This is a genomic window from Stenotrophomonas sp. 10L48 (genome assembly GCF_056395105.1).
In genome coordinates, this window is sequence record NZ_JBFTIX010000005.1 from 338,984 (window position 1) to 394,721 (window position 55,738).

The window sequence follows — 55,738 nt, forward strand, 5'->3', positions numbered from 1 at the left end:
CCGGTACATCGTCCAGTACCTTGTAGTGGCCTGCAATGGCGACCAGTTCCGCATGGAAATCACGGCAGAAAATGCGTGCCGCGGTGTTGCCCTGGGCCCCTGCCAGCGCACGGCCGCGCAGGGTTCCGTAGATATGGATGCTGCCATCGGCGATGACCTCGGCGCCGGCGCCGACGGTGGCCATCACGGTCAGGTCGCAGTTTTCCGCATACAGCTGCTGCCCCGAACGCACGTTGCCCAGCTGCATGCGGCCCGGCTGTGGCGCGGCGGCATCGGCAGCCTTGCCCATCGGCGTGGCCGGAGCCGGAGCCGGCGCGGCCTTCGCTTCGGCGCGTGCGGCACGGCGCGGCTCCGGTGCGGCTGCCGGCGGCGGGGCGGGTTCTGCCTCGGCGCGCTCGTACTGGGCGCGGAACTTGGCCAGCAGCGGCAGGCCGAGCTGCTGCGAGAGCAGGTCGACCGCACTGGTGCCATAGGCCAATGCCACCGGCAGTACGCCAGCACCGCGCAGGCCATCGACCAGCGCCTGCGCCGTTGCCACGTCGGGCACCTGGCTGAGGCCGCCGAAGTCCAGGATCACCGCTGCACGGCCGAACAGCTTCGGTGCACGGCTTACCCGTTCCTGCATTTCCTGCACGAGGCGTTCAACATCGAGGGTGCGGATGCGCAGGTTGGCGATGCCCACCTGGCCGATCTTCAGTTCACCGGCCTGTTCGTAATCGAAATTCACTGCCACGCTCAGGTCCCCGTCGACCGCTGTGCCTGCGCCGGCAGCTGCCGGTCGCGCGCCCATGCAACATCAGGCAGCTTGCCGCCATAGGTTTCATTCACCCACGGGAAGCTGCACAGTTCCTTGGCCAGCATGCTGGCGCGCACGTCCACCTGCGGCATGGTGTTCTGGCCCAGCTCGCGGAAGCCGAAGCTGCCGTGGAACAGCAGGGCGGCATCGGCGCCATGGTCCAGGAACACTTCACAGGTCATCTGCGGGTAGCGCAGCTCGGCGAAGCTCTGGGCGTCGGCATAGAACGCACGGCCGACGCCACCACCGCGACGGCGGCTGGCGACCACGATGCGGTCGATATAGAAGAAGGGGGTGTCCAGGTGCTGCTTGAACCAGGCGAAATTGCTGCTGTCGTGCTGGCTGTCGCTGCCGAAGCCGATCAGGAAGCCGGCCAGGTTGCCGTCGCGCTCGGCGACGCGGAAATATTCAGCGGTTGCATAGAACAGGCGCAGGCGCTCTGCATCCAGGGGAAGGATGGCCAGGCCAGCATTGTTGTTCAAAGCCAGGACGGAATCGAGCTCGTGCTCGCGCACGTCGCGGATGACAATCGACATTGTGACTCCGTGGGGTAACGCGGTTGGTCCCATGTACGGACCCTGCGCATGATTATTGCATGCCCGGGGTGGGCTGCGGCATGAACAGGGGACCGCACCGAACATGACTTTATGCCCTTGGGCCCTGACGCGCACAGGCTACGATGGGCCATGCTGGCCCGACTCAACCACAATGCGATGCTGCGCTACTCCGGGTTGTTCACCTGGGGCACCGTCGGCCTTTGGCTTGCGATCTACCTGATCGATCCGGTGTCGCTGACACTGGAAAGCCTGGACGGCGAGGCCGGCTTCCGGATCATTCCCTGGGCCTCGGCCTACCTGGCCTTCGGCTTCGTGTACTGGGTGCTGACGCGCTCGCTGGGCGAAAGCCGGCCCGGCTTCTTCGACCATGCCGCGCTGATCCTGCTGACGGCCTGCGCGATCGGCGTGAGCTATTTCTCCGGCACCGCACTGGGCAGCATCCTGCTGATGGTGGTGGCCGGCCTGCTGCCCTGGCTGCTGGGCCCGCGCATCGGCGTGGTGTGGCTGGTGGCCAGCAACCTGGCCGTGTTGCCGGTCTACATCCAGCCGCTGGGCTTCCCGCCGGTCATCGCCGTGCTGCAGGCCGTCGGCTACATGGGTTTTTCCAGCTTCGTGTTCGTGATCGCGCTGGTGGCCCGCCGCCAGGCCGAGGCGCGTGAGGAGCAGCGCCGCCTGAACGCCGAGCTGCGCGCCACGCGTGCGCTGCTGGCCGAAAGCGCGCGGGTGAACGAGCGCACCCGCATTTCGCGCGAACTGCATGATCTGCTGGGCCACCAGCTGACCGCGTTGACCCTGAATCTGGAAGTGGCCGGCCACCTCGCCGAGGGCCAGGCGCTGGAGCACGTGAAGCGCTCGCATGCCCTGGCCAAGCTGCTGCTGGGCAACGTGCGCGAGGTGGTCAGCCAGCTGCGCGAGACCGGCGCCATCGACCTGGCCGCTGCGCTGCGTCCGCTGACCGAGCACGTGCCGTCGCTGGACATCCAGCTGGAGATCGAGGAGCCGCTGAACGTGGAAGACCCGCAGCGGGCCCACGTACTGCTGCGCTGCACCCAGGAGATCATCACCAACACGGTGCGCCATGCCGGCGCCCGCCACCTGTGGTTGCGGGTGTACCGTGAGGTCCCGGACCAGGTCGTGGTGGAAGCCCGCGACGACGGCGTCGGGGCGGAAACGGTCAATGTGGGCAATGGTTTGCGCGGCATGCGCGAACGCCTGCAACAATGTGGAGGCCAGCTGCAGGTGGAAACCCGCCCCGGCGAAGGCTTCCGGCTGCGGGCGACGGTACCGGCAACGGTGCTGGCGGCCCTTACCCAGGTTCCTGAAGGAGTGCGTTGATGATTCGCGTCTGCCTGGTCGACGACCAAACCCTGGTGCGGCAGGGGATCCGCTCGCTGCTGGCGCTCGACGACGGCATCGAAGTGGTGGCCGAGGCCGCCGATGGCCGCCAGGCGGTCGAGCTGATCCCGCAGATCCGCCCGGACGTGGTCCTGATGGACATGCGCATGCCGGTGATGTCCGGGCTGGAGGCGCTGCAGGTGCTGTCACGGCAGGAACAGCTGCCGCCGACCATCATCCTGACCACCTTCGACGATGACCAGCTGGTGCTGGCCGGGCTCAAGGCCGGGGCCAAGGGCTACCTGCTCAAGGACGTGACCCTGGCGCAGCTGGTCGGGGCGATCCGCACGGTGGCCGATGGCGGTTCACTGGTGCAGCCGGCGGTGACCCAGCGGCTGCTGTCCGGGCTGGAGCACATGCGCAACGACTTCGTCAGCCTGGACCGGCCCGACCCGCTGACCGACCGTGAGACCGAGATCCTGCGGCTGATGGCCAGCGGTTTCTCCAACAAGGAGATCGCCAATTCGCTGGGGGTCGCCGAGGGCACGATCAAGAACCATGTGTCCAACATCCTTTCCAAACTGGGCGTACGTGACCGTACGCGTGCAGTCCTGAAAGCGTTTGAACTCCAGTTGGTGTGAGGAAAATCCTTTAGCGACAAAGACTTGGCACGTAGTCTGGGCCCGGATTCAGGGTTGCCCCCCACTTGCCCCCTACATGCCGGGTACGCGGATGCGTTACCCTTCGAATTCTTTGTGCATACAAATGCGCAGCCGGCACGGAAACCGGTGCGCCAATCCCGATAACCAATGCCCGCGAAGCCTGCTAGGATTGGCGCTTCGCTTCAATCAACCCGGCCGTGGGATCGGCCCCGGAGACTCTCTGAATGACCCGTATTATCGAGTTCCTGATCGCCTTGGGGATCGTGGCTGGCCTGTTCGTCATCATTGGCGTCTGTCTGCCGGGCGAGCGTCACATCACCGAAAGCATCGAGACCAACCGCAAGATGACGATCGTGTACGACACGGTCAGCAGTCTGCGCCGCTTCAAGGACTGGAACCCGCTGGTACTGCGCGATCCCGCCGTTGAACTGAAGCTGTCCGGCCCGGCCTCCGGCGTCGGTGCCACTCTCGACTACACCTCCAAGGACCTGGGCACCGGTTCCTGGAAGGTGACCGAAGCCGAAGAGAACAAGCGTGTTGTGATCGCCGTCGACGATGCCTCCAAGGGTCACGACAAGGTCACCACCTTCACCCTGGAGCCGACCGGCAAGGGCGGTCGCAACGTCAAGATCACCCAGGACTACTCGGTGAAGTATGGCTTCGACCTGTTCGGTCGCTACGCAGGCCTGTATGTCAGCCGCCAGATCGGCGATGACATCAAGATGGGTCTGTCGCGCCTGGCGAACATGCTGGCCACCGTGCCGAATGTCGACTACCGCACTTCCGAAGCTCCGCTGACCGATCTGGGCATCGTCGATGTCCCGGCCGAAGACCTGCTGGTCGTCACCGCCGGTAATGTTGACCGTGGCCAGGATTCCATCACCAAGTCCATCAAGGACAACCAGGAGTGGATCAAGCGCGTGATCGAGGCCAATGGCCTGGAAGCCGTCGGTCCGCTGCGTATCATCACCACCGATTTCGGTGCTGAGAAGTACGCCTTCGACATCGCCCAGCCGGTGAAGAAGAAGGGTGCCGAAGGCGTGCCGGCCGAACAGCTGACCGTCAAGATCGACGGTGGCGCTCCGGTCAAGTACGTCCGCGTTGCTCCGCACCGTTCGGCGCATGCGGCCTACACCGGTCACATGGCAGGCCTGGACGTTGCCCGCAGCGCCCTGCGCGCCTGGGCCGTGACCTCGGGTAACGAAGTCATCGACCGTCCGTACGAAACCTGGAAGGACGGCGTGGACAAGTCGTTCACCCCGGAAGCGACGTACGACATCTACTGGGCCGTCAAGTAAGCCTCGGCTGACCCATGTAGTGCTGGACACGAAAACGCGCCGCTTCCTGCGGCGCGTTTTTTTTCATCCCGAGCCCGGTGTCGGGCATTGCGCAAGGAGCTGTCATGTTCAATTCCGAACGACGCGCGCGTAAACCGTCGTTGCTGGCCTGCCTGGGGGCGCTGCTGGCAGCGGCCTCGATCGGTCTCTCGGCCTATGCCGCGCATGGCGTGTCCGATCCGCTGGCGCAGCAGCACCTGAACATGGCGGCGTTGTACGCCTTTGCCCACGGAGCGGTACTGGCCGCCCTCGGCCCCCGCGCGCAGGGCGCGATCGCGCATCTGGCGTTGTACGTGTTGCTGCTGGGCGTGCTGCTGTTCTCCGGCAGCCTGGTGGGCGGTGCGCTGTGGCAGTGGCCGACCCGGCTGGCGCCGGTAGGTGGCACCACGCTGATGGCCGGGTGGGTACTGCTGGCGATCAACGCGCTGCGGCGCTAGCCGCAACGCCCAAGCACTGGTAGCGCCGGGCCACGCCCGAGGTCGAGCGCAGCGACCCACGTCTGCCTTTGCTTTTTTGTTTGTTCAATTCCGTGGCGGACGCACGCGGAAACTGTCCGTGGCCGGGAGGATGGGCGGCGCAGGGGCGTAAGCGCCATGGATGGCGCGCCCGAGCTTACATGGACGTACTTGCAGCGGCCCCTGCGCCGCCCACCCTCCTGGCCAGCCCGAGGACCGCAGTCGAGCAGCTGCCACGAGGGGCTCAGCCGTTGGCCGGTTTCCAGCACCAGTGCCACGGTTCGTAGACGATCCCATGCGGGTTGTCGCGCGGATAGCTCAGATGGAACCCGTGCGCCGCGGCATTGGCCTGCAGCCACGCAAACGCAGCGGTCGCCTCGAAGGTCTCCTCTGCCGGCGCATCCCCCGGTGTGCCGATGTCCAGCGCGTGACCACTGTGGTGTTCGCTGAAGCCAGGGGCGGCATTGACCTTCAGGATCTGCGGCACGCTCTGCCCGCGCGCCAGCTTGCGTTCGAAAATGCCGAGCTGATACGCATGGCTGCGGAAGCCGGAGATCGCGTCCAGTGCAACTCCATCCCGGGCGGCATGCAGGCGCATCCGTCGCCAGCCCTGCGCGGCACCGCGGCGCAGCCACAACGGGCGGGCAAAGCGATCACGTCCGGCCAAGTGCAGCGCGCACGGCTCGGCTTCCAGTGCCAGCCCGCTGTCGTGCGCATAGCGCTGTGCATCCAGGCCCAGCTGCTGCAGGCGCTGCTGCAGGCCAACCAGCGGCAGCCACTGGTCTTCCAGTGCAGCGCCGAACGGTCGTGACCGTGCGCCATCCAGCAGGGCCAGCGCGTCCTCCACGCCGGGCTCGCGTGGCAGGCGCGGCACCAGCGAGTGCACACCGTGCGCCAGTACTGCCGCCAGGTAGCGGCCATCGCGCTTGCGCCGTAGTACCCATTGCGCGCGGGCCAGCAGGCGGGCGTCGAGATTGCTGCGCGCGCGCAGCAGCGGCGCAGGCCACACTTCGACGGTCTCGGTATTGATCAACAGCGGAGTGCTACGGTGCATCGATCCAGCTTACTGCCGTGGCGCCGTGGCGGCCACCTTGCGCAGTGCCTCGAGCAGGGCCTGCGGGCGCTCCAGGCTGAGCAGCAGGGTGCTGCCGCCGTGCACCGGAATCACCAGCGTGCGTGCGCGGTCGGTGACCAGGGCAAAGCCCTTGCCGCCGCCCTGCAGGCGGAAGTGCCCGGAATAGAAGCCGGGCATGCTGTAGCCGTTGGTCTTGAAACGGATGCCATAGCGGCGATCACGGCTCAGGTCGACCACCTCGGCCTGGTCCAGCAGCAGGTCGGCCACCGGCGTGCGGCGACGGTACAAGGTTGAACGCACGTCCAGCACGTTGCCTGCCAGCTCCACCCGGCGACGGAAGAACGCCCAGCCCAGGCCGATGCCCATCAGCACGATCACCGCCAGGCTCCATGCCGCGCTGCCGCCCATCAGGAAGAACGGCGGCGACAGGGTGACCTCCATCCAGGGAGCCTCGCTGCGATTGTCGTGCAGCTGTGCCCACATGCCCACGCCCAGTACCGCCAGCAGTGGCAGCAGCACCCACAGCACCCGCAGCGAAGAACTCTCGGCAACCTCGAACGGGCGTGCATCACTGCCGCTCATCGCTGCGCCTCCACCCAACGCGCAACGTCATCGATCAGCTGCCCATCCACGTGGCCCGGCTGCGCGTATTCCTTCAATGAACTGGGGCCGCTGCCGGCGATGCCGATGTGGTTGAGGGCAGGGTAGGCCTTCCATTGCACGTCCCGGCGATCGGCCAGGGCTTTTTTCCACAGTGCCCAATCCGTTTCCGGTATCTGGAAGTCACGGCCCCCGTGCAGCATCAGCAGTGGTTTTTTCAGCGCAACCGCGTCGCCGCGTGCGTTCACCGCTTCGATGCTTTTCCAGAACGTCTGCGGCGTGCCCAGTGGCAGTTCGCTGGCGGGTGCAGGCGCGTTGCTGCGGGCCGCGGCGATCTGCGCGTCGAGCTTGTCCAGGAACGCTTGTTCCGGGGCGCTGATCGAGCCGTCCAGCGACAGCAGGTAGCGGTTCTGCTCCGGCAGCAGTTCAAGCAATGTGCGCGCCGGCGCGGCCCACAGGATCGCGCCGCGCGCCTGTGGCCAGCGGCTGGCGATGCGCGGGGCGAGCATGCCGCCCTGGCTGTGGCCGAGCACGAAGATCCGCTTGCCGTCGATGCGTGGGTCCGCCGCCAACGCGCTCAACGCGGCGATGGCATCGTCGGTGGTCTCGTCATCAACGTTGAAGGTGCCGCTCTGGAAGTCCTGGGGACGGGCATGGGTGCGCTTGTCGTAGCGCAGCACGGCGATGCCCTGTGCGGCCAGGCCGCGGGCGATGTCCAGGAACGGGCGGTTGCCACCGATGGTTTCGTCGCGATCCTGTGGGCCGGAGCCGTGCACCAGCACTACGGCCGGGAAAGGTCCTTTGCCCTTGGGCAGGGACAACGTGCCGGGCAGCGCACCGCGTGCCTGTGGCACGCTGAAATCGGCTTCGCTGTAGTTCGCGTCGGCCGGCGGTGGCGCTGCCTTGGCGGCCGGGGCCGGGCGCAGCAACAGGCCAGCCACTTGGTCCTGCCCGTTCACCGCCACCTGCGCGATCACCGCGCCACTGGCGAACTGCAACGGTACTTCCACCAGATGCAGGCCCTGCTGCTCACTGCTGTGCGCCGGGCCGCGCTGCTTCAGTTCACCCAGCGACTGCCACAGGCCCTGCAGCTTGTCGGCAGGCACGGCCGCGGCCATCTGCGGGGTCAGCATGGCCTCGGCATCGGCGGTGCGCCCTGCCTGCAGGTGATCGAGCAGGCGTGCTGCGACCTGCTGCGGTTCGCCAGCGGATGCACTGGCGGACAACAGGGCAAGGGAAACAGCAAGCAACGAGCGGCGTGCGCTCATGGTCACAGCTCCTTCTTGAAGACCAGCAGGGCCGGGCGCATCGGCGCCGGGACGATGATGTTGACCAGTTCCCAGCCCAGCTGGCCCTGGCGGCTCAGTTCGGCCTGGATGTCATCGGCCTTCTGCAGGCCCATCATGGATGTCTTGACCTCGACGGTCAGGTAGCTCCAGCGCTTGCTCATTCCTTGTCCTCCGGCGATGGCTTGGGTTTCGGCAGGCGGCCTGCCTTGCGCAGTGCGTCGCGCAGCACGTATTCGATCTGCGCGTTGAGGCTGCGCAGTTCATCGTCCGCCCAGCGCTGTGCGGCCGCCAGGACCTCGGCGTTGATGCGCAGCGGATAGGCTTTTTTCTCGCTCATGCAGACTCCTGGCGGGGCGGTGGGGCGCCCCGTTGCGAGGGTGGCTCAGTACAGCGAGCCGGTGTTGACGACCGGCTGCGTGCCGCGGTCCGAGCACAGCACGGTCAACAGGTTGCTGACCATGTGCGCCTTGCGCTCCTCGTCCAGCTGCACCACGCCGTTTTTCTGCAGCTCGGCCAGCGCCATCTCGACCATGCCGACCGCACCGGCGACGATGCGCGTGCGTGCGGCGATGACCGCATTGGCCTGCTGCCGCTGCAGCATCGCCTGGGCGATTTCAGCGGCGTAGGCGAGGTGGCTGATGCGCGCATCGATCACCTGCACGCCGGCATCGGCCAGGCGCTCGGCCAGTTCGTTCTTCAGGTGCTGGGAGATCTCGCTGGCATGGCTGCGCAGCGCCAGCTGGCCGTCCTCGTGCTGGTCATAAGGGTAGCTGGTGGCCATCGCGCGCAGCGCCGATTCGGACTGGATGTGCACGAAGCTCTCGTAGTCGTCCACGTTGTAGACCGCTTCGGAGGCATCGACCACCTGCCAGACGATCACCGCGGCGATCTCGATCGGGCTGCCGTCGAGCTCGTTGACCTTCAGCTTGCCGCTCTCGAAATTGCGCACGCGCTGGCTCACGCGGCGCTTGCTGAAGAAGGGATTGTTCCAGCGCAGGCCGTTGTCCTTGACGGTGCCGACGTACTCGCCGAACAGGCTGACCACCGCCGCCTGGTTGGGCTGCACGGTGTACAGACCGGCCAGCGCGACCAGCGCCAGCGCAGCGATCAGCAGGCCGGCCAGGATCAGCAGCACGTTGGGCGAGCCGGTGCTGGCCTTCGCCGCGACCCCGGCCACGAACAGGGCGCCGCCGGCGAAGGCTACGACCAGGGACCCGGCGAGCGCGCCCAGGCCGTTGAGGGAGGACAGCGACTTCTCTTTCATGGCGGTACGTCCTTGAGGGTTCGAATTGAAGATATCAAAGTGATATCACATTCGGGCTACCGTTCGTCGGCTGGGCGTGCCCAGGCACTGCGGCTGGACCGGCTAGAATGCCCACCCGCCTTCACATCGCTGCTGGAACCCCGCCATGGCCAAGCTTGGAACCCCGTTGTCCCCCTCCGCCACCCGTGTGCTGCTGCTGGGCTCGGGCGAACTTGGCAAGGAAGTGGCCATCGAACTGCAGCGACTGGGCGTGGAAGTGATCGCTGCCGACCGTTACGCCGATGCCCCGGCCATGCAGGTGGCACATCGTTCGCACGTGATCGACATGCTGGACGCGATGGCCCTGCGCCAGTTGATCGCCCAGGAGCAGCCGCACCTGGTGGTGCCCGAGATCGAGGCGATCCATACCGAGACCCTGGTGCAGCTGGAACAGGAGCAGGGCCTGCGGGTGATCCCGACCGCGCGCGCTGCGCGCCTGACCATGGACCGTGAGGGCATCCGCCGCCTGGCCGCCGAGACGCTGGGCCTGCCGACCTCGCCGTACCGCTTTGTCGACACCGAGGCCGAGTACCGCGCCGCCGTGGCGGCGATCGGCCTGCCGTGCGTGGTCAAGCCGGTGATGTCGTCCTCGGGCAAGGGCCAGAGCACGCTGCGCAGCGAGGCGGACATCGCCCCCGCGTGGGAATACGCACAGACCGGTGGCCGTGCCGGCGCTGGCCGCTGCATCGTCGAGGGTTTCATCGACTTCGATTACGAGATCACCCTGCTGACCGTACGCCACGCCGCCGGGACTTCGTTCTGCGCGCCGATCGGCCACCTGCAGAAGGAGGGCGACTATCGCGAAAGCTGGCAGCCGCAACCGATGTCGGACAAGGCGCTGGCGCGTGCCGAGGAGATCTCGCGCGCGATCACCGATGATCTCGGTGGCTGGGGGCTGTTCGGCGTCGAACTGTTCGTGAAGGGCGACGAGGTGTGGTTCAGCGAAGTATCACCGCGTCCGCACGATACCGGCCTGGTGACGCTGGTGTCGCAGGAGCTGAGCGAGTTCGCGCTGCATTCGCGGGCCATCCTCGGCCTGCCGATCCCGGTGATCCGCCAGAGTGGCCCATCGGCCTCGTGCGCGCTGCTGGCGCATGGCGAAGGCGTGCCGTACTTCAACAACGTCGCCGCTGCATTGCAGGTGCCGGACACCGCCGTGCGCCTGTTCGGCAAACCCAGCGTGCATGGCCATCGTCGCGTGGGCGTGACCCTGGCGCGCGCGGAGACCGTCGACGAAGCACGTGCCATCGCGCGTGATGCCGCCGAAGCGATCGGCGTCGAGCTGCGCTCGTAAAACGGTAGCGCCGGGCCATGCCCGGCGGCTTCCCCTAGGGCGCGCGACGCGGCCGGAAAAGCCGCCGGGCATGGCCCGGCGCTATCGGTTTATTTCACATCCACCCATACCAGGTGGTGGTCGCTGCCATCGGCGATCTTCGCTTCGGCACTCTCATTGGCCGGCCAGAACACGCCGCTGCCGAGGTACTCGAAACCGGTCGAGGGCAGCACGTAGTCCAGGCGCATGGTGCCGGACTTCGGGCCGAAATCGCCGGTGGCATGGAACGGTGCACCCTTGCGGGTGATGCCCTTGGCCGCATAGGCCAGGCTGGTCTGCTCGGCGCCGATGCTGCGTGGGGTGGGGTAGCGCAGCACGCGGGCGTTCTCGATCAGTTCGACGATCGCCTCGTGGCGGCCATCGCCATCGACCGGATCATTGTTGAGGTCGCCAAGGATGACAAAACGCGCATCCTGGGCCAGGCCGCCGCACTGGCCCTTGTCGTCGCACAGCCACGGCTTGTCACCCTTGGACAGGTATTCCTGCCACAGGCGCAGTTCGTCATGGTTGCGCGCGGCGTTGCGCTTTTCCGGGCCATCGAACACCGGCGGCGTCGGGTGCGAGACCAGCGCGTGGACCACGCCGGCCGGGGTCTTCACCGGTACATCCCAATGCGACTTCGACGACAGCCGCAGCTGCGACCAGACGGTGTCGTTGTAGAAGCTCTTGCCGGTGCGCGGATCGACCGGGCGGATCGCGCCGGGCATCGCACTCCACTTCAGCAGCTGGAAGCTGCGCACCTTGGCTTCGTCGATCGGGTAGCGCGACAGCACCAGCATGCCGTACTGGCCCGGGTGCAGGCCGTAGCCCCAGGCGTCGTTGCCGCGACCGCGGCCTTCGCCGCCGACCACGCCGTTGTTGTCCAGGTCCAGGCCACTGGGCACGCCGGTGTTCACCGGCGCCAGGTAGCGGTAGGCGAAGTGCAGCGGCTTGCCGCCACCGGGCTGGGCCACTTCCAGGTAGCGCTTCTGGAACAGGTCGGCGGCACGATGGGCGTCATCGAAGTCGAACTCGTTCAGCAGCACCAGGTCAGGGCGCGCCTGCTGCAGTACCGCGGCGATCTTGCGCGCATGTTCGCTGTCGCCTTCCAGCTCGGCGATCAGGCCGCCGGCTTCGTCCGAATACAGCGAGGTGTTGTAGGTGGCCAGGCGCAGCGCTGCAGACGGTTTTTCGGTCATCGCGGGGGACGTGGCGAAGGCGGGAGCGGCGGTGCCACAGAGCAGGGCCAGGCCGAGAATCAGGGGTTTGGCGTTCATGGGCCATATTGTGCACCTGGCCCGGTGTCAGTGGTTTGTCAGCGTCCGTCCAGTTCGTCATCGAAATCATGCCAGCGGCGGCCATCGTAGGCCTCCAGCGGGCGATAGCGCCGCTTGTAGTCCATCTTCTGGTGCTCGCGTATCCAGTAGCCCAGGTACAGGTGGGGCAGGCCCTCGCGGCGGGCCCACTCCAGCTGCTGCAGGATCGCGAACGTGCCCAGCCCGCGCGCGGCATGGGCGGGGTCGAAGAAGGTATAGACCGCCGACAGCCCGTGCTCGGTCACATCGGTTACCGCCACGCCCAGCAGCTGGCTGGGCTGCCCGTCGTGGCCGGGCAGGCGCATTTCCATGAAGCGCGTGTGCGACCAGCTGCCGATCAGGAACTGTTCGAACTCGTGCGGGCCGTGGTCGTCCATGCCGCCCTTGGCATGACGATGCACCAGGTAGCGGTGGTACAGCTCGAACAGATCCTCGCGTGGCATGGCCGCGGTGATGCGCACTTCCAGATCGGCATTGCGGGCGGCGCAGCGGCGCTGGCTGCGATCCGGGGCGAAGCGGGCCACCGGAATGCGCACGGCGACGCAGGCGTGGCAGTTCGCACAATGCGGGCGATAGACCAGGTCGCCGCTGCGTCGGAAGCCCCAGCTCAGGGCCAGCGGGTACAGCCCGCCGAGGCGACGGTCCTGCGGGTCCAGCACCAGGTCGCGTGCAACCCGGTCCGGCCAGTACCCGCAGGGGTGCTCGCCGGTCTGGAACAGTCGCAGTTCGTCGTCTCTGTCGCCGTGTCTCGCCATGGGCACAGCATAGCTCCAGCCTGTCGCAATGGCGGCGACTGTCCGCCGGATGAATGGAATGGGCGGCTGCGTCAACCGAGGTCGTGGTCAGGCGTTGTTGTCCTCCGAGGGTGAGGTGTTCACCCCGATGCCAATCCCATTTCCAGGAGTGACCCCATGATCCGTACCCCCCTGCTGCTGGCCCTGCTGCTCGGCACCTCCGCGACCGGCATTGCCTTGGCTGCCGACACCCCGGCTGCACCGGCGCAGCGTTCGGCCAAGCTGGATACCAATGGCGACGGCGTCATCGACCGCAGCGAAGCGGCGGCCAACCCGCGCCTGGCCGCAAAGTTCGACGAGCTGGACAAGAACAAGGACGGCAAGCTCTCGCGTGATGAGCTGCCGCGCTGGAAGCATGGCCGCCACGGTGGTCGCGGCGGCGAGCGCTGGGCCAAGCTGGACACGAACAAGGATGGCCGCATCAGCCGTGACGAAGCCAAGGCCGATCCGCGCCTGGCCGAGCGTTTCGACCAGCTCGACCTCAACAAGGATGGCTACCTGGACAAGGCCGACCGCGAGCTGCGCATGAAGCAGCATCGTGACGCCTGGTTCGCCGCGGCCGATACCAACAAGGATGGCCAGCTGAGCAAGGCCGAGTTCGACGCCGCCAAGGGCCCGATGCACGGTGGCCCGCGCCACGGCGGCCCCCGTGACGCCGCCGCGCCGAAGCCGCAGCGCTGATTTTCAATGCAGTGATCGACGACAACGCCGGCGCACTGCCGGCGTTGTCCGTTACAGGCGGCCGCTGAGCGTCATCGTGTAGGCCAGGGCACCGATGACGATCAGGTTCACCGCCATCATGCCGGTCAGGCCGTACATGGATTCGTACTTCCAGTTGATCCCGTTACGCCCACGCCGGGCTGCATCACGCGCAAGCAGCGGCGCCATGATTCGCCGCAGCGTCACCAGGCACTGGTAGTTGACCACCACCAGGCCCAGTGCCAGCACCAGCAGCTGCGCCCACATCGGCGCCTGCAGCAGCACGGTGAACAGGATGGCCAGGCACCAGCCCAGGCTGGTGCCGGTGCTGAGGTTGACGAAGCGGCGGACCTGGACCTGCTCGGCACCGGTCTCTGCGTAGGACAGCAGGAAACGCCCTCCGAGATAGCTGCCGAGTGCGCCACCGACGACGCCACCGATGATCGCGGCCCAGCTTGACGCAGGCAGCATCTGCAGCTGGCCCAGCGTGGCGGTCAACGAGCCGAGCGCGGTGCCGCCGGCAGCGCTGGCGCCACCGAGGCCGAGCTTGCTGCCCCCCACGCCGACGCCGGTTCCCAGCAGGATCGCCGCGCTGGCGGTGCCGGGCGCGGCGATCATCACCATCGACACCACCGCCGTTGCGAACGCAGCACTGGGCGCGCTGCTGCGTGCGAATTCGCCGAAGCGCTGCAGCAGGCCCTCGCGCACCTGCGCACGGGCACGTGACAGGCGCTTGCGTACCGCCGCGTCGCTCAGCCCGAGCAGGTCGGCCACCTGCTGCGAATGCTGGCCCTCGCGGTAATACAACAGCAGGACTTCGCGGCTGTCGGCGGGCAGGGCAGAGATGATGTCTTCGGCAGCGATTTCCTCTTCCAGCCGCTGCAGGCGATCGGCCACGCCCGGGGTCGGATCCGCAGCCATGGTCAGCGCCACTTCGGCAGCCTCGCCGCTCAGCGGTCGGCCACGTTGTGCGCGCAGCCAGTCGCGGGCGAGGTTGCGGGTGATCTGCCGCAGCCAAGGCAGGAAGCTGCTCGCGCTGCGCAGCTGGTGCAGCTGCTGCCAGCCCTTCACGAACGCTTCCTGGGCGATGTCCTCGCTGGCCTGGCGGTCGCCGGTGATGGCCAGGGCGATGGCGGTGACCGTGTTCTGGCAGGCCAGCACGATGCGGCCATAGGCATGCTGGCATCCGCTGCTGGCGGCCGGCAGTTCGCGTTCCAGGGTTTCGTCGATGCTTGCGGCGAAGATCGTCATGGCGGCGGGCTCCTGCAGGGATTGTGTCCCATGACGGAGCCGCGCGCCGAATGTGACCGGTTCGCGTCCCGGTAGCGCCGGGCCATGCCCGGCGGCGTTTCTGTCAGGCCGCTGCGCTCGCCGGGCATGGCCCGGCACTACCTGCGCGTTACGTGGACGGCTGGATGCGGACCCGCACTTCCTCTTCTGCCGGCGGTGCCGGCGCGGTCGGCTGTGCTTGCTGCGGCTGTGCCTGCGGGGTGGGCACCGGCGCGGTTGGGGCAGGGGCACCGCGATGGCGCAGGCCGATCACCAGCGCCACCCCGGCGATCACCACCAGCAGGGCAATGCGGATGCGCCAGGCCCAGCCACGACCACCGGCACTTTCCTGCACATCATCGCGGAAGGCGAATTCGGCGGTCGGGTGGTCACGACGGGTGGTGTCGAGCAGGCGGGCGTCGCGCAGGATTTCGCGCGCACGCGGCTGGTCGTCGGCGCGCACGACCCACACCGCAGGGTAGGCGCCTGCATTGCCCAGGTCGGTATAGCTGAACTGACCCCGGCGACGGGTCTTGTACGAGCGTCCGTTGGTGACCTTCACCTGGATGTCGTGGCTGCGCAGGAGCTCGGCCACGCCTTCCACGGTTTCCACGCGCTGGCTGCTGAAAATCTGACGCATCGGTCAATCCTTGGCCGGCACGGCGGCCGCTGCTGCCTGGTCCGGAACCACGCGGATCAAGCCTTCCTGGGCGGTGCTGGCAACCAGCACGCCATCACGGGTGAAGAACTGGCCACGGGCCAGGCCGCGCGAATCCTGCGCACTGGGGCTGTCCAGCGAGTACAGCAGCCAATCGTCGGCGCGGAACGGGCGGTGGAACCAGATCGCGTGGTCCAGCGAGGCCATCTGCACGTGCGGATGGTAGTAGCTGATGCCGTGCGGGAAGGTCGCCGTGCCCAGCAGGTGGAAGTCCGACGCGTAGGCCAGCAGTGCCTGGTGCAGCTCGGGAGCATCGCCCACGCGCTCGCTCAGGCGCAGCCAGACCTGGTGGTAGGGCGGGCGCTTGGGCGGGTTCAGTTCATCGCGGGGATACACATGGCGGAACTCGAACGGACCGCCGCGCGAGAGCCAGCGCTGCACCTTGATCGGCAAGCGCTCAAGCACCTCCGCCGGCAACGGCCGGTTCGGTTCGATGTCTTCCGGTTGCGGCACTTCGGGCATCTTGTGCTGGTGCTCGGCACCGGATTCGGCCTGCTGGAACGAGGCCGCGCAGAAGAAGATCACCTTGCCATGCTGGATGGCGGTCACCCGGCGCACCGAGAAGCTGCCACCGTCGCGGGTACGGTCGACGTCGTAGACGATCGGATGGTCGATGTTGCCGGCGCGGAGGAAATAGGCGTGCAGCGAGTGCACATGGCGACCATTGTCGACCGTGGCCTGCGCGGCCGCCAGGGCCTGGCCCAGCACCTGCCCGCCGAACACGTACTTGGTACCGATGTCGCGGCTCTGGCCGCGGAACAGGTTGTCCTCCAGCCGCTCCAGGGTGAGCAGATCGATCAGCTCGGAGACGACGGGTTCGGGCATGTCGTTCAAGGGGGCGGCCACAGCGATGAAAGAGGGGTCGATTATACCGGTGTAGGCCGGATGCCCCATCTTCGGTAGTGCCGGCCGCTGGCCGGCATCCGCAGGCGTCCCGGAAGGATCGCCAGGCTGCCGGCCAGCGGCCGGCACTACCGTTTACTTGCCGAGACGCGCCACCAGTGCCTGCAGTGCGTTCTGCGCATCCGGGGCGAACCAGGCCTCGACGAAGCGGTCGAGCTGGATCAGGTCCGGATGCAGGGCGTCGTGCAGCTCGGCGCGGGCAATGGCACGGGTCAGCAGCATCGGCTGCCGCGGCTGCTTCAGCAGGTCCTGCAGCCAGGCCACCGCACGGGCCGCCACCAGTTCGCCATCCACCAGTTCGTCGACCAGGCCGATCTGCAGCGCCTGTTCGGCCGGTACCAGCGCGCCGGTGGCCAGCAGCACGCTGGAGCGGTGCGCGCCCACCGCACGGCGCAACAGGCGCTGGATGCCTTCCGGTGCGATCAGGCCGACCTGCACTTCGTTCAGGCCGATGGCATACGGGCGCGCCGGATCGGCACTGCGTGCCATCACCCGGTAGTCGCAGCACAGGGCCAGCACGCAGCCGCCCGCCGGTGCATGGCCGGTGATCGCCGCAACCACCGGGATGCGGCTCTCGGCCAGCGTGCGTACCGCGCCGAAGAACGCGTTCCAGGTGTCCAGCAGCTTGTGCTTGTCATCACCATGCGAGAGCAGGTGCGGCACGTCCATGCCGCCGGTGAAGATGCGCTCGCTGCCGGACAGCACGATGCCGTGCGCGTCCTCGGCCATCGCCAGTTCGATGGCATGGATCAACTGCCGGCACAGCTCGGTGTCCAGTGCATTGACCGGCGGCCGCGCCAGCCGCAGTTCGCGGATGGGGCCATGGTTGATCACCTCGATGAGCGTCGTCATGCTGCGGGTCTCGTTGCGAAGAAGGAACCTGGGCGATGATAACCAAACCATTCGTTGGCGTACTGTTGATGATGTGTGCGGGCGCAGCATCGGCGGCGGCCGCGGTGCCGGAGTGCGTCACCGTCTCGCAGGGCTGGGTACGTCTGCCGCCCAGCCCGACGGCGACGCCCATGACTGCCGGCTATGGCGTGATCCGCAACGGCTGCTCCACCGCGGTGACCATCATCGGTGCGCGCAGTGCGAGTTTCGGTGATGTGTCGTTGCACGAGACCCGGATCGTCGACGGGGTCAGCCGCATGCGTGCTGTCGAGCGCCTGCCATTGGCGCCGGGCGAACGTGCCGTGCTCAAGCCCGGCGGCCTGCACCTGATGTTGATGGACGGCAGGCGCGTATTGGAGGAGGGGCAGCCCGTGTGGCTGCAGGTGCAACTGGAGGGGGGCACCGAAGTCAGCACGGCCCTGATAGTGCGCAAGGCCGCGCCGTAACGCGGCGCTCGTTCCGCCGGGCATGGCCCGGCGAGCGCGCAGCGCGGTGGGGCTTAATCGGTAGCGCCGGGCCATGCCCGGCGAGCGCACAGCGCGGTGGGGCTTACGACCAGTCGTACGAGAACAGCACCGTGCGGCTTTCCGGCTCGTACAGCATCACGATCGCATCGGCACCGGTTGCACACCAGTTGTAGCCGGCCACTTCGGCCACGGCGAAGAACTTGTGGCCATCGCGGGTGATGATCGCGCGCTCGGCATCGTCCGGCGCATGCCGGTCGTCGGCAGCCTCGGTGAACGCCAGCGCGAAGGCGGCCGGAATCTCCGCGGTTTCGATCCAGTTGCCGGTCGAGATCTGCCCGCCCAGCACATCGAGGTACGCCTGCTCGCCGGGCTCGCCGTCGCCATAGCGCGAATAGCTGGCCAGGCGTCCATGCTGCTGGAAGTACGCACGTGCCTTGCTGTAGCTCTCACGCATCTCAGCGATGTGCTTCAGCGCGTGCTTGTCCTGCACCTGGTCGCCGATGAAGTAGCCCTCCTCACCGAGGAAACGCATGCGGTTGTCGGCGGTCAGTGCAAAGGCGATCCAGTTGGTGCCGGTTAACGCGTTGTGGTGCTCTTCGGTGGTTTCACCAATACAGCCGTCGTAGGGCTCGATCGGGCACAGCATCGTGGCCACGCTGCCGGCCAGTTCCGGGCGCAGCACGCCGAGGTCGATTTTCAGCAGCGGCAACAGGTGCTGGCCAAGCCAAGCCTGGTCATCGGGGAATACGTCGGCGGGGAAGGGGACCATGCCGGGCAGCAGGTCGCGCAGTTCAGTCTGGTGGATCATGTCAGTCCTTTGATTGGAACGGTCGCGCCGGGCCATGCCCGGCGGGGAGAGTGCCGGCCAGCGGCCGGCACTACCTTCAGGTGGATGCGCTGCGGATCGCGTCCGGCAGCGGCGCGCTCTTGCCGGTCTGCGTGTCCATCCAGACCACCACCACGTTGCCGTCCGAATACAGCTTCGACTCGTCCTGCTGGTCGACGATGCGATGACCGATGGTCACGCTGCTGTTGCCCAGGCGCTCGACGAACAGCTCAACCAGGATGTCGTTGGGCCACACGATCGGCAACCGGTAGTTGACGTTGGTGGCGGCCACCACCGGTGCGATGCGGTCGGTCATCGACACGCCTTCCACGCCCAGCATCCAGCGCACGCGCGCCTCTTCCAGGTAGGAGATGTACTTGGCGTTGTTGACGTGGCCCATGCTGTCCATGTCACGCCAGCGCACGCTGATCGGAATGCGGGCCAGGATCTTGTGTTCGCTGCTCATCAGGCGTCCTTCTTCTTCTTGGTGCCGGCCGTGGCGGTCTTGCTGGCCTTGCCGGTGCTCTTGGCGGCGGCTGCCTTCTTCGCCGGCTTCTCGGGCTTCACCTTGCGCGGCGGGCGCGCATCGGGCTTGTTGGCCACGGCGGCGGGCTGGTCCGGTCGCGCGCTGGTGGACGGCAGCATCCGGGCGAGGAACTGCCCGGTATACGAATCCGGGCATGCGGCCACGTCTTCCGGCGTGCCGGTCACCAGGATGGTGCCGCCGCGATGACCGCCTTCCGGACCCAGGTCGACGATCCAGTCCGCGGTCTTGATGACGTCCAGGTTGTGCTCGATCACCACCACCGTGTTGCCCTCGTCGCGCAGCTTGTGCAGCACGCCGAGCAGCGCCTCGATGTCGTGGAAGTGCAGGCCGGTGGTCGGCTCGTCGAGGATGTACAGGGTGCGGCCGGTATCGCGGCGCGACAGTTCCTTGGACAGCTTCACGCGCTGCGCTTCACCACCGGACAGCGTGGTCGCGCTCTGCCCCAGCTTGATGTAGCTCAGGCCGACATCAACCAGGGTCTCCAGTTTGCGGGCGATGGACGGGACCGGTTCGAACAGCTTCAGTGCATCTTCGACGGTCATTTCCAGCACGTCGTTGATGTTGAAGCCCTTGTACAGGATCTCCAGCGTTTCGCGGTTGTAGCGCTTGCCATGGCAGACGTCGCAGGGCACGTACACGTCGGGCAGGAAGTGCATCTCGACCTTGATCAGGCCATCGCCCTGGCAGGCCTCGCAGCGGCCGCCACGCACGTTGAAACTGAAGCGTCCCGGCGAATAGCCGCGCGCACGCGATTCGGGCACCTGTGCGAACAGCTCGCGCAGCGGAGTGAACAAGCCGGTGTAGGTGGCCGGGTTCGAGCGCGGGGTGCGGCCGATCGGCGACTGGTCGATGTCCACCACCTTGTCGAACAGGTCCAGGCCATCGATCTCCTTGTACGGCGCGATCGGGTGCGAGGCGCCGTTGATCTCGTTGGCAGCCAGCGAGAACAGGGTGTCGTTGATCAGGGTTGACTTGCCCGAGCCGGACACACCGGTCACGCAGGTCAGCAGCCCTGCCGGGATGGCCAGGTCCACGCCTTTCAGGTTGTTGCCGGTGGCGCCACGCAGATGCAGCGTCATCTTCGGGTTCGGCTTGTGCCGGCGCGCCGGGATCTTGATCGCGCGCTTGCCCGACAGGTACTGGCCGGTCAGCGAACGCGGCGCATCCAGGAGGTCCTGCAGGCTGCCCTGGCCGACGATCTCACCGCCGTGCACGCCCGCACCCGGACCGATGTCCAGCACGTAGTCGGCCAGGCGGATCGCATCTTCGTCGTGCTCGACCACGATCACCGTGTTGCCAAGGTCGCGCAGGCGGGTGAGGGTGCCCAGCAGGCGCTCGTTGTCGCGCTGGTGCAGGCCGATGGACGGCTCATCGAGCACGTACATCACGCCCACCAGACCAGCACCGATCTGGCTGGCCAGGCGGATGCGCTGTGCCTCGCCACCGGACAGGGTGTCGGCCTTGCGCTCCAGGGTCAGGTAATCCAGGCCGACGTCGACCAGGAAGCCGAGGCGTTCGCCGATCTCCTTGACGATCTTCGCGGCGATCTCGCCACGCCAGCCCGGCAGGCTCAGTTCACTGAAGAACTTCAGGGCTTCATCGATCGGCAGCACCACCAGTTCCGGCAGCGGGCGGTCGGCCACGAACACGTTGCGTGCGGCCTTGTTCAGGCGCGCGCCGTTGCACTCGGGGCAGGCATGTTCGCTGATGTACTTGCCCAGCTCTTCCTGCACCGCCGCCGATTCGGTTTCCTTGTAGCGGCGTTCGAGGTTGGGAATGATGCCTTCGAAGCGGTGCTTGCGCTGGGTGCGGCCACCGGCCTCGGTGAAGTAGGTGAAGGTGATCGCATCCTCGCCGCTGCCGTACAGCACGGCCTGCTGCACCTTTGCCGGCAGCGAGTTCCACGCCGCGTCGGTGTCGAACTTGTAGTGCTTGGCCAGCGAGGCGATCAGCTGGAAGTAATAGGCATTGCGGCGATCCCAACCACGCACGGCACCGGCCGCCAGCGACAGCTCCGGATGCACCACCACGCGCGAGGGGTCGAAGAACTCGGCCATACCCAGCCCGTCGCAGCCGGGGCAGGCGCCCATCGGTGCGTTGAACGAAAACAGGCGCGGCTCCAGTTCCGGCAGCGAGTAGTCGCAGACCGGGCAGGAATACTTGGACGAGAACAGGGTAGGGGTTGCAGCGGCATCGTCCAGCGACTGCACCGACGCCATGCCATCACCCAGCTTCAGGGCGGTTTCGAAGCTCTCGGCCAGGCGCTGCTTGATGTCTTCGCGCGGGCGGAAGCGATCGATCACCGCTTCGATGGTGTGCTTCTGGCGCAGCGCCAGCGGCGGCACCGCGTCGATTTCGTACAGTTCGCCATCCACGCGTACACGCACGAAGCCCTGTGCGCGCAGCTGGTCGAACACCTGCGCGTGCTCGCCCTTGCGGTCGCGGATCACCGGCGCCAGCAGCATGTAGCGCTGTTCCGGGTCCAGCGTCAGCATATGGTCGACCATCTGGCTGACCGTCTGCGCTTCCAGCGGATAGCCGTGGTCGGGGCAACGCGGCGTGCCGACGCGTGCATACAACAGGCGCAGGTAGTCGTAGATCTCGGTGATGGTGCCGACCGTCGAGCGCGGGTTGTGCGAGGTCGACTTCTGCTCGATCGAGATCGCCGGCGACAGGCCTTCGATATGGTCCAGGTCCGGCTTTTCCATCACGCTCAGGAACTGCCGCGCGTACGCCGACAGGGACTCGACGTAACGCCGCTGACCCTCGGCATAGATGGTGTCGAACGCCAGCGACGACTTGCCCGAGCCGGACAGGCCGGTGATCACGATCAGTTTGTCGCGGGGCAGGTCGAGGTCGATGTTCTTGAGGTTGTGCGTCCGCGCGCCGCGGATGCGGATGAAATCCATCGCCATGGGGAATCCGGTTGTGGGGGCGTGGCTGGGCCGCCGGGCCAGCGATAGGGCGGCAATCGGTCAGCCTACCGAGGTGACCAGATGGGGGCAATGGGCGACAATGCCAGCCCGGTGTCTCACCCGGTGAGACCGCCTGTCAGGCAGGGGTCAGATCCCTTTTCGCCGTGTGAAAAGGGATCCGACCCCTGCCTGGGGGCCCCCGGGCCGTTCAGGGGGTTGACTTGACCCGTCCGGGCCCCTCTGCGTACAATCCCGCTCCTGTCCGCCCTCGACGGCGGCAGTCCATAGACCACAATAACTACAGAGGAAGTCTGGTCATGTACGCAGTACTGGTCACCGGCGGTAAGCAATACCGCGTGGCGCAGGGCGAAAAGCTCCGCATTGAAAAGCTCGAAGTCGAAGTCGGCAGCGAGATCAAGTTCGACAACATCCTGCTGCTCGGCGACAGCGATGGCATCAAGATCGGCGACGCCCTGAGCGGCGCTGCGGTCACCGCCACCGTCCTGTCCCAGGGTCGTGCTGACAAGGTCCGGATCATCAAGTTCCGTCGCCGTAAGCACCACATGAAGCGCCAGGGTCACCGTCAGTACTACACCGAAATCGAGATCACCGGCATTGCCGGTGGCAGCAAGTAAGGAGATAGGTCATGGCACATAAAAAAGGCGTAGGCTCTTCGCGCAACGGTCGCGACTCCAACCCGAAGTACCTCGGCGTCAAGATCTTCGGCGGCCAGGCCATCGAAGCAGGCAACATCATCGTGCGTCAGCGCGGCACCCAGTTCCACCCGGGTGCCGGCGTCGGCCTCGGCCGTGACCACACCCTGTTCGCCCTGACGGACGGCAAGGTGGAGTTCACCGTGAAGGGCCCGAAGAAGCGTCGCACCGTCAGCGTCGTCTCGGTCGAAGCCTGATAAGGCTGCGTCCGGCGCCCATGCCTCGGCATGGCCGTGCTGGATGAAGAGCTCGCTGCATGAAGAGCCCCGCTTCGGCGGGGCTTTTCGTTGGAATCAATGGTAAAACGGGCATCGCCCGGTTGTCGGCCAGCGGCCGGCACTACATCAAGGTGGCGGCGTGCATGCCGCGCCCATCGCAGGCATCGAAACAATGAAACTGGTAGACGAAGCAGAAATCGAAGTGTTCGCCGGCAACGGCGGCAACGGCTGCATTGGCTTCCGTCGCGAGAAGTTCATTCCGCTCGGCGGCCCGGACGGCGGCGACGGCGGTGCGGGCGGCAGCGTGTGGATCCGCGCCGACGAAAACCTGAACACCCTGGTCGACTTCCGCCATGACCGCATCTTCAAGGCGCAGCGCGGCGAGAACGGCATGGGCCGCCAGGCCTATGGCAAGGGTGGCGAAGACCTGGTCATCACCGTGCCGGTCGGCACCGTGATCATCAACGTGGCCACCGATGAAATCATCGGCGACCTGACCCAGCATGGCGACCGCCTGCTGGTGGCCAAGGGCGGCCGCGGCGGCCTCGGCAACATGCATTTCAAGAGCTCCACCAACCGCTCGCCGCGCCAGGCGCTGCCGGGTGAGCCGGGTGAGGAGCGCACGCTGAAGTTGGAGCTGAAGCTGCTGGCCGACGTCGGCCTGCTGGGCTTCCCCAATGCCGGCAAGAGCACCCTGATCCGCGCCGTCTCGGCGGCGACGCCGAAGGTGGCCGATTACCCGTTCACCACGCTGTACCCGAACCTGGGTGTGGTGAAGGTGGAAAACTACCGCAGCTTCGTGATCGCCGATATTCCGGGCCTGATCGAAGGTGCTGCCGACGGTGCCGGCCTGGGCGCGCAGTTCCTGCGCCACCTGCAGCGCACCCGCCTGCTGCTGCATCTCGTCGACATTTCGCCGATGGAAGGTGGTGTGGAAGGTGTGTCGCCGGTCGAGCAGGTGCGTGCCATCGAGCGCGAACTGGAAAAGCACGATCCGGAGCTGCTGGCCAAGCCGCGCTGGCTGGTGCTGAACAAGGCCGACCTGATGTTCGAGGACGAGGCCAAGGCCGCTGCCGAGAAGATCGTCGCCGAGCTGGGCTGGAAGGAGCCGTGGTTCCTGGTGTCCGCACTGGGTCGCGAAGGCACCTTCCCGATCATGAGCCGGATCATGGCGTTCTTCGATCGCCAGAAGGAAGACGAGCTCGAGGCGGCACGCAACGCGCAGTAATGCCGTTGTGGTTCCCGCGAAAAACCCGGCTTCGGCCGGGTTTTTTTGTACGTGGGTAGTGCCGGCCGCTGGGCGGCAATCCACCGAGGTTGCCGGCCGGCGGCCGGCACTACCAGATTGCAGGCAACAAAAAACCCGGCCGAGGCCGGGCTTTTGCGTGCTGCCGGAGCCGGGGCTCCAGCAACCAACCGGATCAGGCGGCCTGGAGGGCCTTGATGCGGTCGTTCAGGCGGCTCTTGTGGCGAGCAGCCTTGTTCTTGTGGATCAGGCCACGCGCGCTGAAACGATCCAGGATCGGCTGGGCAACGGCGAAGGCGGCTTGAGCGCCGGCGGCATCGTTGGCGTCCAGCGCCTTGATCACTTTCTTGACAGCGGTGCGCAGCATCGAGCGCTGAGCCACGTTGCGCGCGTTGCGCACGACGGTCTGCTTGGCGCGCTTCTTGGCGGACTTGATATTGGCCACGGTGGTGGTTTCCTGAAAAATCGGTGTTATGGGAACAGCAAGCTAGCTAGTATGATGGCGTAAGAAATGTACGTCAAGTCGATTGTCAAGAGGGACGTTGAGTGAGTTCACCCAAGATGTTGCGGGGCCTGCTGTCGTTCAGCAGCATGACCATGGTCTCGCGGGTTCTCGGCCTGGTCCGGGACCAGGTAGTGACCTCGACCTTCGGCACCAACGCCATCACCGATGCTTTCTGGGTCGCCTTCAGGATACCCAATTTCCTGCGCCGGCTGTTCGCCGAGGGTTCCTTTGCCACCGCATTCGTGCCGGTGTTCACCGAGGTGAAGGAAACCCGCAGCCACGCCGAGCTGCGTGAACTGATGGCCCGCACCGCCGGCACCCTGGGCGGCGTGCTGATGCTGGTCACCGCGCTGGCGCTGATCTTCGCGCCGCAGCTGGCGTCGGTCTTCTCCAGTGGGGTGGACACCGACCCGGCCAAGCAGGGCCTGCTGATAGACCTGTTCCGCCTGACCTTCCCGTTCCTGCTGTTCGTCTCGCTGACCGCCCTGGCCGGCGGTGCGCTGAACAGTTTCCAGCGCTTCGCGATGCCGGCGCTGACGCCGGTCATCCTCAACCTGTGCATGATCGCCGGCGCGCTGTGGCTGGCGCCGCGGTTGGGTGGCACACCGGAAAAGCAGATCCTCGCCCTCGGCTGGGCGGTGCTGGCCGCCGGCCTGCTGCAGCTGCTGTTCCAGCTGCCTTCGTTGAAGGGCATCGACCTGCTGACCCTGCCGCGCTGGGGCTGGAACCATCCGGGCGTGCGCAAGGTGATGACGCTGATGGTGCCGACCCTGTTCGGCTCGTCGGTGGCGCAGATCAACCTGCTGCTGGACACCGTCATCGCCGCCAAGCTGACCGATGGCTCGCAGTCCTGGCTGTCGCTGGCCGATCGCTTCCTGGAACTGCCGCTGGGCGTGTTCGGCGTGGCCCTGGGCACGGTGATCCTGCCGGCGCTGGCCCGGCACCACGTCAGCACCGACCGCGAAGGCTTCTCGCGCTCGCTGGACTGGGGCCTGCGCATGACCCTGCTGATCTCGGTGCCGGCCATGCTGGGCCTGCTGCTGCTGGCCGAACCGCTGATCTCCACGATCTTCCAGCACGGCCAGTTCACCGCCTTCGACACCCGCATGACGGCGCTGTCGGTGTACGGCCTGAGCTTCGGCCTGCCGGCGTTCGCGCTGCTGAAGGTGGTGCTGCCGGCGTTCTACGCGCGCCAGGACACCAGGACGCCGGTGCGCGCCGGCGTCGCCGCGCTGGTGGCCAACATGGTGTTCAACTTCGCCCTGCTGGCGGTGCTGTACCAGGTGATGGTGCCCGACGAGCTGAAGGCGCAGGGGGTGATGGCGGCGCTGGGCAAGCAGCCCGGCCTGCACCTGGCGCTGGGCATCGCCAGCGCGCTGTCCAGTTACCTGAACCTGGGGCTGCTCTGGTACTGGCTGGGCAAGACCGATGTCTACCAGCGGCGTCCGGGCTGGGGTGGCTACCTGCTGCGCCTGCTGCTGGCGTGCACGGCGATGGTCGGCGTGCTGCTGGCCCTGCTGTACTGGCTGCCGGGCTTCTCGTCGATGGGCGTGTGGGAACGGATCGGCGCGCTCGGCCTGCTGGTCGGCGGTGGCGGGCTGACCTATCTGCTTGCGATGGTGGCGATGGGCTTCCGTCCGCGCGACCTGCGTGGGCATTGATCGTGGCTCCCGGCGGCTATACTTCAGGGTTACACCATTGAAGGGGCGGGCTTCGGCCGGCCGGAACGAGAGTTGATGAGCAGGCTGTTCAGAAGCGTCGAGGGCGGGGAGCTGTTCCCCAACGGAAGCGTGGTCTGCATCGGTGCATTCGACGGCCTCCACCTGGGCCATCGTGCGCTGGTGCGGCACGCGGTCGCGCGTGCGCGCGCCTTGGGTGTGGCTGCGGTGGCGGTGGCCTTCGAGCCCTTGCCGCGTGAGTTCTTCGCCCAGGGTACGCCGCCGCCGCGGTTGACCCTGGCACGCAGCAAGGTCGAGATCCTGCACGAACTGGGCGTTGATGCGATCGGCCTGCTGCGCTTCGACGCGGCGATGGCGGCGATGCCCGCCGAAACCTTCGTGCGCCAGCTGCTGGCGCAGCGCCTGAACGCCCGCGAGGTGTGGATCGGGCCGGAGTTCTGTTTCGGCAACCGTCGCCGTGGCGATCTGGCCCTGCTGCAGGCGCTGGGCGCCGAGCTCGGTTTCAGCGCCGGCGAGATTGAAGCGGTCGACCTGCATGGTGACCGCATCTCCAGCACCCGTATCCGCCAGCTGCTGCAGGAAGGCGACTTCGCCCGCGTCGGCGACCTGCTCGGTCGCCCGTACTCGATCAGCGGGCGGGTCGTGCGCGGGCGCCAGCTCGGCCGTACGCTGGGCTTCCCCACCGCCAACCTGCGTTTCCCGAAGACCCCGGCACTGTCGGGCATCTACGCGACCTGGGTGCACGGGGTGTTCGACCAGCCGTGGCCGTCGGTGTCCAGTTTCGGTACCCGGCCGACCGTGGACGGCGTGGAGCCGCTGCTGGAGGCGCACCTGTTTGATTTCCAGGGCGACCTGTACGGGCGTCACATCGAAGTCGAATTCGTTGCCAAACTGCGTGACGAAGAGAAATTCAACGATCTGGCGGCGCTGACCGACCAGATGCACCGCGACGCCGAACAGGCGCGTGCCATCCTTTCCGAACATAGATTGCGAGCCACTGCGTGAGCCAGGACTACAAGACCACCCTCAACCTGCCGGCCACCGAATTCCCGATGCGCGGCGACCTGCCCAAGCGCGAGCCGGGCATTCTGGCGCGCTGGGAAGAGCAGGGGCTCTACCAGCAGCTGCGCGACAACGCCGCCGGCCGCCCGCTGTTCGTGCTGCATGACGGCCCGCCGTACGCCAATGCGCGCATCCACCTGGGCCATGCGGTCAACAAGATCCTCAAGGACATCATCGTCAAGTCGCGCTACCTGGCCGGCTTCGATGCGCCCTATGTGCCGGGCTGGGACTGCCATGGCCTGCCGATCGAAATCGCGGTGGAAAAGAAGTGGGGCAAGGTCGGGGTGAAGCTCGATGCGGTCGCGTTCCGGCAGAAGTGCCGCGAGTTCGCCGAGGAGCAGATCGACATCCAGCGCGCCGACTTCAAGCGCCTGGGCGTCACCGGCGACTGGGACAACCCGTACAAGACCCTGAGCTTCGATTTCGAGGCCAACGAGATCCGCGCGCTGTCCAAGGTCATCGCCAACGGCCACCTGCTGCGCGGCGCCAAGCCGGTGTACTGGTGCTTCGATTGCGGTTCGGCGTTGGCCGAGGCCGAGATCGAATACCAGGAAAAGACCTCGCCGGCGATCGACGTGGCCTACACCGCGCGCGATGCGCAGGCCGTGGCGCAGGCGTTCGGCGTAAGCGTGCCGGCCGACGTGGAAGTGGCCGTGCCGATCTGGACCACCACCCCGTGGACGCTGCCGGCCTCGCTGGCGGTATCGCTGGGCGCGGACATCCGCTACGTGCTGGCCGAAGGCCCGGCGCACAACGGCAAGCGCCGTTGGCTGGTGCTGGCCGCTGCACTGGCCGAGCGCTCGCTGCAGCGCTACGGCGTGGACGCGGTGGTGCTGCACGGTGAGGCCGAAGGTTCGGCGCTGGAAAACCAGCTGCTGATCCATCCGTTCTACCCGGAGCGCGAGATCCTCGTGCTCAACGGCGAACACGTGTCCGACGAGGACGGTACCGGTGCGGTGCATACCGCCCCCGGCCACGGCCAGGAAGACTACGTGGTCAGCCAGAAGTACGGCCTGCTGGACAAGTACAACGCCGGCCAGGTGACCCCGGTTGACGGCCGTGGCGTCTACCTGGAATCGACGCCGCCGGCAGGCGAGGTGGTGCTGGCGGGCCAGCACCTGTGGAAGGCGCAGGAGGCGATCGTGCAGGTGCTGCGCGACAGCGGCGCGCTGCTGGCCTTCGTCGAGATCCGCCACAGCTACCCGCACTGCTGGCGGCACAAGACGCCGGTGGTGTTCCGCGCCACCCCGCAGTGGTTCATCTCGATGGACAAGGCCAACCTGCGCAGCGATGCGCTGGCCGCCATCGATACCGTCGGCTGGTTCCCGACGTGGGGCAAGGCGCGCATCCAGAGCATGGTCGACGGCCGCCCGGACTGGACCATCTCGCGCCAGCGCACGTGGGGCGTTCCGATTGCACTGTTCACCCATCGCCAGACCGGCGAGATCCACCCGCGTTCGGTGGAGCTGATGCAGCAGGTGGCCGACCGCGTGCAGGCTGAAGGCATCGACGTGTGGTATTCGCTGGACGCGGCCGAACTGCTGGGCGCTGAAGCGGCCGACTACGAGAAGGTCACCGACATCCTTGATGTCTGGTTCGACTCGGGCGTGACCCACGAAGCGGTGCTGGCTGCCCGTGGCTTCGGCAAGCCGGCCGACCTGTACCTGGAAGGTTCGGACCAGCATCGCGGCTGGTTCCAGTCCTCGCTGCTGACCGGCGTGGCCATCGACAAGCGCGCGCCGTACAAGCAGTGCCTCACCCACGGGTTCACCGTGGACGAGCACGGCCGCAAGATGTCCAAGTCGCTGGGCAACGGCATCGAGCCGCAGGAAATCATGAACAAGCTGGGCGCGGACATCCTGCGCCTGTGGATCGCCTCGGCCGACTACAGCAACGAGATGTCGCTGTCGCAGGAAATCCTCAAGCGCACCGCCGACGCCTACCGTCGCCTGCGCAACACCGCACGCTTCCTGCTGGGCAACCTGGACGGTTTCGATCCCGCCCAGCACCTGCGCCCGCTCGACGAGATGGTCGCGCTGGACCGCTGGATCGTGCATCGCGCCTGGGAACTGCAGGAGAAGATCAAGGCCGCGTATGACAACTACGACATGGCCGAGATCGTGCAGCTGCTGCTGAACTTCTGCAGCGTGGACCTGGGCTCGCTGTACCTGGACGTGACCAAGGACCGCCTGTACACGATGCCGACCGATTCGGATGGCCGTCGTTCGGCGCAGAGCGCGATGTACCACATCGCCGAAGCGTTCACCCGCTGGGTGGCGCCGATCCTGACCTTCACCGCCGATGAGCTGTGGGGGTATCTGCCGGGCGACCGTGCCGGCCACGTGCTGTTCACCACCTGGTACGAGGGACTGGCTCCGCTGCCGGCCGACGCACAGCTCAACGCGGCCGACTTCGACCAGCTGCTGGCCCTGCGCGAGCAGGTGGCCAAGGTGCTGGAGCCGATGCGCGCCAATGGTGCGATCGGCGCCGCTCTGGAAGCGGAGATCACCATCGCCGCCAGCGAAGAGCAGGCGACCCGCTGGCAGCCGCTGGCCGATGAACTGCGCTTCCTGTTCATCAGCGGTGACGTGCAGGTGCGTCCGGCGACCACCGACGAGGTGTTCGTCAGCGCGCAGCCGACGCAGAAAGCCAAGTGCGTGCGCTGCTGGCACCACCGTGCCGACGTCGGCAGCAATGCCGACCACCCGGAACTGTGCGGCCGCTGCGTGACCAACATCGCCGGTGCCGGCGAAGTGCGGAGCTGGTTCTGATGGCCGCCGCGCGCCCGCATCCCAATGCGCTGATCTGGCTGCTGCTGTCGGCAGTCATCATCGGCCTGGACCAGTGGTCGAAGGCCTGGGTGCTGTCGAGCCTGCCGGAGTTCCAGCCGGTGGTGGTCATCGACGGCTTCTGGAACTGGTACCGCACCTACAACACCGGGGCAGCGTTCAGCTTCCTGAGCGATGCCGGTGGCTGGCAGAAGCATTTCTTCACCGTGCTGGCGATCGCCATCAGCGGCCTGATGGCCTGGTGGCTGCGCGCGACCGCCCGTGGCAACTGGAAGGCCGCCGTGCCGTACGCGCTGATCATCGGCGGTGCGATCGGCAACGTGATCGACCGCCAGGTGCATGGTCACGTGGTCGATTTCATCCAGTGGTACGTCGGCGAGCATGTCTGGCCGTCGTTCAACATCGCCGATTCGGCCATCGTGGTGGGTGCCGTAGGCATCGCCCTGTTTGGCCTGTTCGACGGCAAGTCCGCCAAAAAGGCGGATAATGCCAACCCGAAACCGTAAGCCGGCCGCTGCCGGGAGACTGAACTGATGGATGTGCTGCTCGCCAACCCGCGTGGATTCTGTGCCGGTGTCGATCGTGCGATCGAGATCGTCAAGCGCGCGATCGAAACGCTGGGCGCGCCCATCTATGTCCGCCATGAAGTGGTGCACAACCGCTTCGTGGTCGACGACCTGAAGCAGCGCGGCGCGATCTTCGTCGAGGAGCTCGACGAAGTGCCGGACAACAACACCGTCATCTTCAGCGCCCATGGCGTTTCCCAGGCCGTGCGCCAGGAAGCCGAGCGGCGTGGCCTGAAAGTGTTCGACGCGACCTGTCCGCTGGTGACCAAGGTCCACTTCGAAGTCGCCCGCCACTGCCGTGCCGGCCGTGACGTCGTGCTGATCGGCCACGCCGGTCACCCGGAAGTGGAAGGCACCATGGGCCAGTGGAACCGCGAAGCGGGCACCGGCCAGATCTACCTGGTCGAGGACGTGGAGCAGGTGGCCACGTTGCAGATCAACCAGCCGGAAAACTTCGCCTACACCACCCAGACCACGCTGTCGGTGGATGACACGCGCGGCATCATCGATGCGCTGCGCGAGCGCTTCCCGGCGATGCAGGGGCCGAAGAACGACGACATCTGCTACGCCACGCAGAACCGCCAGGACGCCGTGCGCGACCTGGCCAAGCGCTGCGACCTGGTGCTGGTGGTCGGTTCGCCGAACAGCTCCAATTCCAACCGCCTGAGCGAGCTGGCCCGCCGTGAAGGCGTGGAGAGCTACCTGATCGACGGTGCACACGAGATCGACCCGGCCTGGGTGGTGGGCAAGCAACATATCGGCGTGACCGCTGGTGCTTCGGCACCGCAGGTGCTGGTCGATGGCGTGCTGGCGCGTCTGGCCGAGCTGGGCGCCAGCGGCGTGGGCGAGCTGGAAGGCGAGCCGGAATCGATGGTGTTCGCGCTGCCGAAGGAACTGCGCCTGCGCCTGRTCGACTGACCGGCAGCGCTGCCGGTGGGTGCGAACCCTGGTTCGCACTGTCGGCTGTACGTCATCCACGCATGGCGTGGATCTACCCGGTACTGCTCTGCTTTCCAGCAGATCCACGCCATGCGTGGATGCTGTCAGTCTTCGCCAACGCTCCGATGAGGCTTTGCCGCATCTGGTCGATGCGCCACTGACCATGACCTTCGGCCATGGGGCTCGGCACCTCACAGGCCTAGCATCGGGGAATCCTTCGCTGCTGGAAGTTGCCGATGAATACCCGTGCCCTGGTGATGTCCGTGCTGTTCGCGCTGGCGGCTACGCCCGCGCTGGCGCAGACTCAGCTACCGGGTGATGCCGCCGCCCCCGGCCTGCTGCGCATCGACGTCGATGCACGCGACCTGGCCCGGCGCATCTTCAAGGTGACCGCCACCGTGCCGGCCAAGCCCGGCCCGCTGACCCTGCTGTACCCGCAGTGGATTCCCGGCAACCATTCGCCCACCGGCCCGATCGACAAGCTGGCCGGCCTGCGTGTGACTGCCAACGGCAAGCCGCTGGCCTGGCAGCGTGACCAGTACAACGTCTATGCATTCAAGGTGAACGTGCCCGAGGGCGTGAGCGAGATCGTCGCCCACTTCGACTTCCTGTCCTCGCAGGGCGGCAGCCAGGGCCGGGTGGTGATGACCCCGGAAATGCTCAACCTGCAGTGGAACGCCAACTCGCTGTATCCGGCCGGCGTGGACGCGCGCAACCTGCAGGCGCAGGCCAGCGTGACCCTGCCCAAGGGCTGGGCCTACGCGACCGCACTGGAAACCGCACGCCGCGATGGCGACACCGTGGTGTTCAAGCCGATTTCCTATGACCACCTGGTCGATTCGCCGCTGTTTGCCGGTGAGCATCACCAGCGCATCGACCTCGACCCGGGCGCGAAGGCGCCGGTACATCTGAATGTGTTCGCCGACGATGCCAAATCGCTGAAGCCGACCGACGCGCAGCTGAAGGTGCACCGTGCGCTGGTGCAGCAGGCGGACAAGCTGTACGGCGCGCGCCACTACGACCACTACGAATTCCTGCTTGCCCTGACCGATCGCCTCGGCGGCATCGGTCTGGAGCACCATCGTTCCAGCGAGAACAGCGCCGACCCGGGCTACTTCACCGAGTGGGACAGCAACGCGTGGATGCGCGACCTGCTGCCGCATGAGTACACCCACTCGTGGAACGGCAAGTACCGTCGTGGTGCCGACCTGGCCACGGCCAACTTCAATACGCCGATGGGCGACAGCCTGTTGTGGGTGTACGAAGGGCAGACCCAGTTCTGGGGCCAGGTACTGGCCGCACGTTCGGGGCTGTGGTCCAGCGAGCAGGCGCGCGACATGCTGGCCAACGTGGCCGCCACCTATGATCGTGGTCGCCCGGGCCTGGCCTGGCGACCGCTGCAGGACACCACCAACGACCCGACCATCGCCCAGCGTCGCACCCTGCCGTACCGCAACTACCAGATGAGCGAGGACTACTACTCCGGCGGGCAGATGTTGTGGCTGGAGGTGGAGGGCAAGCTGCGTGGGCTGACCGGCAACCGGCGCAGCCTGGATGACTTCGCGCGTGCCTTCTTCGGCGTCGGCAACGGCGATTGGGACGTCAATCCCTACACCTTCGATGACGTAGTGGCGACCCTCAACGGCATCGCGCCGTACGACTGGGCGAGCTTCCTGCGCCAGCGCCTGGACGGGCACGGATCGCTGACCGGTGGCCTGGAACTGGCGGGCTGGAAGCTGGTCTACCGCGATGCGCCTAACGAGGCCTACAAGGCGCAGGAAAAGCGCGCGAAGGCAGCGCTGCTGGCCTACTCGCTGGGAGCGACGGTGCTCGACAGTGGCGTGGTCGGTGATGTGGTCTGGGACAGCCCGGCGTTCAATGCCGGCCTGGCACCGGGCATGAAGGTGATCGCCGTTGGTGGCCGCGAATACAGCAGCCAGCGCTTGAAGGATGCAGTAGCCACGGCGGCGAAGGACAAGGCGCCGGTCACGCTGCTGGTCAAGCAGTTCGACCGCATCGATACGATGAAGATCGACTACCACGGTGGCCTGCAGTATCCGGTGCTGGAGCGCATCGCCGGCCGCCCGGATCGCCTTGCAGAGCTGTGGAAGGCACGATGAAGTTGCGCACGCGCGATGGGTTGATCCTGGTGGTGGCCGTGCTGGCCATCATCGGCGCCTACCTGGACGGCGATGGGCGCTGGCTGCACTGGTTGGCCAAACCGGCGACCACACTGCTGATCGCCGCCATCGCCTGGCAGGCGCGGCCGCTGACGGATGCGTTCTACCGGCGTGCGGTGCTGGCCGGCATGCTGTTGTCCTGTGCAGGTGATATCGCGCTGATGCTGCCGATCGACGCGTTCGTGCCAGGCCTGGTGGCCTTCCTGCTGGCGCACCTGTGCTACATCGCCGCGTTCCGTGCCGGCCTGCGCGCGGGCCGCGGATTGCTCGCTGCCTTCGTGCTGCTTGCCGCATTCGCTTCGATCAACGTCACCGGCCTGTGGCCGCATCTACCGCTGCCGATGCGCGTTCCGGTGCTGGCCTATGTCGTGGTGCTGGCGCTGATGGCAGTGCTGGCACTGGCCCGCTACTGGAAGCGGCCACACGTCGACGCACTGGAAGCGGGCAGCGCGCGTTGGGCTGCCGCTGGCGCACTGCTGTTCGTGGCCAGTGATTCATTGCTGGCGTGGGATCGCTTCGGCGGTGGCCTGCCGATGGCCAGCCTGCTGGTGCTGTCCACCTACTACGCTGCGCAGTACGCCATCGCCCGCTCGGTGAGATAGCCCTTTTTCTACTGCAGGTTGCCCTTGGCGTCGTAGCGCAGGCGCACGGTCTGGCGGTCGCCGGCTACTTCATCCGGCAACCACGCCAGCTTGCCGCCCTTGCGGATGACCACATAGACATGGCCGACGTCGGCCGGCGAACGCATCAGGGCATTGCGCTGTTGCTGCAGGGCCTGCGTCACCCGTGGCACGGCATCGAAATCGATGTTGGCCAATGCAGTGCTGCTGCGGCGCAGGGTGATGGTCGGCGCGAACTGCTGCGGATTCACCGCATCGCCCTTGCGCCATTGTCCACGTTGGTAGTGATAACTATCCACGTGGCCCGGCTGCTGTGGATCGACCAGGTCGATGTCGATGCGGCCGTCGTCATGGAAGTGGATGCTGTGGAAAACGACCAGGCGTTCGCCGGCCAGTCCGGGCATCGCCTCCAGCGCCTGCCGTGCCACCTGCAGGCGCTCGCTGTCGAGCAGCAGGTTCGGCCGCGCGCGCCTTGGCAGCGGCATCGGTTCGGGCGCCGCCCGTGGCGTTGCGATGGCCGCCGTTCGCAACGGTTGTTCCCATGGGTCTTGTTGCAACGCATCCGCAGGCACGGTCGATGCGGCGCCACGCAGGGTCGCGTTGACGGTCTGCAATGCGCCGCCTGCCGTGGCGGCACCGGCCAGGGCCAGCACCACCCCGGCGAACACCAGCGGCGTGGACACGGGCCGCTTCACGCGTGCTCCATGCGCACGCTGCGGCGATCATCCGGGTCGTAGAGGATGTCGACCTGCCCGCGTGGAATGTTGGCCAGTTCGAGCAGCGCAACGAAGCGGCGCACGCTGGCCTGCTGCACGTTGCCCTCGCGGTCGAGATATTCCAGCTTGAACTCGACCTGCGGTTGTTCGTTGACGTAGGTGCCGGTCTGGCGCACGTCGAGCACCTGCGCTTCGGCGCCGATACCACGGTACTTGAGCGCTTCGCCGCGCGCGTCGATCTGCAGTGTGCCGGCCAGCAGGCGCGCCAGCAGACGCAGGCCGATCAGGTAGCCGCACAGCACCAGCGGGCAGACCAGCAGCGGATGGCCGAAGCCCAGGAACGTCCAGCCCAGTCCATCGCTCTGCAGGCGATAGGCCATGACGTACGCGGCAGCGACCACGACAATGCCGATCAGGCCGCCGATGCCGCGGCGCCACAGGCTGGCGCGGTCCAGTTCCGGTTGCGATCCTGCCAGCATCAGGTTGGGCGCGGGGCCGGGTGTGGGGCTGAGCAGCACCTCGAGCTGGCTGCCCACGGTGAAGCGCTGCAGCTGTGGCTTGCTGTCGACCACGACCAGCGTTTCGGTGATCGGGGTGCCGGACAGATTGTCGAAGGCCAGCTGCAGCCGCCACTGCGCGAAGCCGCGCACCTGCACGCCGGTCTTTTCGGCCTGCTCGATGCGTGCGTTGCGGGGCGTGCCGTCGGCCAGGATGCCGCGCACACGTTGTAACGCACGGGGTGGCGCCAGCAGCAGGTAATGCAGGAAGGCGTACAGCAGCACCAGCCATAGCGTCAGCGACGTCGCCAGCAGGGCCAGTGCCAGCCAGGGCGCGCTGCGGTCGCCCGCTTCCAGCGGCCAGCTGGTGCCGAAGTAGAGCAGGCAGGGGAAGGGCAGCGCGAAGAACAGCATGAGCGCGCCCAGGAACCAGAGGTAGGCTTTCATGACTCGCCTTCGACGCCGTGGAACAGGCGGCGTAGGGTACTACGCTCAGCGGAATTGCAGGGTCAGCAGGAAGTAGCGCCCGAGTGGATCGTCCAGCCCGGGCATCTGCCCGCCGCTGCCGACCAGGTGGTTTACCGGCCGCGTATCAAGCAGGTTGTGCACGTCCAGTGCGGCAATCACGCGCGGGCTCAGCCGCCGCGCCAGATGCAGGTTCCAGCGCAGCTGCGCCGGGTTCATGCAACGGCCCTGGTCATGCTGCTCCTGCGCGCACGCTTCACCGGCCAGCCATGCGCGGGTGCGGCCGACGCGGTTGCCTCGCAGGGCGATGTCCCAGGACGGGTTCTGCCACTGTACGTTGAGGATGCCCGCGTTCGCCGGCGTGGCATGCCCGCGCAGGTCCACCGATTCGCCATGGCCGCGATCACGACGCAGCTCCTGCTGTTTCAACGCATCCAGCGAGAACAGCCACTGCCCGTTGCGACCGGTATCCACCCGGTACTCGCCACGCAGTACCCAGTTGCGCGAGGTGGTGCGGCCGATGTTGTCGAATGACAGGCGAAGATTACGCAGGCGGCCCTGCTCATCCAGTTCCCAGGTGCCGGGATTCCACAGTGCATCGCTGGGTTGCAGTGCGAGGATCTCGTTGCGCAGTTCGACGATGTTGTGGGTCAGTGACAGCGAGAACGCATCGTTGGGTGTCCAGCTGGCGGCCAGCGAGTGGCTGCGCGAGGTCTCGGCTTTCAGCCCGTCGTTCTCCGCCACCTCCACTTCCACCGCGCAGCCGCCATCGCGCAGCGGGCGCGCGCACGTCGGCAGGGACTCCGAGGCGGGCAGGCCATACAGGCCGAAGTAGCCCGGTGGCCGCCGGCGCTCGAAGATGCTGGGAGCGCGGTAGCCGCGGCCACTGGCAAGCAGGAACGACCAGTGCGGGCTGGGGCTCCAGCGCAGGCCGGCACGCGGCGAAAACGCAGTGTCACCGCCATCGCGGTCCAGTCGCGCGGCCACGTCCAGGCGCAGTGTCGGCGCCAACGGCAGGCCCACTTCGGCGTAAGCGGCGTTGCTCTGCCGCGACAGCCGGCGTTGCTCCATCGGCAGTCCCAGCGCCAGCTCGCCCTTGCCCAGCAGCGGATCGGGCAGCGAGGTCCAGCGCTCGCGGCGCAGATCGATACCGGTGGCCAGTTGTGCTGCACCGCCGGGCAGTGTCATCAGGGTGCGCTGCATGCCCCACCAGCCCTGCCACTGCTCGGTACGTCCGCGGTTGTGGATGGCCGGGAACAGCTCCTCTGCCAGCCCCGCCGGCAGGGTGGAAAATCCGGGCAGGAAGTCCAGCGTGCGTGCTGCTTCCAGCAGGCGTTCGCTGCGCACGGTGCCTTCGGTGCGCAGGTCCACTTGGCTGCGCTGCGCGCTGAGGCCAGCATCCCAACTGCGGCCGGCGCGCTCACGGCCCATGCCGAAACTGATGTCGCCTTCGGTGGCATGCACGCGCGGGCGCACTTCGCCGCCTTCCTGCAGGACCACGTTGAGGATCGCGCCACGGCTGAAATTGAGGGCGACGGCGGTCGGGCCCAGCTCGAAGCGCTGGCGGTTGTGGCTGGCGCGTGCTTCCACGTAGGCGTAGCGTCCGTCACCGCGCTCGTGGCGATAACGCAGGTAGCCGGACAGCGTTTCCGACGCCGGTTGCAGCGAGCGCGGGCGTGCGTTGTCGAACCAGCAGCCGTCGTCTTCGCTCTGCAATGGCGGATGGCACTGCGTGGCCGGGTAGTAATCACCGTTGGGCATGATCAGCCCGATCGGGTACAGCGAGGTTTCCGCATGCCAGTCGCGCTGGTCACCGGCCACATGCTGCAGGCGATGCAGATCGATGCCGGCGAACCAGCGGTCGCCGCCTTCGCGCACGCCGCCCGTGGCCGCCTGCAGCCGGTACTGATCGCCATCGCCACGGCTGCTGACACCCGATTGCAGCGTCGCTTCCGGTCCCTCGGCCTGGTCACGCAGAATGATGTTGACCACGCCGGACATCGCATCGGCGCCGTAGATGGCCGAAGCACCGCCACGCACCAGCTCGATGCGCTCGACGAAGCTGAGCGGAATGCCTCCCAGATCGGTCAGCCCGCCTTCTTCCAGCGACACCATCGGATAACGCGGCAGGCGCCGGCCGTTGACCAGGAACAGGGTTGCGCGCGGGCCCATGCCGTCCAGGCTGGTGGTGGCGGCCGCGCCGACCGGCAGGTACAGCGAGTCGCCGCTGCGCGAGGTGCTCAATGGCGGATGGCCGTTCATGCCGGGCAGGTGGCGCAACAGGTCGAACAACGTGCCGTAGCCGCTGCGCAGGATGTCCTCGCGATCGATCACCGTTACCGGCAGCGTGGTCTGCACGGAGGTGCGCGGCAAGCGGCTGCCGGTGACATGGATCGGCGCCAGTTCCACCTGCACCGGCTTGGCTGGCGCGGGCGGCGGTGGCCGCCGTACCGGCTGCGCGACCACTGCGGGTGGGGCAGCGTGCCGGCGGACCACGAATCCGCCGCTGGGGGTCTGCAGGATGTTCACCGGCATGCCGGCGACGAGCTGCTTGAGTGCGGCGGCCGGCGCCAGCGAGCCGGCGACGCCACCGGTGCGCAGGCCGGTCAGTTCACGTGCGTCGAACACCAGGGCAATGCCACTCTGGCGTGCCCATTGCTGCAGGGCCGGCGGCAGGGCGCCGGGAGCGATACGGTAGTCGACCTGTCTGACGGCTTCTGCTGACGCCGCCGTTGCCGCCACACCGGGCACCAGCACAACGCACAACAGGGCCTGCAGCAGACCCCAGCGCAGCACGTCCCACCGAAGCACCTCCCAACGAAGCACGTCCCAACGAAGCACACCAGGCGCCGGCATCGGCCGCCGCCTCAGTAGGTGCGGCGCAGTTCCAGCGCGCCATCCGAGCGCGGCTGGCCAGCAATGGACCACCCCAGTTCCAGGGCGGAAAGCAGTTCATGCGCGTCGCCTGCACGGAAGGTGCCGCTGACCGCGAGGTCGGCGATATCCGGGTCGGCGACCACCAGTGGCGTGCTGCCATAGCGGTTCATGCGCTCGACCACAGTGGCCAGGGGCGTGCCGTCGAACACCAGCTTGCCCTGCGGCCAAGCCTCGGCGGCGGCAGTCGAGGACAGCTGCGGGCCGGGTTGGATCTTGCCGGAGGCCAGGACCTGCAGCTGCTGGCCCGGCGAGAGCGTGTGCTGCGCGCTGCCACTGGTGACTTCCACCACGCCTTCCAGCAGCGCGACCTCGACCCGGCCGTCAGCCAGGCGTTCAACCTGGAAGGTGGTGCCGATATCGCGGATCGAGCTGCCGCCGGCCTGCACCCGCAGCGAGCGCGATGACGGTTCGACCTGCAGCTGGATGCGACCGTGTTCCAGCGCCAGTTCGCGCTTGCGCCAGCCGAAGCGTGCGGTCAGCGTGGTGCCTGCGTCGAGCGTGGCGATGCTGCCATCGGCCAGGGTGCGCTGCTGTGGCAGCAGGCCGGCGTTGGCGTAGGTCAGCGGTGTGGGATTGCCATCGGTGTACAGCATCCAGCCCAGGCCAACGGCCAGGCACACGCCTGCAGCGGCGGCGACACCGGGCAGCCAACGCCGCTGCGGCCGGCGTGCCGCACGCGCGGCGGCGGTGCGCAGCCACGGGTCGCTGGCCAGGCCGGCGCTGCGCTGGTGCAGCTTCTCGGCCTGCACCCACGCGCTGACATGTGCCGGATCCTCGGCCAACCAGTCCTCGAAGGACTGCCGTTCTTCGGCGCTGCAGTCGGGGGCGTCCAGCCGGGCTACCCAGGCGCTTGCGTGTTCAAAAAGCAACGTGTCATCCCTGTTGTCGTTGCGGATCATTCGGCATCTCCATCATTGTGGAGAGGATCGGGGCCCAGCTCCTTGCGCAGGCCCTGCAATGCACGGGCAATGTGTTTTTCCACGGTCTTGGCGGTGATGCCGCAATGCCGGGCGATCTGTGTATAGCTCATCCCGGTGATGCGGTTGAGCAGATACACCTCGCGGGCACGTTCGGGCAGCTTGAACAGTGCCTGGCGCAGCAGGGCGAGCATCTGCCCGGATTCTGCCTGACGCAGCGGATCAGGAGAAGCACTGGCGGCTTCTTCGTTGCCGTCGCGTTCGGTCAGCGACAGGTGGTTGCGCGATTGTGGCGAGCGCCCGCGGTCTGCCAGGCGGTTGCGGGCGATGCGGTACAGCAGCAGCCGCAGCTCCTCGGTGCCGTGCGCGCGGTAGCGGATCAGGCGCTCCATGCAGTCCTGGGCGATGTCCTCGGCATCCTCGGGGCCGACACCGCGGGCGCGCAGGAAAGCGCACAGCGGCGCGCGTTCCTCGCGCACGAATGCGATGAAGGCATCCGGAACCCCGGGCAGATCCGGCGCAGGACGGAGCAAAGGGGAGGGCGCGGACAGGGGAGGGCCTCGGACGACGATGACGGACGCGTCACCGAGTTTTACGCGACGGTGACCGGATGGGGAAGCCCACGTTTCTTCCGTATTTCCATTGTGAATGCATTCATGTTTTTTCTCGCCGTCGACTGGGGGCGTCGAGCCCGCTGCTGCGTTCTGCTTTCGACCCGCGTGGTGCGGGCGGAGAGAGAGAACGCAATGAAGCATTCGAAGTTGAGCATCGCCCTGGCAGGCCTGGTGGGTATCGCGACCCTGGGCCAGATGGATGACGTCATGGCAATGAATTATCACGTGCAGGGCGATCGCGTCGTGCTGAGTGGCGGTGTCACCGTCGCCGACGTCGTCGCGCTGCCGGCGCTGCTGGCCAAAGCGCAGGCCGAAGGCCGCCCGATCCGCGAAGTCGTGCTGCGCACCTCCAATGGTGGCGCGCTGATCGCGGGTGAGTGGCTGCAGGGCGTGATCCGCACCAACGGCCTGAATACCATCGTGTCCGGCCACTGCATCTCGTCCTGCTCGATCATGCAGTCCGGTGGCGTCGAACGTTACCTGGCCGGCGACCTGCCGCTGGTCGACTCGGTGCAGATCCACGCTGCCAGCAACAGTGGCAAGGTGATCTACACGCCGTCGCCGCGGATGACCGAGATCTACACCGGCAACTACGGCGGCGGCATGGATGCCGGCCTGCTGCACAAGGCCATGTACGAGGTGGTGCAGCCCAACGGCCTGCTGGTGTTCCGCGACCCGGCCCGGACCACCGGCGCTTCGGTCAGCTTCGATCCCGATGGCAGCGGCCGCAGGCTGGAGACCTTCCCCGGCCAGGACATCTACAGCAACAACATCATCACCGCCGCCGGTTACCGCGATCCGGGCGATACCCTGACGGTCACCGGTAATGTCAGCGGCGACATCAATCCAGGCTACCTGCGCACTGCGCGCCAGCTGCAGGCGTTCGTCGATGACGACTTCGCGCGCTGGAACGATACCGACTTCGCCACCACGTACATCAACTATGCGGTGAACATCTACAACCGCTCCAGCGCCGGCCCGAACGGCATCGGCCCGGCTTCGGTGCAGGATTACCTCAACGATCCGGGTACACAGCAGCTCCTTCTGGGCCAGCTGCGCCTGGATGAACTGGACGCTTCCACGCTGGGCAATTCGGCTGGCGTGATCCGCGTCGCCAAGGGCGGCACCTGGCGCACCGCCGAAACCACCGGCGCCGATTTCATGCTGGTGGAGAACGGCACCATCGCCCTGGAAGGCGGCGCGTTGCGCACGCCGGAGCTGCGCGTGCTGGCGGCCGGCATGGTGGTCGGCCACGGCGACATCGCCTCGGTTGCCACCGACTCGAGCGCACTGCTCAATGGCACCGGCCCGTCGTACCGCGAGGATGGCTTCAACCGCCTGCGCGTGTACGGCACCCTGATGCCGCGTGGTGGTGACCTGGTTACCCATGGCTACGTCAACATCATGCCGGGCGGCAAGGTGCTGTTCGACGTGACCGAGGCAGGCGGCGCCAACAGTGGCCGTCTGCGCGTGGGCGACTTCTACGACAGCGGCGCCAACGAGGGGGCGCTGGTCATCTCGCCGGGCGCCCACCTTGAACTGAACGTGGCGCAGGGCTTCTACGCCGGCAACTACCAGCGTGAGCTGGTGAGCGGCCCGATCTACCAGGGCGGTTTCACCGATGCGGTGCGCCTGGGTGACACCGGCTATACGGCCAGCATCACCGACGGCGAGGTGTTCCGGCCACGCCACAATTCGCTGCTGAGCTTCAACATCAACCAGACCGCCGAGGGCCTGTCGCTGACCGCCAACCCCGGCTTCGACCAGCTCGCGCAGCTTACCGGCAACAATGGCAACGATGGACTCGGTCGCGCGCTGGCTACTGCCGGCCAGCGCCAGGATGCCGGGCTGAAGCCGCTGCTGGGGGCGCTGCAGTTCGCTGACCGCGATGTGATCGCCCAGCAGGCCGGTGCACTGCGCGGTGATGGCCATGCCAGCCTGCGCCTGGCCGACAGCGCGCTGGTTGGCAGCATCGGCAGCGTGGTGCAGCAGCACCAGGCCGCACGGCGCAGCGGCAGCGGTGATGCCGGTGGTTTGGCCGCACAGGCCGCGCAGGCGGCGTCGGCGCAGCCGGGCATGGCCAATGGCAGCCTGTTCAACCAGTTGGCGATGCATCTGGTGGAGCCGGCGGGGACGGGCGGTGGCAGCACCAACTTCGGCGGCGAAGCGCCGCGCAGCCACGGCCTCTGGGGCCGGGGCTTCGGCAGCCATGGCCGCATCGATGGCGAGGGCGGCGTGGCCGGCCTGAGCCATACCGTCGGCGGCATCGTGCTCGGTGCCGATACGCAGCTGGCCGATGACCGGGTGACGCTGGGCGTCAGCGTTGCCGCCGCGGACATGTCGACCAAGGGCCGCGATGGTTCCGGTTTCAGCGGCGACGTGCGCGCGCTGGATGTGGGCGGCTACCTGGATGCCACCTACTCGCGTGGCTACCTGTCGGCCTCGGTGCGCTATACCGATCTGCGCCACGACACCCGCCGCAGCATCGATGGCATCGACGGCCTGCAGGGTCCGTTGCGTGCCAAGTACAACAACGATGCGATCTCGGCCCGGCTGGAGCACGGCTTCTCGTTCACCACCGCCAAGGGCGTAGTGATCCAGCCGCTGCTGCCGGTGGTCGATTACGCGCGCACCTCGGCCACCCGTTTCAATGAAGGGCAGGGTGCCGGCGCACTGGTGGGGCGTGGTGACAGCCTGGAAAGCATCCGCGTTGGTGCGGGCCTGCAGGTGTTCAAGACCTTCGAAGGCAACAACGGCGAGCGCATCACCCCGCGCGCGCGCGTTGTCTGGCAGAAGGAACTGGGCGACACCCAGGCCCGTTACAGCACCGGCTTCGCCGCGGCGCCGGACCTGGTGTTCGGTGCCAGCAGCCAGACCGTGGGCGAGCAGGTGCTGGCCTGGAACCTGGGTGTGACCAGCCGCGCCACCGATCGCCTGTCGGTGATGGTCGACTACGTGGGCGAGCGCCGCGACGGCCAGCTGCAGAACGGCGTGATGCTGGGCCTGGGCTATACGTTCTAAGGCAGTACCGGCACCGGCGGCCGTCGCGCCGCCGGTGCCATCCCCATCGGGGTGCGGGTGCGCTATGGTCGTGGCGGATTTCCGCGCAGACCTTGCCATGCAGATCGCCGTTTTCAGTGCCCGTCCCTACGACCGCCGCTTTCTCGAGGAAGCCAACCAGCGCGAGGGGGCAGGGCAGGATTTCCAGTTCGTGTACTTCGACGCGGCGCTGAACGTGCACACCGCCGCGCTGGCACAGGACTGCGCCACCGTCTGCGTGTTCGTCAACGACAGGCTCGATGCACCGGTGCTTCAGACCCTGCATGCACTGGGCGTACGCGCGGTGCTGCTGCGCTGTGCCGGCTTCAACAATGTGGACTTGGCCAGCGCGAATGCGCTCGGCCTGTTCGTCGCCCGCGTGCCGGCCTACTCGCCGGAAGCGGTGGCCGAGCACGCACTGGCGCTGGTGATGACCCTCAACCGGCACACGCATCGCGCCTACAACCGCGTGCGTGAGGGCAACTTCATGCTCGATGGCCTGCTCGGCCGCACCCTGCATGGCAAGACCGTGGGCATCGTCGGTACTGGCAAGATCGGGTTGGCCACCGCGCGCATCTTCCGCGGCATGGGCTGCACCGTGCTGGGGCACGATCCGTATCCCTCGCCGGCGTTCACCGGGATCGGCACAATGGTTGAACTGGACGAGCTGCTCTCGCGCTCGGACATTGTCTCGCTGCATTGCCCGTTGACCCCGGATACCCAGCACCTGATCGACGACGCCTCGCTGGCGCGGATGAAGCCCGGCGCGATGCTGGTCAACACCTCGCGTGGCGGCCTGGTCGATACCCAAGCGGTGATCCGCGCGCTGAAGTCGCGCCGGCTGGGCCACCTGGCCATCGACGTCTACGAGCAGGAAAGCGCGCTGTTCTTCCAGGACCTGTCCGGCGAGATCATCGACGATGAGGCGTTCCAGCGCCTGATGACCTTCCCCAACGTGCTGGTGACCGGCCACCAGGGCTTCTTCACCGTGGAGGCGCTGCAGGAGATCTCGGCGATCACGCTGGGCAACCTGGCCGATTTCGCGGCGGGGCGGGAGTGCGGCAACCGGGTAGCGGCGGGTTGAGGGGCCGGGCGGGTGGGCGTTTGACGGCAATCGTCACGACCGGATTGACCGCAGGGGCAGGGCGACCGTAAAATTGCCAGCTTCGCCGGAATAGCTCAGTTGGTAGAGCGGCGCATTCGTAATGCGTAGGTCGTAGGTTCGATTCCTATTTCCGGCACCAGTTTCAGCAAAAGCCCCGGCCTTGGTCGGGGCTTTTTGTTTGGGCGGCACGGTTCTCCGTCGGCCCTCGCCCCTGGGCCCTTCAGCTCTGCCTATAATCGGCCGCGCAGATCACCTGCACTGGTTCACCCGCACGGAGGCTTCCCATCATGTCCATTGCTGCAATCCCCGATGTTTCGCTGGTCGACAACAGTGAGCAGCGCACGCCGCTGATCCTGGTGCTGGACTGTTCCGGCAGCATGAGTGGTGGCCCCATCGAGCAGTTGAACGCGGGCCTGAAGCTGCTGGAGCAGGAGCTGAAAGCCGATGTGATCGCGGCCAAGCGTGTGCGCGTGCTGCTGGTCGAGTACGGCGGCATGGACAACGCGGCCATCAGCGGTGACTGGTGCGATGCGATGGATTTCACCGCGCCCACGTTGTCGGCCAATGGCACCACGCCGACCGGTGCGGCCGTGGAAGTGGCGCTGCAGGAGATTGAAGACGAGAAGGCGCGCTTCCGCCAGGCCGGTGTTGCCTACACCCGGCCGTGGCTGTTCCTGATGTCCGATGGCCAGCCCACGGACGCCTGGGAGGCGGTGGCCGAGCAGTGCCGCGAGGCCGAGCAGCAGAACAAGGTGGCGGTGTTCCCGATCGCTGTCGGCAATGCTGACATGAGCGTGCTGGGTCAGTTCAGCCGCAATGGCGAGCGCGGCGTGAAGCGCCTGCAGGGCCTGCAGTTCAAGGAACTGTTCCTGTGGCTGAGCGCGAGCATGCGGGTGGTCTCCAATTCGACGCCCGGTGGCCAGGTGCAATTGCCGGCCACCGACAGCTGGTCACAAGTGCCGGTCTGACCATGGCCTGGCGCGTGATGGCCGCATCGGCCACGGGACGGTCCCATCTGGACCGCGGGCAGCCCTGCCAGGACGCCTATGCGTCGGTGCAGGTGGGGCAGACATTGGTCGCGGTGGTCTGCGATGGCGCAGGCTCCGCATCGCACAGCGATGTGGGCGCCCGGCACGTTTCCAGCAGCGTGGCGGCGTCGGTTACCGGGTCCGCGCAGCTCGGCGCCGATCCACTGGCACTGCCGGTGGACACGCTGCGCAGCATCATCGAAACCGCTGTCGACGATGCGCGCGGGCAGCTGGCGATGCTTGCGCTGAGCCAGGGCCTGAAGCTATCCGACCATGCCTGCACGCTGGTAGGGGCGGTCGCTACGCGCGATGGCGGCTGGTTCTTCCATGTCGGCGATGGCGTGGCCGCGTGTGCGTTCAGCAATGAATCGCCCGATGCGGTATCGCTGCCTGCCAATGGCGAGTACGCCAACGAAACCTGGTTCGTGACCGGTGGCAACTGGCGCGAGCAGCTGCGGTTGACCCGCTTCGAAGGGGCCATCGATGCGCTGGTGCTGATGTCCGACGGCGTGCAGCCGTTTGCGATGTCGCGCGCGGGCGACAGCCTGTTCCAACCGTTCATCGCACCGGTGATCCGTTATCTGGCCGGCGTGGACGAGACCCACGGCAGCCAAGCGTTGCATGCGACGCTGGCCGACCCGCGCACCGATCAGATCACCGGCGACGACAAGACGTTGCTGGTCGCGCTGCCGGCCTGAGCACATGCCCGGGCGCAGCGGCGAAAAGGTCTACGACGCGCAGCGCAGGCCGCTCACCCTGGAGCGGCTGCTCAAGAGTGGCGGTGCGGGCAGCGTGTTCACCCTCAAGGAGCGGCCGCGCGAAGTGGCCAAGCTCTACCATACGGACAAGGACGCGCGCGTCTACGAGCGCAAGCTGCAGGCGATGCTGGAGCTGCAGCCGGACCTGCCGCCGATGGAAGGGCAGGGGGCCGACCAGGTACAGATTGCCTGGCCGATGACCCTGCTGCGGGATCGCAGTGGGCGTTTCATCGGCTTCACCATGCCGATCCTGGATCTGTCGGCCACCAGCGATCTGGAACATGTGCTGCAGGAGCGGCAGGCGCGCGCCGAGGGGCTGCCTACCGGATTGGGCGCGAAGATGACCCTGGCCGCCAACCTGGCGGTGATGCTGGCCGCGCTGCACCGGCGGCAGCACTATGTGGTCGACCTCAAGCCGCTGAACGTGCGGTTCTATCGCAGCACCTTGTTCATCGCGATGCTCGATTGCGATGGTTTCAGCATCCAGGGCAAGGGCGAGCGCTTTCCGGCCGGCCAGGTCACCACCGACTATCTGGCGTCCGAGTTCCAGCAGCCGGGGGTGAAGCCGGGCCAGGAGGAGGCGCAGGATCGATTCGCGCTGGCGGTGATGGTGTTCCAGCTGCTCAATTCCGGCCTGCATCCGTATGCGGGCCGGCCGCAGGGGGCGACGGTGCCCAGTGACCTGCCGGCACGCATCGCCGCCAACCTGTACCCCTACGCGCGTGGCAAGCCGCATCCGCGGATGCTGCCCTCGCCGGTCAGCGGCCATGAGATGTTTCCGCCGGCGCTGCGCGACATGTTTGATCGTGCGTTCTCGGCGCAGGCGCGGCGGAGGCCTTCGGCGCAGGAATGGGCCACGCTGCTGCTGGAATACGCACGGCGCAACGCCGGTCAGCTGGTGGCGTGCGGCAAGGATGCGGCCCACCAGCATTTTGTCGGCATGCCCTGTGCCGCCTGCGCCCGCGCCGAACTGCTGGCCGGCAGCGCACGCGCGGCGCAGACCCGCACGCGGCAGAAGCCGAACAAGGCCCGCAAGCAGCGTGCACGCACCGCCGCGCGCGTCGCCCAGGCGCAGCCGGTCGCCGCGCAGGCGTCGGCGGCCAGCGGCGTTCCCGGCGTGATGTCGCGGGTGACGATGGCGGTGATCGGCACGCTGCTGCTGGGCTGGGTGATGGGCTGGGGCATGCCGGCCTACCGCCGCTACAGCGCGCTGGTGGACCCGGGCATCTGGGATGGCGTGGGGCTGGCCGTGCAGATGGCCATGCTGGCGATCGCGATCCTGCTGTTCATCCTGTTCGTGCCGATGCTGATCATGAGCAAGCGCCCATGAAGCTGCTGGGAGTACTGGCCGTGCTGTTGCTGGCACTGATCGGGATGGCGCCGTTCTGGGGCGACCTCGGCGTGCTGGTCTACAGCTCGATCGGCTGGCTCGGACGAGTGCTGTCGAGCGGCGTGTTGAGTGATGGCAGGGCGGCGTTGCGTGCTGCGCTGCTGATCGGCGGAGCGGTGTCGGTGCTGTCATTCCTGCGCGTAGCGGTGCAGGACCGGGCCGTGGACTATCTGATCGCGTCGGTGATGTTCGGCTTCCTCTCTTTCGTCGTCTTCATCGTCACCGGCATTTCTGGGAATGGCGCTACGGGCGCAGGAAGCGGTCAACAGGGGCCGAGCTCGGTACTGATCGGCGAGGATCGCACTACGGTTCCGCGCTGGTACTCGCGCGGTCATTTCGAGCGGGAAATGCTCAACAAGGTGCACGAAACCGCGCGCACTGCTGCCCGTGGCGATCTGCCGCGTACGCAGGCGCTGATGCAGGAGCTGGATCTGTGGGCGCGCAATGGCCCCGTGCTGCGCGAAGACCGCACCGAGTACGAGCGCCTGCGCGCGGCGTACAACGAGACCATCGAGACCCTTGCCGCCCGGTCCGGCCGCCGCACGCAAAGGACGGCGGGGCTGGCCAGCGATGCGGGCGCGATGGTGGACCGGCTGACGGCAGAGGAAGCGCGCGAGCTGGAGCTGAAGCAGGTCGAGCTGCTGCAGCAGATGTGGAAGCTCTCGCCATCGAGCACCTCGGTTGCGATGCGCCTGCTGGCGACGGATCTGCAGGAGCTGGCGATCCGCTCACGGTGGTCGCCCCGCAAGCCGTTCGACCGTGAGGGCGACGCGGCACTGGAAGAGCGCCTGTGGCGCATCCACGGCACGCAGGAGGTGTTGTTTGCCTATGCACCGCTGGAGGAGCGTCTGTGGAATGCCTACGCTTCGACGATGGTCGACACGGACGAAGAGCTGGCGCTGGGCGCGCTGGTGATTGCCGGACTGATCGACCGCAGTGACAAGAACGCTTCGTCCGATCCCGCCCGGTTCGACGTGAACACGCTGCTGCTTGGCAGCGACGTGTTCATGCTCTCGACGCTGCTGGCCAGTGCGTCCGAAGACCGCATGGAGATCCTGACGGCGCGCGCGACACTGCTGCTGGGCGATGACGATCGGCAGGCGAAGGCAGGCAAAGGCAATGCGCCGGACGCCGCCGACACCGCCGCAGACCCCGCTGGCCCGGCGGTGTCGGAGCCTTCGCCGCCGGCGGTCCCGAAAGCGGACACCGCCAGGCAGGCGCAACGCGCGATGCCGCCAGCGGGGATGCTGGTCGATCGCAAGGGCCTGGCGTTGCGTACGTCACCCTCTCTGCCGCCGTCGTCGCCACCAGCAGAGTATGGGCAGGTGCTGGTCGACCTGCCCGCCGCCGGCTTCAAGGACCTGCGCCATGGCATCCCGCTGCGCGCACCTGTGGAGGCCGACACCATGGTGACCCTGCAGGTGGATGTCTGGCAGACCGGCGTGGTTACGGCGGTGCTGGTGGAAGGCAGCAGTGGCAGCGCCCAGCTGGATGAGGCCGCGCGCCGGGGCGCACGCACCTGGCTCAGCGCGTCGAAGGTGCCCACAGGCGGCGAGCGCAGGCAGGTGACGGTCGTGTTCAAAGCGCCTGTCGCCGCCACGCCGCCAGCGGTGACCGTGGACGCACCAGCGCCGACGGCCATGGACCCGCCGCCGCCGCAGCTGGACCCCGAGCAGGCGTTGGGCGCGCAGTTGGCGGCGATGACGCGCCGTCATCCCCCGCGTTATCCGCGTGGTGACGGGGAGACGGTGCTGGAAGGCAGCGTCGAGCTGCTGATCACCATGTCAGCCGAGGGGCGCGTGCTCGATGTGACCGTGGACCGCAGCAGCGGACATCCTGCGCTGGATCGCGCCGCCCGTGAGGCTGCACTGCAATGGCACGTCACCCCCCGGCGGCCGGTGACCACGGTCAAGCAGATAACCCTGCGTCTCCCGGTGCAGTTCCAGGGCGGCTGACGGATCAGCCCGGGACGCGGCCGTCACCGCGCCCGTACCGGTTGCCGCAGCACCGTTTTCAGGCGAGCAGGCTCTACCTTGCGTGGGTCGCCCAGGTAGATCTCATGATGCGGCCCGGCGAAGGTCAGCCCCTGTGCCGGCATGATCCGTTCATGCAGTTCGGCCAGTGTCGGGCCCTCGTCATCGTAGGCGCCTACATGCAGCGTCTGCAGGCACAGGCCTTCCTCGTAAAGCGCCAGGCGCAGGCTCTGCGGCGCGGTACCACGCTTGTCCGATGCCTTGGCAACCGCTTCGCTGAAACGCGGAACGTCGACGTCCAGCGGTGTGCGGATCATCATCGTCCAGCGCCACGCGTGCTTGCGCCGTGCCACGAAGCTGGACGGGTCGTCGGCCCACCACAGTCCCTCCAGCGGCGGCACCACGTAGTCCCGTCCTTCGGCCTTCATCGCGAACTTCAGTGCGTAGCTGACCGAGTACAGCCACTCCACCGCATCGCGATAGGCCGGCGCCTGGTTCGGATCACCCTGGCCATCGACCATCACGAAGGACATCGGCGGCACCTCGATCCGCACGAACGAGCCGACCGGTGGCCGGTACAGCGCCTTGTCCTGCGTCTTGAAGTCGATCTTCGCCGGCGTGGTGGCGGACCGGGTCATTGCGCGGCTCCGTTGGCAGGCCCCTTCAGCTCCACCGTGTTGCCGTCCGGATCCTTGAAGTACAACGACAATCCGTCGCCCTCGGCACCGAAGTTGACTTCGGCCGGCCCCGGTACCGGTACGCCGTGGGCGGCCAGGTGGGCGACCAGCGCGGCTTCGTCGAAGGGGTGCACGCGCAGGCACAGGTGGTCGACATTGCGCCCTTCGCTGCCCGGTCCGCTGCCGCCGTGGCGACCGAGCGTGCCGTCCAGGCTGATCAGGTCGATCATCGATGCACCCGCGCGCAGGTGCACCAGGCCCAGGTGCTCGCGCCGCCGCACCACCGCGCAGCCCAGCACCTGGCCATAGAAGGCTTCGCTGCGGGCCAGATCGCGCACCCTCAGCACCAGGTGGTCGATGCGTTCAACGCTGAAGGGTCTGTCCATGCCGGGTTCCTCGAAGAAAGGGGAGTCACAACTTGCTGAACCTGTTCAGTCGACTGTGCCGAACGAGGGGCCTCGTCGCCCTCGTGGCCGATGCTACGCTGCCGTCCCCGCGCGTTCTGCCTGCCGCAATGGCGCGGTGCGACAACGTGTCGCATCCAGATCCGGGCCTTTCCTGCGCCTGATCATTGTCAATGCCTTTCTTAAATGGTGGGTGACGGCCTAAAATTGAAAGGCTGACTCGACCCCACCTCACCTGCCTGTCTTCTGGACGGGTGGGCCCGGCTTTGGCCGGTGCGGGCAGGACGGGGAACGGCATTCCCTCGCAATTGGATCGACCGATGATTCCGTTGAAAACCCTTGGGCGCTGGTTGCGCCCGGGCCTGCTGCTCGCATTGCTGGTGATGCTCACCGGCTGCGATGCCGTGGCCATCCTCAGTCCGAAGGGCCAGATCGGCCAGGATGAAAAGACACTGCTGATCACGGCCACCGTGCTCATGCTGCTGGTCGTCATCCCGGTCATCATCATGACCCTGACCTTCGCGTGGAAGTATCGCGCCTCCAACACCAAGGCCCGCTACGAGCCGAAGTGGTCCCACTCGACGGCGATCGAGGTGGTGGTTTGGTCGATCCCCTGCATGATCGTGCTGGTCCTGGCGGTGCTGACCTGGCGGTCCTCGCACGCGCTGGATCCGTACAAGCCCCTGGAATCGGACGTCAAGCCGGTCACCATCCAGGCGATCTCGCTGGACTGGAAGTGGCTGTTCATCTATCCGGAAGAGAAGGTCGCGGTCGTCAACGAGATCAAGTTCCCGGTCAACACCCCGCTGAACTTCGAGATCACCTCCGATACGGTGATGAATGCGTTCTTCATCCCGCACCTGGGCAGCATGATCTATTCGATGGCGGCGATGGAGACCAAGCTCCACCTGATCGCCAACGAGACCGGTGAATTCCCGGGCATGTCCTCGCACTACAGCGGTGCAGGCTTCGCCAAGATGCATTTCACTGCCTACTCGGTCACCGATGCGCAGTACCGCCAGTGGCTGGACCAGGTCCGTGCCGGCGAGCAGAGCCTGGACAAGGCCTCGTTCAAGGCGCTGGGTGAAGCGAAGAATTCCGAGTGGTACCCGGTCACCTACTTCGGCAAGGTTGAAGACAACCTGTTCGACTGGGTCATCGCCAAGCACATGGGCGACAACAAGCACTACGGCATGAAGCATTCCCATGCGGGTGCGGCTGCTGCCGATGCGTCCAGCCATGAAGCGCACGAGGGGCACGCCCCGAGCGACGCGCATGATGCCAAGGAATCCGGGAAGAACCTGGATGCCACCGAAGAACACGAACACGCTGGCCATGAAGGCCACATGGGTTCGGGAGAATGAACATGTTGGGAAAACTCTCTCTTGAGTCGATCCCCCACGATCCAATCGTGCTGACCACTCTGGTCGGTGCGGTGCTGGGTGGCTTGGGCGTGATGGCCCTGATCACCAAGTTCAAGCTGTGGGGCTATCTGTGGAAGGAGTGGTTCACCTCGGTGGATCACAAGAAGATCGGCGTGATGTACATCATCGTCGCCTTCGTCATGCTGCTGCGCGGTTTCTCCGACGCGATCATGATGCGTACCCAGCAGGCCATCGCCGTTGGCGGTTCCGAGGGTTACCTGCCGCCGCACCACTACGACCAGATCTTCACCGCCCACGGCGTGATCATGATCTTCTTCGTGGCGATGCCGCTGATCACCGGCCTGATGAACCTGGCCGTGCCGCTGCAGATCGGTGCGCGCGACGTCGCGTTCCCGTTCGTCAACTCGCTCAGCTTCTGGCTGTTCGTGTCCGGTGCGGTGCTGATCATGCTGTCGCTGTGGATCGGTGAATTCGCCGCCACCGGCTGGCTGGCCTTCCCGCCACTGTCGGGCATCGAGTACAGCAACAATGTAGGTATGGACTACTACATATGGGGACTACAGGTGGCGGGTCTGGGTACCACGTTGAGTGGTATCAACTTCTTCATCACCATCCTCAAGATGCGCACCCCGAGCATGAAGCTCATGCAGATGCCGGTCTTCACCTGGACCGCTCTGGTGACCAACGTGCTGATCGTCGCCGCCTTCCCGGTGCTGACCATCACCCTGGTGCTGCTGACCCTGGACCGTTACCTGGGTACGCACTTCTTCACCAATGACGGTGGCGGCAACGCCATGCTGTACATCAACCTGATCTGGATCTGGGGCCACCCGGAAGTCTATATCCTGGTGCTGCCGGCCTTCGGCGTGTTCTCCGAGGTCATCGCGACCTTCTCGCGCAAGGCCCTGTTCGGCTACAAGGGCATGGTCTACGCCACCGCCTGCATCGGCGTGCTGTCGTTCATCGTGTGGCTGCACCACTTCTTCACCATGGGCTCGGGTGCCAACGTCAATGCCTTCTTCGGCATCACGACGATGATCATCTCCATCCCCACCGGCGTGAAGATCTTCAACTGGTTGTTCACCATGTTCCGCGGTCGCGTGCAGTTCACCACGCCCGTGCTGTGGACCATCGGCTTCATGGTCACCTTCACCATCGGCGGCATGACCGGCGTGATGCTGGCGATCCCGGCCATCGACTTCGTGCTGCACAACAGCCTGTTCCTGATCGCCCACTTCCACAACGTCATCATCGGCGGCGTGGTGTTCGGCATGTTCGCCGGCATCACCTACTGGTGGCCGAAGATGTTCGGCTTCCGCCTCAACGAGTTCTGGGGCAAGTGCGCGTTCTGGTGCTGGTTCATCGGCTTCTATGTGACCTTCATGCCGATGTACGTGCTGGGCTTCATGGGCATGACCCGTCGTCTGCAGAGCACCGTCAACCCGGCCTACGAGCCGTTCCTGCTGGTGGCCGCTGTGGGCGCCTTCATCGTGGGTGCCGGCATCCTGTGCCAGATCATCCAGGTGGCCGTGTCGATCCGCGACCGCAAGAAGACCGCCGACCTGACCGGCGACCCGTGGGATGCCCGTACGCTGGAGTGGGAAACCTCTTCGCCGCCGGCCTTCTACAACTTCGGCACCCTGCCGGAAGTCACCGAGCTGGACGATTTCTGGGAGCGCAAGCAGCGTGGTGAAGCCTGGCCGAAGCCGGCCAAGTACACCGACATCCACATGCCGCGCAACACCGGCACCGGCGTTGTCATCGGCGCCTTCAGCCTGGTGTTCGGCTTTGCGATGATCTGGCACATCTGGTGGCTGGCCATCATCGGCTTCGTCGGCATGATCGCCACGTTCATCTACCGCACCTTCGACCAGGACGTGGACTACTGGGTCCCGGCTGCCGAGGTGGAACGCATCGAGAACGAACACCGCAAGCACCTGGAAGCCCAGGGCCTGGTGAAGTCGGAGCTGAAGGCATGAGCACCAATACCTCGACCCTGAGCCACGGGCACGCCGCACACGCGGCGGCCCATGGCCATGACGACCACGAGCACCACGACACCGGCGGCAACACCGTCTTCGGTTTCTGGGTGTACCTGATGAGCGACTGCCTCATCTTCGCCTCGCTGTTTGCCACCTACGTGGTGCTGGCCGGCGGCACTGATGGCGGCCCCGGCGCGAAGGACCTGTTCGAGCTGCCGTTCGTGGCGTGGGAAACCGCGCTGCTGCTGACCTCGTCGCTGACTTTCGGCCTGGGCATGATCTCCATGCACCGCAAGCAGGTCGGCCAGATGTTCCTGTGGCTGGGCATCACCTGGCTGCTGGGCTTCGGCTTCATGTGCATGGAAGTCTATGAATTCCAGCACCTGATCCATCAGGGCTACGGTCCGGACCGCAGTGCGTTCCTGTCGGCGTTCTTCGCCCTGGTCGGTACCCACGGCCTGCACGTCAGCGCCGGCCTGCTGTGGCTGCTGGTGATGTTCGTGCAGCTGAAGAAGTACGGCCTGACCCCGACCAACAAGACCCGCATGGCGTGCCTGAGCCTGTTCTGGCACTTCCTGGACCTGATCTGGATCGGCGTGTTCTCCGTCGTCTACCTCAATGGAGCGCTGTAATGGCACATGACAACCATGCACACGACCACGCCGCCGGCGGCGAAAGCCACGGCACCGTGAAGTCGTACCTGATCGGCTTCGTGCTGGCGGTGGTGCTGACCGTCATCCCGTTCTACATGGTGATGTCGGGTGATTTCTCGCGCACCGTCAACGGTGTGGTAATCGCCATCACCGCGGTGCTGCAGATGCTGGTCCACCTGGTGTTCTTCCTGCACCTGGACCGCTCGTCGGAGAGCCGCTGGAACGTCAACGCTGCGGCCTTCACCGTGGTGGTGATCGGCATCATCGTGGTCGGTACCCTGTGGGTCATGCACAACATGAACGTGCACATGATGCACTGACGTCTTCGCGACATTGCCACGCAGAAAGGCCGCCCCCGGGCGGCCTTTCTGTTTGTTGCGCGATCGCGGGGAACGCATCCACGCATGGCGTGGATCTACCCGTCACCGCGAAGTCCCCGCACAGTAGATCCACGCCATGCGTGGATGCAGTTGCCGTTCAATGCATCCGGGGTATGCAGTAGATCCACGCCATGCGTGGATGCAGTTGCCGTTCAATGCACCCGGAGGATGCAGTAGATCCACGCCATGCGTGGATGCGGTTGCCGTTCAATGCACCCGGAGGATGCAGTAGATC

At 66.6% G+C, this 55,738-nt stretch carries 53 protein-coding genes and 1 tRNA gene (1 of these 54 only partly in view); 29 read left to right on the top strand and 25 right to left on the bottom strand.

Features of this window, described 5'->3' with window-relative positions:
- Both minC and AC1DCU_RS10865 read right to left on the bottom strand, forming a co-directional pair.
- Positions 1-790: the 5' portion of a septum site-determining protein MinC gene (minC, locus tag AC1DCU_RS10860; RefSeq protein ID WP_051562325.1), read on the bottom strand. 71 nt of this gene lie to the left of the window's left edge; only the first 790 of its 861 coding nucleotides appear in the window; the start codon lies at positions 788-790; the stop codon falls past the left edge of the window.
- Positions 736-1,332 carry a GNAT family N-acetyltransferase gene (locus tag AC1DCU_RS10865; RefSeq protein WP_025873875.1) on the bottom strand — a complete coding sequence of 199 codons (597 nt, stop codon included), beginning with the start codon at positions 1,330-1,332 and terminating at the stop codon, positions 736-738. Before AC1DCU_RS10865 ends, minC begins: the two co-directional genes overlap by 55 nt.
- Before the next feature lie 150 nt (positions 1,333-1,482).
- On the opposite strand from AC1DCU_RS10865, the gene AC1DCU_RS10870 reads away from it, so the two are divergent.
- The 4 genes from AC1DCU_RS10870 to AC1DCU_RS10885 all read left to right on the top strand — a co-directional run bounded on the left by AC1DCU_RS10870 (position 1,483) and on the right by AC1DCU_RS10885 (position 5,124).
- Positions 1,483-2,688: a sensor histidine kinase gene (locus AC1DCU_RS10870; RefSeq protein WP_025873874.1), complete on the top strand. Its 1,206-nt coding sequence runs from the start codon at positions 1,483-1,485 to the stop codon at positions 2,686-2,688.
- Positions 2,688-3,329 carry a response regulator gene (locus tag AC1DCU_RS10875; RefSeq protein WP_025873873.1) on the top strand — a complete coding sequence of 214 codons (642 nt, stop codon included), beginning with the start codon at positions 2,688-2,690 and terminating at the stop codon, positions 3,327-3,329. Before AC1DCU_RS10870 ends, AC1DCU_RS10875 begins: the two co-directional genes overlap by 1 nt.
- Positions 3,330-3,574: 245 nt before the next feature.
- The gene (locus tag AC1DCU_RS10880) at positions 3,575-4,648 is read left to right on the top strand and encodes a polyketide cyclase (protein ID WP_442252274.1); all 1,074 of its coding nucleotides are present in this window, start codon (positions 3,575-3,577) and stop codon (positions 4,646-4,648) included.
- A 104-nt stretch (positions 4,649-4,752) separates the two neighbouring features.
- On the top strand, positions 4,753-5,124 hold the full coding sequence (locus AC1DCU_RS10885; RefSeq protein ID WP_025873872.1) for a DUF423 domain-containing protein: 372 nt from the start codon (positions 4,753-4,755) through the stop codon (positions 5,122-5,124).
- A gap of 262 nt (positions 5,125-5,386) precedes the next feature.
- On the opposite strand, the gene AC1DCU_RS10890 is transcribed toward AC1DCU_RS10885, so the two are convergent.
- Genes AC1DCU_RS10890 through AC1DCU_RS10915 form a run of 6 tightly spaced genes read right to left on the bottom strand, consistent with a single transcriptional unit; the run spans position 5,387 to position 9,370 of the window.
- Positions 5,387-6,196, bottom strand: a complete 810-nt coding sequence (locus AC1DCU_RS10890) for a M15 family metallopeptidase (RefSeq protein WP_442252275.1) — start codon at positions 6,194-6,196, stop codon at positions 5,387-5,389.
- A 9-nt stretch (positions 6,197-6,205) separates the two neighbouring features.
- Complete coding sequence (locus tag AC1DCU_RS10895) at positions 6,206-6,799, bottom strand: PH domain-containing protein (RefSeq protein ID WP_442252276.1); 594 nt, start codon at positions 6,797-6,799, stop codon at positions 6,206-6,208.
- A complete protein-coding gene (locus AC1DCU_RS10900) occupies positions 6,796-8,085 on the bottom strand; it encodes an alpha/beta hydrolase (protein ID WP_313444185.1) in 1,290 nt (429 codons plus the stop codon). Before AC1DCU_RS10900 ends, AC1DCU_RS10895 begins: the two co-directional genes overlap by 4 nt.
- 2 nt (positions 8,086-8,087) lie before the next feature.
- Entirely contained in the window at positions 8,088-8,267 is a 180-nt protein-coding gene (locus AC1DCU_RS10905) for a DUF4177 domain-containing protein (RefSeq protein ID WP_025873867.1), read from the bottom strand.
- Complete coding sequence (locus AC1DCU_RS10910) at positions 8,264-8,443, bottom strand: type II toxin-antitoxin system antitoxin (protein WP_005412615.1); 180 nt, start codon at positions 8,441-8,443, stop codon at positions 8,264-8,266. Before AC1DCU_RS10910 ends, AC1DCU_RS10905 begins: the two co-directional genes overlap by 4 nt.
- Positions 8,444-8,488: 45 nt before the next feature.
- Entirely contained in the window at positions 8,489-9,370 is an 882-nt protein-coding gene (locus AC1DCU_RS10915) for an SPFH domain-containing protein (protein WP_442252277.1), read from the bottom strand.
- A 145-nt stretch (positions 9,371-9,515) separates the two neighbouring features.
- Here AC1DCU_RS10915 and purT point away from each other — a divergent pair, with 145 nt between their 5' ends.
- Positions 9,516-10,703 (top strand): formate-dependent phosphoribosylglycinamide formyltransferase, encoded by a 1,188-nt coding sequence (purT, locus tag AC1DCU_RS10920; RefSeq protein ID WP_442252278.1) that lies wholly within the window; start codon positions 9,516-9,518, stop codon positions 10,701-10,703.
- 89 nt (positions 10,704-10,792) lie between these two features.
- Here purT and AC1DCU_RS10925 read toward each other — a convergent pair whose 3' ends face one another.
- Together AC1DCU_RS10925 and AC1DCU_RS10930 are read right to left on the bottom strand one after the other, a co-directional pair.
- Positions 10,793-11,998 (bottom strand): endonuclease/exonuclease/phosphatase family protein, encoded by a 1,206-nt coding sequence (locus AC1DCU_RS10925; RefSeq protein ID WP_442252390.1) that lies wholly within the window; start codon positions 11,996-11,998, stop codon positions 10,793-10,795.
- A gap of 38 nt (positions 11,999-12,036) precedes the next feature.
- Complete coding sequence (locus AC1DCU_RS10930; RefSeq protein WP_032975961.1) at positions 12,037-12,792, bottom strand: arginyltransferase; 756 nt, start codon at positions 12,790-12,792, stop codon at positions 12,037-12,039.
- A gap of 156 nt (positions 12,793-12,948) precedes the next feature.
- On the opposite strand from AC1DCU_RS10930, the gene AC1DCU_RS10935 reads away from it, so the two are divergent.
- Positions 12,949-13,512 carry an EF-hand domain-containing protein gene (locus AC1DCU_RS10935; protein WP_442252391.1) on the top strand — a complete coding sequence of 188 codons (564 nt, stop codon included), beginning with the start codon at positions 12,949-12,951 and terminating at the stop codon, positions 13,510-13,512.
- A 51-nt stretch (positions 13,513-13,563) separates the two neighbouring features.
- Here the strand turns inward: AC1DCU_RS10935 and AC1DCU_RS10940 are convergent, their stop codons facing one another.
- The 4 genes from AC1DCU_RS10940 to AC1DCU_RS10955 form a co-directional block, all read right to left on the bottom strand.
- The gene (locus AC1DCU_RS10940) at positions 13,564-14,781 is read right to left on the bottom strand and encodes an RNA polymerase sigma factor (protein ID WP_032975964.1); all 1,218 of its coding nucleotides are present in this window, start codon (positions 14,779-14,781) and stop codon (positions 13,564-13,566) included.
- 148 nt (positions 14,782-14,929) lie between these two features.
- Complete coding sequence (locus AC1DCU_RS10945; RefSeq protein ID WP_442252392.1) at positions 14,930-15,439, bottom strand: pathogenicity-like protein; 510 nt, start codon at positions 15,437-15,439, stop codon at positions 14,930-14,932.
- A 3-nt stretch (positions 15,440-15,442) separates the two neighbouring features.
- A complete protein-coding gene (tesB, locus tag AC1DCU_RS10950) occupies positions 15,443-16,342 on the bottom strand; it encodes an acyl-CoA thioesterase II (RefSeq protein ID WP_032951563.1) in 900 nt (299 codons plus the stop codon).
- Positions 16,343-16,495: 153 nt separating this feature from the next.
- On the bottom strand, positions 16,496-17,272 hold the full coding sequence (locus AC1DCU_RS10955) for an enoyl-CoA hydratase/isomerase family protein (protein WP_093817639.1): 777 nt from the start codon (positions 17,270-17,272) through the stop codon (positions 16,496-16,498).
- 35 nt (positions 17,273-17,307) lie between these two features.
- Between AC1DCU_RS10955 and AC1DCU_RS10960 the strand changes: the two genes are divergently transcribed.
- Positions 17,308-17,757: a copper chaperone PCu(A)C gene (locus tag AC1DCU_RS10960; RefSeq protein ID WP_025873857.1), complete on the top strand. Its 450-nt coding sequence runs from the start codon at positions 17,308-17,310 to the stop codon at positions 17,755-17,757.
- A 103-nt stretch (positions 17,758-17,860) separates the two neighbouring features.
- On the opposite strand, the gene AC1DCU_RS10965 is transcribed toward AC1DCU_RS10960, so the two are convergent.
- The 3 genes from AC1DCU_RS10965 to uvrA all read right to left on the bottom strand — a co-directional run bounded on the left by AC1DCU_RS10965 (position 17,861) and on the right by uvrA (position 22,066).
- Positions 17,861-18,586: an enolase gene (locus tag AC1DCU_RS10965; RefSeq protein ID WP_080149416.1), complete on the bottom strand. Its 726-nt coding sequence runs from the start codon at positions 18,584-18,586 to the stop codon at positions 17,861-17,863.
- 76 nt (positions 18,587-18,662) lie between these two features.
- Positions 18,663-19,070 carry an acyl-CoA thioesterase gene (locus tag AC1DCU_RS10970; protein ID WP_025873855.1) on the bottom strand — a complete coding sequence of 136 codons (408 nt, stop codon included), beginning with the start codon at positions 19,068-19,070 and terminating at the stop codon, positions 18,663-18,665.
- Positions 19,070-22,066: an excinuclease ABC subunit UvrA gene (gene uvrA, locus AC1DCU_RS10975; protein ID WP_099842122.1), complete on the bottom strand. Its 2,997-nt coding sequence runs from the start codon at positions 22,064-22,066 to the stop codon at positions 19,070-19,072. The genes AC1DCU_RS10970 and uvrA overlap by 1 nt, the downstream gene beginning before the upstream one ends.
- A gap of 317 nt (positions 22,067-22,383) precedes the next feature.
- Here uvrA and rplU point away from each other — a divergent pair, with 317 nt between their 5' ends.
- From rplU to obgE, 4 genes are read left to right on the top strand one after another with little or no spacing between them, the layout of a single operon-like run.
- Positions 22,384-22,701, top strand: coding sequence for a 50S ribosomal protein L21 (rplU, locus tag AC1DCU_RS10980; protein ID WP_004148331.1), 318 nt, complete (start codon positions 22,384-22,386; stop codon positions 22,699-22,701).
- Positions 22,702-22,712: 11 nt separating this feature from the next.
- A complete protein-coding gene (gene rpmA / locus AC1DCU_RS10985) occupies positions 22,713-22,976 on the top strand; it encodes a 50S ribosomal protein L27 (RefSeq protein WP_176021379.1) in 264 nt (87 codons plus the stop codon).
- Positions 22,977-23,035: 59 nt separating this feature from the next.
- The gene (locus tag AC1DCU_RS10990) at positions 23,036-23,173 is read left to right on the top strand and encodes a hypothetical protein (protein ID WP_157804331.1); all 138 of its coding nucleotides are present in this window, start codon (positions 23,036-23,038) and stop codon (positions 23,171-23,173) included.
- Positions 23,170-24,225, top strand: a complete 1,056-nt coding sequence (obgE, locus tag AC1DCU_RS10995; RefSeq protein WP_032975970.1) for a GTPase ObgE — start codon at positions 23,170-23,172, stop codon at positions 24,223-24,225. Before AC1DCU_RS10990 ends, obgE begins: the two co-directional genes overlap by 4 nt.
- Positions 24,226-24,418: 193 nt before the next feature.
- Here the strand turns inward: obgE and rpsT are convergent, their stop codons facing one another.
- Positions 24,419-24,688 (bottom strand): 30S ribosomal protein S20, encoded by a 270-nt coding sequence (gene rpsT / locus AC1DCU_RS11000; RefSeq protein WP_025873851.1) that lies wholly within the window; start codon positions 24,686-24,688, stop codon positions 24,419-24,421.
- Positions 24,689-24,804: 116 nt separating this feature from the next.
- Between rpsT and murJ the strand changes: the two genes are divergently transcribed.
- The 7 genes from murJ to AC1DCU_RS11035 all read left to right on the top strand — a co-directional run bounded on the left by murJ (position 24,805) and on the right by AC1DCU_RS11035 (position 34,565).
- Positions 24,805-26,409, top strand: coding sequence for a murein biosynthesis integral membrane protein MurJ (murJ, locus tag AC1DCU_RS11005; protein ID WP_032951562.1), 1,605 nt, complete (start codon positions 24,805-24,807; stop codon positions 26,407-26,409).
- Between the two features lie 75 nt (positions 26,410-26,484).
- Positions 26,485-27,432, top strand: a complete 948-nt coding sequence (locus AC1DCU_RS11010; RefSeq protein ID WP_025873849.1) for a bifunctional riboflavin kinase/FAD synthetase — start codon at positions 26,485-26,487, stop codon at positions 27,430-27,432.
- Positions 27,429-30,260, top strand: a complete 2,832-nt coding sequence (ileS, locus tag AC1DCU_RS11015; RefSeq protein ID WP_032975971.1) for an isoleucine--tRNA ligase — start codon at positions 27,429-27,431, stop codon at positions 30,258-30,260. Before AC1DCU_RS11010 ends, ileS begins: the two co-directional genes overlap by 4 nt.
- Positions 30,260-30,784 (top strand): signal peptidase II, encoded by a 525-nt coding sequence (lspA, locus tag AC1DCU_RS11020; protein WP_032975973.1) that lies wholly within the window; start codon positions 30,260-30,262, stop codon positions 30,782-30,784. The genes ileS and lspA overlap by 1 nt, the downstream gene beginning before the upstream one ends.
- A 27-nt stretch (positions 30,785-30,811) precedes the next feature.
- Positions 30,812-31,762: a 4-hydroxy-3-methylbut-2-enyl diphosphate reductase gene (gene ispH, locus AC1DCU_RS11025; RefSeq protein WP_478014168.1), complete on the top strand. Its 951-nt coding sequence runs from the start codon at positions 30,812-30,814 to the stop codon at positions 31,760-31,762.
- Between the two features lie 257 nt (positions 31,763-32,019).
- Positions 32,020-33,903: a M61 family metallopeptidase gene (locus AC1DCU_RS11030; protein ID WP_442251338.1), complete on the top strand. Its 1,884-nt coding sequence runs from the start codon at positions 32,020-32,022 to the stop codon at positions 33,901-33,903.
- Positions 33,900-34,565, top strand: a complete 666-nt coding sequence (locus AC1DCU_RS11035) for a lysoplasmalogenase (protein WP_442251339.1) — start codon at positions 33,900-33,902, stop codon at positions 34,563-34,565. The genes AC1DCU_RS11030 and AC1DCU_RS11035 overlap by 4 nt, the downstream gene beginning before the upstream one ends.
- An 8-nt stretch (positions 34,566-34,573) precedes the next feature.
- Here the strand turns inward: AC1DCU_RS11035 and AC1DCU_RS11040 are convergent, their stop codons facing one another.
- The 5 genes from AC1DCU_RS11040 to AC1DCU_RS11060 all read right to left on the bottom strand — a co-directional run bounded on the left by AC1DCU_RS11040 (position 34,574) and on the right by AC1DCU_RS11060 (position 40,594).
- The gene (locus AC1DCU_RS11040; RefSeq protein ID WP_442251340.1) at positions 34,574-35,278 is read right to left on the bottom strand and encodes a hypothetical protein; all 705 of its coding nucleotides are present in this window, start codon (positions 35,276-35,278) and stop codon (positions 34,574-34,576) included.
- Positions 35,275-36,243, bottom strand: coding sequence for a hypothetical protein (locus AC1DCU_RS11045; RefSeq protein ID WP_442251341.1), 969 nt, complete (start codon positions 36,241-36,243; stop codon positions 35,275-35,277). The genes AC1DCU_RS11040 and AC1DCU_RS11045 overlap by 4 nt, the downstream gene beginning before the upstream one ends.
- A 45-nt stretch (positions 36,244-36,288) precedes the next feature.
- A complete protein-coding gene (locus tag AC1DCU_RS11050) occupies positions 36,289-38,796 on the bottom strand; it encodes a TonB-dependent receptor plug domain-containing protein (RefSeq protein WP_442251363.1) in 2,508 nt (835 codons plus the stop codon).
- Between the two features lie 332 nt (positions 38,797-39,128).
- Positions 39,129-40,097 (bottom strand): FecR family protein, encoded by a 969-nt coding sequence (locus AC1DCU_RS11055; protein WP_032975982.1) that lies wholly within the window; start codon positions 40,095-40,097, stop codon positions 39,129-39,131.
- Positions 40,094-40,594, bottom strand: a complete 501-nt coding sequence (locus AC1DCU_RS11060; protein ID WP_080149532.1) for an RNA polymerase sigma factor — start codon at positions 40,592-40,594, stop codon at positions 40,094-40,096. The genes AC1DCU_RS11055 and AC1DCU_RS11060 overlap by 4 nt, the downstream gene beginning before the upstream one ends.
- Before the next feature lie 267 nt (positions 40,595-40,861).
- On the opposite strand from AC1DCU_RS11060, the gene AC1DCU_RS11065 reads away from it, so the two are divergent.
- From AC1DCU_RS11065 to AC1DCU_RS11095, 7 genes are all read left to right on the top strand, one after another.
- Complete coding sequence (locus AC1DCU_RS11065) at positions 40,862-43,750, top strand: autotransporter domain-containing protein (protein WP_442251343.1); 2,889 nt, start codon at positions 40,862-40,864, stop codon at positions 43,748-43,750.
- A gap of 97 nt (positions 43,751-43,847) precedes the next feature.
- The gene (locus AC1DCU_RS11070; RefSeq protein WP_442251344.1) at positions 43,848-44,852 is read left to right on the top strand and encodes a 2-hydroxyacid dehydrogenase; all 1,005 of its coding nucleotides are present in this window, start codon (positions 43,848-43,850) and stop codon (positions 44,850-44,852) included.
- Positions 44,853-44,936: 84 nt separating this feature from the next.
- Positions 44,937-45,012 (top strand) — tRNA-Thr (locus tag AC1DCU_RS11075).
- 148 nt (positions 45,013-45,160) lie between these two features.
- Positions 45,161-45,841 carry a vWA domain-containing protein gene (locus AC1DCU_RS11080; RefSeq protein ID WP_051584968.1) on the top strand — a complete coding sequence of 227 codons (681 nt, stop codon included), beginning with the start codon at positions 45,161-45,163 and terminating at the stop codon, positions 45,839-45,841.
- A 2-nt stretch (positions 45,842-45,843) separates the two neighbouring features.
- The gene (locus AC1DCU_RS11085; RefSeq protein ID WP_309909943.1) at positions 45,844-46,599 is read left to right on the top strand and encodes a PP2C family serine/threonine-protein phosphatase; all 756 of its coding nucleotides are present in this window, start codon (positions 45,844-45,846) and stop codon (positions 46,597-46,599) included.
- Positions 46,600-46,603: 4 nt separating this feature from the next.
- Positions 46,604-47,989: a hypothetical protein gene (locus AC1DCU_RS11090; RefSeq protein WP_442251345.1), complete on the top strand. Its 1,386-nt coding sequence runs from the start codon at positions 46,604-46,606 to the stop codon at positions 47,987-47,989.
- Entirely contained in the window at positions 47,986-50,004 is a 2,019-nt protein-coding gene (locus AC1DCU_RS11095) for an energy transducer TonB family protein (RefSeq protein WP_442251346.1), read from the top strand. Before AC1DCU_RS11090 ends, AC1DCU_RS11095 begins: the two co-directional genes overlap by 4 nt.
- Before the next feature lie 23 nt (positions 50,005-50,027).
- Here AC1DCU_RS11095 and AC1DCU_RS11100 read toward each other — a convergent pair whose 3' ends face one another.
- Both AC1DCU_RS11100 and AC1DCU_RS11105 read right to left on the bottom strand, forming a co-directional pair.
- Entirely contained in the window at positions 50,028-50,660 is a 633-nt protein-coding gene (locus AC1DCU_RS11100; protein ID WP_032975988.1) for a GyrI-like domain-containing protein, read from the bottom strand.
- Positions 50,657-51,085, bottom strand: a complete 429-nt coding sequence (locus AC1DCU_RS11105; protein WP_032975989.1) for a VOC family protein — start codon at positions 51,083-51,085, stop codon at positions 50,657-50,659. The genes AC1DCU_RS11100 and AC1DCU_RS11105 overlap by 4 nt, the downstream gene beginning before the upstream one ends.
- A gap of 338 nt (positions 51,086-51,423) precedes the next feature.
- On the opposite strand from AC1DCU_RS11105, the gene cyoA reads away from it, so the two are divergent.
- Genes cyoA through cyoD form a run of 4 tightly spaced genes read left to right on the top strand, consistent with a single transcriptional unit; the run spans position 51,424 to position 55,443 of the window.
- On the top strand, positions 51,424-52,467 hold the full coding sequence (gene cyoA, locus AC1DCU_RS11110) for a ubiquinol oxidase subunit II (RefSeq protein ID WP_025873834.1): 1,044 nt from the start codon (positions 51,424-51,426) through the stop codon (positions 52,465-52,467).
- 2 nt (positions 52,468-52,469) lie between these two features.
- Positions 52,470-54,467, top strand: coding sequence for a cytochrome o ubiquinol oxidase subunit I (gene cyoB / locus AC1DCU_RS11115; RefSeq protein ID WP_025873833.1), 1,998 nt, complete (start codon positions 52,470-52,472; stop codon positions 54,465-54,467).
- Positions 54,464-55,102 carry a cytochrome o ubiquinol oxidase subunit III gene (cyoC, locus tag AC1DCU_RS11120; protein ID WP_025873832.1) on the top strand — a complete coding sequence of 213 codons (639 nt, stop codon included), beginning with the start codon at positions 54,464-54,466 and terminating at the stop codon, positions 55,100-55,102. Before cyoB ends, cyoC begins: the two co-directional genes overlap by 4 nt.
- Positions 55,102-55,443 (top strand): cytochrome o ubiquinol oxidase subunit IV, encoded by a 342-nt coding sequence (gene cyoD, locus AC1DCU_RS11125; RefSeq protein ID WP_025873831.1) that lies wholly within the window; start codon positions 55,102-55,104, stop codon positions 55,441-55,443. The genes cyoC and cyoD overlap by 1 nt, the downstream gene beginning before the upstream one ends.
- Positions 55,444-55,738: the final 295 nt, after the last annotated feature.

Coding starts and splice junctions, on each gene's coding strand:
- AC1DCU_RS11055 (WP_032975982.1), bottom strand. CDS start 40,097: ATGATCCGCAACGACAACAGGGATGACACGTTGCTTTTTGAACACGCA.
- AC1DCU_RS11085 (WP_309909943.1), top strand. CDS start 45,844: ATGGCCTGGCGCGTGATGGCCGCATCGGCCACGGGACGGTCCCATCTG.
- AC1DCU_RS11050 (WP_442251363.1), bottom strand. CDS start 38,796: ATGCCGGTGAACATCCTGCAGACCCCCAGCGGCGGATTCGTGGTCCGC.
- rpmA (WP_176021379.1), top strand. CDS start 22,713: ATGGCACATAAAAAAGGCGTAGGCTCTTCGCGCAACGGTCGCGACTCC.
- AC1DCU_RS11095 (WP_442251346.1), top strand. CDS start 47,986: ATGAAGCTGCTGGGAGTACTGGCCGTGCTGTTGCTGGCACTGATCGGG.
- AC1DCU_RS11010 (WP_025873849.1), top strand. CDS start 26,485: ATGAGCAGGCTGTTCAGAAGCGTCGAGGGCGGGGAGCTGTTCCCCAAC.
- purT (WP_442252278.1), top strand. CDS start 9,516: ATGGCCAAGCTTGGAACCCCGTTGTCCCCCTCCGCCACCCGTGTGCTG.
- lspA (WP_032975973.1), top strand. CDS start 30,260: ATGGCCGCCGCGCGCCCGCATCCCAATGCGCTGATCTGGCTGCTGCTG.
- AC1DCU_RS10930 (WP_032975961.1), bottom strand. CDS start 12,792: ATGGCGAGACACGGCGACAGAGACGACGAACTGCGACTGTTCCAGACC.
- AC1DCU_RS10870 (WP_025873874.1), top strand. CDS start 1,483: ATGCTGGCCCGACTCAACCACAATGCGATGCTGCGCTACTCCGGGTTG.
- AC1DCU_RS10910 (WP_005412615.1), bottom strand. CDS start 8,443: ATGAGCGAGAAAAAAGCCTATCCGCTGCGCATCAACGCCGAGGTCCTG.
- cyoA (WP_025873834.1), top strand. CDS start 51,424: ATGATTCCGTTGAAAACCCTTGGGCGCTGGTTGCGCCCGGGCCTGCTG.
- AC1DCU_RS10885 (WP_025873872.1), top strand. CDS start 4,753: ATGTTCAATTCCGAACGACGCGCGCGTAAACCGTCGTTGCTGGCCTGC.
- uvrA (WP_099842122.1), bottom strand. CDS start 22,066: ATGGCGATGGATTTCATCCGCATCCGCGGCGCGCGGACGCACAACCTC.
- AC1DCU_RS10945 (WP_442252392.1), bottom strand. CDS start 15,439: ATGCGTCAGATTTTCAGCAGCCAGCGCGTGGAAACCGTGGAAGGCGTG.
- AC1DCU_RS10960 (WP_025873857.1), top strand. CDS start 17,308: ATGATAACCAAACCATTCGTTGGCGTACTGTTGATGATGTGTGCGGGC.
- AC1DCU_RS10900 (WP_313444185.1), bottom strand. CDS start 8,085: ATGAGCGCACGCCGCTCGTTGCTTGCTGTTTCCCTTGCCCTGTTGTCC.
- AC1DCU_RS10970 (WP_025873855.1), bottom strand. CDS start 19,070: ATGAGCAGCGAACACAAGATCCTGGCCCGCATTCCGATCAGCGTGCGC.
- cyoB (WP_025873833.1), top strand. CDS start 52,470: ATGTTGGGAAAACTCTCTCTTGAGTCGATCCCCCACGATCCAATCGTG.
- AC1DCU_RS11090 (WP_442251345.1), top strand. CDS start 46,604: ATGCCCGGGCGCAGCGGCGAAAAGGTCTACGACGCGCAGCGCAGGCCG.
- AC1DCU_RS11070 (WP_442251344.1), top strand. CDS start 43,848: ATGCAGATCGCCGTTTTCAGTGCCCGTCCCTACGACCGCCGCTTTCTC.
- AC1DCU_RS10880 (WP_442252274.1), top strand. CDS start 3,575: ATGACCCGTATTATCGAGTTCCTGATCGCCTTGGGGATCGTGGCTGGC.
- cyoC (WP_025873832.1), top strand. CDS start 54,464: ATGAGCACCAATACCTCGACCCTGAGCCACGGGCACGCCGCACACGCG.
- AC1DCU_RS11065 (WP_442251343.1), top strand. CDS start 40,862: ATGAAGCATTCGAAGTTGAGCATCGCCCTGGCAGGCCTGGTGGGTATC.
- AC1DCU_RS11080 (WP_051584968.1), top strand. CDS start 45,161: ATGTCCATTGCTGCAATCCCCGATGTTTCGCTGGTCGACAACAGTGAG.
- AC1DCU_RS10965 (WP_080149416.1), bottom strand. CDS start 18,586: ATGATCCACCAGACTGAACTGCGCGACCTGCTGCCCGGCATGGTCCCC.
- rplU (WP_004148331.1), top strand. CDS start 22,384: ATGTACGCAGTACTGGTCACCGGCGGTAAGCAATACCGCGTGGCGCAG.
- AC1DCU_RS10990 (WP_157804331.1), top strand. CDS start 23,036: ATGAAGAGCCCCGCTTCGGCGGGGCTTTTCGTTGGAATCAATGGTAAA.
- AC1DCU_RS10865 (WP_025873875.1), bottom strand. CDS start 1,332: ATGTCGATTGTCATCCGCGACGTGCGCGAGCACGAGCTCGATTCCGTC.
- AC1DCU_RS10905 (WP_025873867.1), bottom strand. CDS start 8,267: ATGAGCAAGCGCTGGAGCTACCTGACCGTCGAGGTCAAGACATCCATG.
- AC1DCU_RS11045 (WP_442251341.1), bottom strand. CDS start 36,243: ATGAAAGCCTACCTCTGGTTCCTGGGCGCGCTCATGCTGTTCTTCGCG.
- AC1DCU_RS10935 (WP_442252391.1), top strand. CDS start 12,949: ATGATCCGTACCCCCCTGCTGCTGGCCCTGCTGCTCGGCACCTCCGCG.
- AC1DCU_RS10940 (WP_032975964.1), bottom strand. CDS start 14,781: ATGACGATCTTCGCCGCAAGCATCGACGAAACCCTGGAACGCGAACTG.
- murJ (WP_032951562.1), top strand. CDS start 24,805: ATGTTGCGGGGCCTGCTGTCGTTCAGCAGCATGACCATGGTCTCGCGG.
- AC1DCU_RS10925 (WP_442252390.1), bottom strand. CDS start 11,998: ATGAACGCCAAACCCCTGATTCTCGGCCTGGCCCTGCTCTGTGGCACC.
- AC1DCU_RS11030 (WP_442251338.1), top strand. CDS start 32,020: ATGAATACCCGTGCCCTGGTGATGTCCGTGCTGTTCGCGCTGGCGGCT.
- AC1DCU_RS10875 (WP_025873873.1), top strand. CDS start 2,688: ATGATTCGCGTCTGCCTGGTCGACGACCAAACCCTGGTGCGGCAGGGG.
- tesB (WP_032951563.1), bottom strand. CDS start 16,342: ATGCCCGAACCCGTCGTCTCCGAGCTGATCGATCTGCTCACCCTGGAG.
- AC1DCU_RS11035 (WP_442251339.1), top strand. CDS start 33,900: ATGAAGTTGCGCACGCGCGATGGGTTGATCCTGGTGGTGGCCGTGCTG.
- AC1DCU_RS11105 (WP_032975989.1), bottom strand. CDS start 51,085: ATGGACAGACCCTTCAGCGTTGAACGCATCGACCACCTGGTGCTGAGG.
- AC1DCU_RS11100 (WP_032975988.1), bottom strand. CDS start 50,660: ATGACCCGGTCCGCCACCACGCCGGCGAAGATCGACTTCAAGACGCAG.
- AC1DCU_RS10895 (WP_442252276.1), bottom strand. CDS start 6,799: ATGAGCGGCAGTGATGCACGCCCGTTCGAGGTTGCCGAGAGTTCTTCG.
- obgE (WP_032975970.1), top strand. CDS start 23,170: ATGAAACTGGTAGACGAAGCAGAAATCGAAGTGTTCGCCGGCAACGGC.
- cyoD (WP_025873831.1), top strand. CDS start 55,102: ATGGCACATGACAACCATGCACACGACCACGCCGCCGGCGGCGAAAGC.
- AC1DCU_RS10915 (WP_442252277.1), bottom strand. CDS start 9,370: ATGAAAGAGAAGTCGCTGTCCTCCCTCAACGGCCTGGGCGCGCTCGCC.
- AC1DCU_RS10890 (WP_442252275.1), bottom strand. CDS start 6,196: ATGCACCGTAGCACTCCGCTGTTGATCAATACCGAGACCGTCGAAGTG.
- AC1DCU_RS10955 (WP_093817639.1), bottom strand. CDS start 17,272: ATGACGACGCTCATCGAGGTGATCAACCATGGCCCCATCCGCGAACTG.